A 57,671-nucleotide genomic window follows, 5' to 3' on the forward strand; every position below is an offset into this window, starting at 1 on the left:
GAGCAACTTGTATTAGAAGAAAAAGGTATTTATTCCATTGAAAACTTTTTAATGGCTAGAAGATTGATGTATTGGCAAGTTTATTTGCACAAAACAGCCATATCAGCCGAAAGCATGCTGATTCAGATATTGAATCGAGCAAAAGATTTAATTCAAAAAGGAATTGAATTGCCCTGTTCTGAACCTCTCCATTTATTTTTATCTAAAACATTTACTTGGGATGAATTTAAAAATGATTCAAATCTATTAGATAATTTTACTGATTTGGATGATCATGACATTTGGGCAGCTATAAAAGCTTGGAAAAATAATTCAGATACAATACTCAAAACACTCTGTCAGCATTTTCTTCAAAGAAAATTATATACTTGCAAATTAGGATCACAGCCTATTTCAAAAGCAAAAAAGAATGAAATTGAAAGTTTAATTCAAAAACAATTAGGTGTTTCAAACGAAGATTTGAAATATTTTTTCATTGAAGGAACAACAAGCAATGCTGCTTACGTGCAAGGAGACAATACTATCAAGATCGTCGATAAACAAGGGCAAATGGTCGAGTTAGTTGAGGCATCTGATTTACCAACCATCCAAGCATTAAGTAAGATTGTAAAAAAATACTATTTTTGTTGTCCAAAGAGCGTATATTTGCAAGGCAATATAAATACGCAAATTGAAATTTAATTAATTTATTACCTTATTCATCCTTGCATGAAATTTACCGTTGAACAAATAGCGCAAATTATTAATGGTACTGTTGAAGGTAATAAATCTGCAATTATTTCCAAGTTCAATAAAATAGAAGAAGGGTCGCCAGAAAGTATTTCATTTCTTGCAAATCCCAAGTATGAATCTTTTCTATATGATTCTGATGCAACTGCGGTAATTGTCTCGAAGGATTTAGTACTAAAAAGTCAGCCTAAAGCTGCTTTAATCCGTGTAGAAGACCCTTATTTGGCTTTTACATTGTTATTACAAAAATACCAAGAAATCATCGCTTCCAATGAAGTAGGCATACACGCTACTTCTTATATTGCCGAAAATGTTCAAATAGGTGAGCAACTATTTATTGGTGCATTTTCTTCCATTGAACGAAATTGTAAAATTGGTAATAATACGAAAATACATTCCAAGGTTAGTATTGGCAAAAATGTAACTATTGGAGATAATTGTATCATCTATTCAGGAGCAGTAATTTATGCTGATTCGATTATTGGAAACAATTGTATTATACACTCCAATGCTGTTATTGGTTCAGACGGCTTTGGTTTTGCTCCTAAATCAGATGGAACATATTCTGCCATTCCTCAATTAGGGAATGTTATTTTGGAAGACTGGGTTAGTATTGGATCCAACACAACCATTGATCGAGCGACAATGGGTTCTACTAAAATTGGTAAAGGTGTTAAAATAGATAATTTAGTTCAAATAGCGCACAATGTTGAAATAGGTGCTAATACTGTAATTGCAGCTCAAACAGGTATCTCTGGCTCTACTAAGATTGGTGAAAATTGTATGTTAGGTGGCCAAGTGGGTGTAGCAGGACATATTAGTATTGCTTCCAACACAGTTGTTACCGCACAATCAGGTGTAACTAAATCAATTAAAAAAAGTGGATTAATTTTAGGTGGCACACCTGCTTCGAATAATTCAGAATATTTAAAAAGAAATGCATTAATTAGAAAACTGCCTGAAATTTTCGAAAAATTAAATCAAATTGAAAAATAATTTTGGCAGAAAAATACTCTTATGAATAATAAGCAACATACAATTACCAAATCAGTTACATTAAGTGGAGTTGGATTACATACTGGCGTAACCGCCAATATGACTTTTTTACCAGCTCCAGCAAACCATGGAATTAAATTTCAAAGGGTAGATTTACCAGGGCAACCTATTGCAGATGCTGATGTTGACAACGTAGTTGACACGTCTCGTGGAACTACTATTGAACAAAATGGAGCCCGGATCAATACGGTTGAACATGTATTAGCTGCCTTAGTTGGATTAGAAATAGATAATATCCTTATCCAATTGGACGGCCCCGAGCCTCCAATCATGGATGGAAGTTCCATTAAATTTGTTGAAGCCATCAAAGATGCTATTCCTTTAGAGCAAGAGGCACACCGTAAATTTTTTGAATTACCAACGGAAGTTCGTTTCAAAGATTTAGATAAAGACATCGAATTAGCAGCTCTTCCACTAAATGATTATCGATTAGCAGTGATGGTCGATTATAATTCCAAATTTTTATCTAGTCAACACGCCAATCTAAGTCATATTTCACAATTTGAAAAGAATTTTTCTATGTGTCGTACGTTTTGTTTCGTACACGAATTAGAATTGCTTTACAAAGCTGGACTTATTAAAGGTGGTGATTTGAATAATGCAATTGTCATTGCCGATAAAGATTATTCTGAAGCTGAATTAGCTCATTTATCGGAAGTTTTAGGTAAACCTAAAGTAAGTGTTTCGAAAGAAGTAGGTATTTTAAATAATACGAATCTACATTTTAATAACGAAATGGCACGCCATAAGTTATTGGATTTGATGGGAGATTTGGCTTTGGTAGGTAGACCGATAAAAGCACAAATTTTAGCTTCAAGACCAGGACATGCTTCCAACGTTGAATTAGCTAGAAAAATCAAGAAATTAATGCTTGAGGCTGAGAAAAATAAAGTCCCTGTTTACGATCCTAAACAGCCCCCTATTTGTAGCCACGAAAGAATTTACGAGCTATTACCTCATCGTTATCCATTTCAAATGATAGATAAAATCATTTATTTAGATGACAATTCAGTGGTGGGAGTAAAAAATGTTACAATGAATGAAAATTACTTCATGGGACATTTTCCAAATAATCCAGTAATGCCAGGAGTAATGCAGGTGGAAGCAATGGCTCAAACAGGTGGAATTTTAGTATTAAGTTCAGTGCCTGATCCAGAAAATTATTGGCCTTATTTAGTGGGTATAGAGAACTGCCGATTCAGAAAAAGTGTTATACCTGGCGATACTGTAATTTTTAGATGCGAATTAACTGCTCCTATTCGTCGTGGTATCGCAAAAATGATTGGTAAAGCTTATGTTGCAGGACAAGTAGTTTGTGAAGCTGAAATGACAGCCAGTTTAGTTAGAAAATCATAATTTATATATATGACTCATCCATTAACATTTATTTCTCCTCTTGCAAAAATTGCCGACAATGTTAAAGTTGATCCATTTACAGTTATCCATGAGGATGTTGTGATTGGAGAAGGTTCATGGATAGCTTCCAATGTTACTATTTTCCCTGGTGCAAGAATTGGAAAAAATGTTCGTATTTTTCCAGGAGCTGTAATTTCTGCAATTCCTCAGGATTTAAAATTTGGTGGTGAAAAAACCACGTTAGAAATTGGAGATAATACAACTATTAGAGAATGTGCCACATTAAACAGAGGTACAATTGATAAAAATAAAACGGTCATTGGGAAAAATTGCCTAATTATGGCTTATGTACATATTGCTCATGATTGTGTTGTGGGTGATAATTGCATCATAGCCAACTCCGTTCAAATGGCAGGACACGTAGCAGTGGGTAATTTCGCCATAATCGGTGGATCTACAGCTATACACCAATTTGCAAAAATCGGTCAACACGTGATGATTTCAGGGGGCTCATTAGTTAGAAAGGACGTACCTCCTTTTACAAAATCGGGTAGAGAACCTTTGACCTATGCTGGAATCAATTCAGTAGGTCTTCGTAGAAGAAATTTTACGGATGAAAGAATTGCTGAAGTACAAGAAATCTACCGATACATTTATCAAAAAGGTTTAAACATCAATGATGCTTTAATTCAAATTGAAGCAAATATGTCTGCATCTCCTGAAAGAGATGAAATACTAGAATTTATACGTTCTTCTGAGCGAGGAATCATGAAGGGATAACAATGAAAATTCTTGCGGATCAAATCAATAAAAAATTTCGACAAGAATACGTTATTCGTAATTTTAGCTACGAATTTAGTTCCCAATCTAAATATGCAATTTTAGGTCAAAATGGATCAGGGAAATCAACTTTATTGAAAATTCTTGGTCAGTACACATTACCTACCAAAGGAAAAATTCAGTATTTTGATGCAGAATCTAATTTGATCGATGAAGATAAAAATTTCGCTCAAGTAAGTTTTGCAGCGCCATATATCGAACAAATTGAGGAATATACATTAGAAGAATTATTGCAATTTTTAGGCTCCCTACAATATTTATCCAAGGAAATAAATCTTTCTTTTTTTGAAGATTATATTCAATTATCTCCAGCCAAAGATAAATTCATCAAAAATTACAGTTCGGGAATGCGCCAAAAAATCAAATTAGGCACAGCATTATTGAGCAATCGCCCACTCCTATTTTTAGATGAGCCAACTACAAACCTAGATTTAACTGCCAAAAAATGGTTTGAAGAGAAAATCCAATCTGTCAACAATAAAACCATTATCATCGCATCAAACGAACCAAATGAAATTGATCTTTGTGATCATTTGATTGATATTACGAAGTATAAAGCGTAAAAAAGGTAAGAGGTAAGAGGTAAGAGGTAAGAGGTAAGAGGTAAGAGGTAAGAGGTAAGAGGTAAGAGGTAAGAGGTAAGAGGTAAGAGGTAAGAGGTAAGAGGTAAGAGTTAAGAGGTAAGAGGTAAGAGGTAAGAGGTAAGAGGTAAGAGGTAAGAGGTAAGAGGTAAGAGGTAAGAGGTAAGAGGTAAGAGGTAAGAGGTGAAACTTTGAGTCTTTGTGTTTAAAAGACAATTCTAAGTCTTAGATTTTAATCTAAATAAAATAAGACTATAAATTACCAAAGAAAAACCTCCAAAAAAGAAAATATCAGAAAAGTCGATTAGACCTTTGCTCAAATTCAAAAAGTGAGATTTTAAACTAAAAAACTCAGCATCAAAACCTGAGAACGATTTCAATTCTTCTGGAATCTGAAAAAAAAGAAAATTCATAAATACTCCTAAAATAAATGCAAGGGGCTGTTTATTGGACACAACTGAAGCCAGCGAGGATAGAAATATAAATACAATAGAAATACAAATAATGGACAAATAAGCACCCATTAATAAAGAAGTATCAAAATTGTTTTTGGGACTGCCTAATTGTCCAATGGAATAGACGAATAAAAAGGTTGGCAATAAACAAGTAATTACAACCATCAATGCACTCAAAGATTTCCCAATGATTATTTGATTAAGCGATATAGGTAAAGAATTTAAAAGGCTAAATGTTTTTTGTTCAAATTCTTCTGCATATAATTTCATGCACAAAGCAGGAATGAAAAACATAAAAAACCAAGGTGAAACCTCAAAAAATACGCTTAATTCAGCAAAACCGTAATCGAAAACATTACCCTCAAAAAACCAGGTATATAAACCGATGGTAAAGAAAAAAATGGACAATAAACCTAGACCAATTAATGAACTAAAAAATGCAAAATATTCCTTTTTGAGTATTGCCCACATAGTTTTATTCAAAAATCGACTTCTCTTTTTTAATAACTAAAGAGACAATTAGGCCTAAAAGAATAGTAATAATAACACTCATAATGACAACCAAGACAAATTGAATTCCTGGACTTAACATCATTTTAGTAATTTTTTCTGCATCTTGAATTTGACTTTCAGACAAACCACTTTCCTCCATTTTTTCTCTAGCCTTCTCCAATTGCAATGTCACACTACCATTATCGATAAAGGTCAAATAAACATAATTAAATGCACCAGAAACAAGTCCTGAAATAGCTCCAATTAAGGCAGCCAATCCAAATCCTGTACCAAAGGACATAGAATCCTGATTTGCTGCTCTATATTCACGCATAGCAAATACAAGAACACTAATAACAAAAACGGTACTTAAAATGGTAGAAATCCAACCCAGTGTCTCATCAAATTGGTCAACAATTCCTGACAATTTCATAATGACGGTTAAGAGAAAATTTAATACAGCTACAATTGTACCCCATTTAAGAGCAATTAAGGCAGAAGAAGGTTTTTGATTGTCAGAAATTTCCATGATTTAATTTTTTTTATAGTAGAGAGATATTAATAAATTAGGTAAAAAAGCAAGGGCAATTTTTTGAAAAAAATCATCTTTAGCGATGCTATAAGCATTGATACTTTTAACACCGTCCACCAATTGATCAAAAAAACGTAGATCTTCTTGTAAAACGATTTGATTTTTATATTGATTTAATTCATTCAAACTTAATTGAATAAATTCATTTAATACCTGTATACCGAGACTTTGCTGATAAAATTGATATAGAATGATTGCACTAACAATTCCCACTATCGTAACAAAAAAGTACTGATAGGCAAAGAGATTCAAAAAATGCAAAGAAGATAATTTAGGATGTTTATACAAATGAAAAACTAAATACCATTGTGCGATTAATAATATAACATAACTTGGAGCCTTTTTACCTCCCAAAGGAACAATACCAAATTGATACAATAAAAAATTATAAACGACAAAACTAGCAATTACTAAAACCAACAAAATAATCACTAGCCTAAAATTCCAATGCTTCATACGAATAAATTAGTAAATAGTGATTTCTGACTGATTGATTAATGCAGCAATTCTATATTGAAAATCTGTATCAATGAAGGTTGAATTTTTTGACTTTCCAACAATATTACTTGGCTGATATTTATAAGTACTTGTTTCTTCGACAATGACACCTTTCACCATAGAATTTAAAGATAGGCTACTTTTTTCCATCTTTAAAAACTTAGCAGGACGATACGTTAATACCTCAGCAATATTAGTAAATCCTTGAACTTTAGCTTCTTGAATCAAGGCTACTAACAATGTTTCCAAACCTACTGTACCAAAAGCAGCATGATCAAACTCAATGTCCTTTAATTCAGTTTCAACCGGATGATGATCTGAAACAACAAAATCAATCGTCTGATTTTTTAATCCATTCCAAAGAGCAAGCCTATCTATTTCTGTTCTAAAAGGTGGATACACCTTTTTCAAAGTTGAAAAGTCGGACACCGCATCTTCATTAAAAATCAAATGATGAACAGCTACATCACAAGAAACAGGAAGTCCTTCTTTCTTAGCCTGATTAATTAAATCAACAGATTCCGCAGATGAAATACATGAAAAATGTAAACTGAAATTTTTATTCGCTTGTCCAAAAGAATTATTCAAAACATATCTAAGCAAATCTAAATCGCGCTTTATAGACAAAGTTTCAGATAAAGTGGGGATCCCCTTTAATCCTAGCAATGTACTCTGTAAACCTTCGTGAATTTGACCATATAGAGATAACGCTTTCGTATCTGGTTGAGAAATAACACAAACATCTAATGGTAACAAATACTGAAGCGATTTCAGCATTAAATCAGTATTGTTCAAGGTTGAACTTCCATGACTAAACCATTTGGCCCCTGCATTTGCTAAATCCAATAACTCTGAAAAGTTTTCTCCTTGGTTATCTAAAGTAAGTGGAGCTGATGGGTAAAAATTAAGTTTGAAGGAGGCTGATTTTTCACGAATATGTTGAATGGATTCAGCTGTTTGTGATAAAATAGGACTTGTTGGAAGTAATAATAAATCTAAAACTCCCCCCTTTTTAGCCGCTGTCGCCAAACTATTCCAATCTTCTAAATACTCACCACCAGGTAAGGTATGATGTACACGACAATCCACCAAACTAGGATAAAATTGAAAATTAGAGCCCTCCAATGTTTCATCCACATTCAAAGAGGATAAATCATCAGCAACTTCTTTCAATTCACCATCCTGAATAAGAAGGTCAACCTTTTGATTGAAAAAACTAGATTGGCTATCTAGAATTAAAACAGACTTAATTAAGATCCGCATGTAAATTAAAATCTAAAAAAAAGCCCTGATTATCAGGGCTTACAATCAATGACCAATAAAAGATTTATATGTATCCACATCCATCAACTGATCTAAATCAGCAATGTTTTCTACTTTTATTTTAACAATCCAACCTTCTCCATAAGGATCTGAATTGGCTAATTCGGGATTACCATTCAAAGCTGTATTGAATTCTACAACTTCAGCAGAAACAGGAAGGAACAAATCTGAAACCGTTTTAACAGCTTCAACCGTACCAAAAACACCGTCTTTATCGATATTTTTTCCTACACTTTCAACCTCGATATATACAATATCACCTAATTCACTTTGAGCAAAATCAGTTATTCCTACTACAGCTACATCTCCTTCTAACTTGATCCACTCGTGCTCTTGAGTATACTTTAATTCACTTGGAAAATTCATATGATTTTATTTTGATGCAAAGGTCACTAAAGTTATGATTTTTTGCAAACGCTTTTAAATTAATAATTAAATTATTCACTGATACTATATCTTATTTGAAACCCACCAGCAACTGTTGAGCGATAAAATGAATTGGAAACGAGCGGGTTATTAAACATTTTATCAAAATAGGCCGTTACTGTCAATTTATTACTTACCGCATAAGATATTTGTGGTCTGAATTGAAAATTAATAAATCCTTGCGTATAGATCGTTTCAGCATCTAATTTTCTCTGTAAAGTTCTTGTATCACGGATGGTCAAATTACAATTAAACCTAAAATCGTTTGGTAAACGTAATCTTTGACCATTAACTTTGATCGGAATGACCATATTCGCTTTGGTAAATCCTATAGAAAAAGTAACATCTTTGTTAGATAACTCTGCCACCTGAGAATTGGCCAAATTCAATCCCACATTTCTATCTTGATTATATTCAGCACGCAATGATATTCTTGATTTAGTAATGGCATTAATTCCAATTAATGGAGAAAAACGCTCTGTGAAAGAAATTGTACTCATTACATAAACCGGAATCAAGGAATTAATTTCTGTTCCATCGGCCATCTTTTTGGTTTCAAAACGGGATGACAAAGGATATAAAAGACTATTCAAAGTCAAGTTTAAATAATCATTATAGAATTGTCCATATTCCAAAGAAGACACAAAATTACCAACACTGTAGGTACTCGAATACATGTGCGTAATGCTAAATGAACTAAACTTCTTGGTTATGGCAGGCATTAAATTCAAGGCATTAAAATCGACTTTCCAATTAGGTAAAGGAATATTATAAAAAGGTGAATACTTAACCGTTTTGGAAGAAACTCCTGAATAAGCAGCAAAAAATGCAGGAATTAATACATCTTGGGAGTTGATGTTATAAGCACCTCTTTCTCCATTATGTGTCTGCTGATATGTCGTATTCAATCTTTCCAATAAAACACTTCTATTCGACCTAAATTCATCAAACACCTCCGTTGGATCTTTAAAAGCTGTCATAAACGACAGGAAAGACATTGAATAATTACCTGAACGAACAGGACTTTGACTAACGAAATCTCTTCTTAAAGAATCTGGTCTAAAAAATTCCTGGTAATTATCTCCTTTGTTATAATTGCCATCAATAAAAATTCGAAGGTTTTTATTAGGTTCTAAGTTCAAAACATAAGAGAATTTCTGTTGTCTTGTCTGAGTAAACGGAATATTTTGAATGATACTTTTTGTTAACCAATTATTTTTGGCAGCAATGAAACGAATATTATCATCTTGACTTCCTGAAACAAAATCCAAACCTGGTGCACCAAAATTACCATTCATTCCTAATAAGCCTGGATTAGGCAAAAATCCTGGTAAGGTAGTAGCCTCGTTGATTGAATAATTCACTTGCACTCCTCTCAATGTCAATAGAAGTCGTGTTAATGATTTAGCTGTGTTTTTTTGAGGAATGATAATATCTTCATCATCACCCGGATTTCTAGCCACATTCTTACCCGTCAAACTTGGTGAATTTGCCCAGCGTAGCGCCCTGATTCGGTTATATAAAGAGACGAAATCGACTTTACCATTGATCGAACGATCACGTGAGTTTTTAATAATATTACCAAATAAATACCCATCGTCATCTGTAATATTATATGAATTGGCATAAAAATTATATCCAATTTTGTGCGAATACTCGGCATTCATCCAATCAGTCAATGGCATCTTTTGCAAAGGAAGTCTCCAAACAAATCCAGCTTGTTGATCAAAATTCTTCGCACGACCAAAAGAACGAATGTTTGACATAACAGAATCACGCTTAGATTGAGTATCTAAATCGCCCATTGGTTCATCAATAATTGCATTGACAATCGAATTATAATTAACTACGATGCTTTTGGTTAAATTCCAATTCAAAGCATATTGACGATTAAAAAACCAATATTTTTCAAATTGCGGATTAACCCCTTCTGTTGTTAAATTACTATTTCTTAATTGTGTCTTTACAAAACTTCTGTCCATTTCCATTCTAACCGTAATAGATGATGGAATCAAATTCAAATTAAAGTCTTTGATCAACGGAGCAAAATTTGAATTAGATGTCATTTTAGAAAAAGGTTCCCAAAATACGGAATTGGTAGCAAAAGCATATAAAATGCTTCCTCTATGGCTATATTGTTTGTATTCATCAATCAATGTAGATGTTCTTAGCATTTCAGAAAATGCATAGGAAAAAGTGAAATTTGACAAGTCCCAAAGATAAGCATGCTTAGAAAGCGCACTTTTTGCTTTCCGGACATTGGTAAAATTAAAACCTCTCCTTTCTGTATTATCCTCTACTAATTTGATATAGGCATCGCGTTCTTTGCCACTATTAAATTTTCCTAGCGAATTAGCCATCAAAATATCAGGATCCAAGGGATCAAATTGTGGCGAAATATTTCTACGATCATAAGTGATGTAAAATGGAATTTTAAAACCCCAACTGGTAGGCAAAAATTTCTCCAAATTCAAATTTGCTGTAATACCATATTCTAAGAAATTCTCTCTTGAACGTTCAGAAATCTTGGATTGAACGCCTCCAAAACCATAATTCTTAAAGCTACCATTCATGGTTACGGTACCAATATCGGCCAACTTTAATCCTAATTTACCGATAGCTGCCTCACCCGATGTTTGATCAAAACCGTTCGCTCTTAATTCATTGACCCAAACACAGAATGATTTTCCTGCTAAATCCGTACTAATATTTCTAACACCGATCATTACAGTCATCGTCGCACTTTGATCGGGTCTTCCCATCACATAAATACGATAACGTTTACCAGTAGAACTAGTTACATCTTGGGAAAAACGATTTGTCAATGACGCATTCGCACGATCTCTTTCTACTTTTACTTGCTTTAATAAATCTAATTCAATATCCAATTCATTGACAGATGGCCAAATTAAATCCTCTGTCGACGAACCTTTCAAGGTTTGAACCAAACCATCTAAAGCCTGTACCTCGTAATAATTATCTGTTAAATCAGTTCCAATTCTCAAAAAGGCATTTACTTTATTACTTAAATTTTGCTCCTCTCCTTGCATGGAAATAAACATTCGTAAGCGTTTGTAATTGATAAAATCCACCATGGTATTTTTAAACACTGCTCTTGAATCACCTGGTTTTAAATTATCTACGCATAAACTCAAAGATTGCTCATTCAAACGAGCATTATTGATTGTTGTGATATCTTGATCTCTAACGAAACCAGGTGGCACAACGTAAGGAATAGATTTACCACCGGCAGGACCATTTTCTTCGATATTGACACTTGAAACAGTAAATTTAGTTTCTGGATTTTTTTGTGGAGCCTCTTGTCCATTTTTCACATCTAAATCGCCAATGAACTTACGATAAGAATAACCCGATAACTGTAATTGGGCAAAACGAAGTACAACGGGTTGTTTGAATTCAGACAACACCATTCTAAAGAAACGAATCGATTTAAAATTACTGATTCCATTCACTGCCTTGTAATTTTTTGCATCTTTAATAGGAATACGCATCAAATACCAATCAACTCCACCTTCATTAATTTTATCCACAACAAAGCCTTTGCCAATGGCTAAATCTTTAGGTTTTAAGGGGATTTCATATTCAAAATAAGACTCTACTTCATTAATTGTATTATCATTGTTCAAATCTTCTCTATCCGGTGTAATGCTATTGGCTTGTGTAAAATTTGAATTGGTTGGGTTATCGGTAGTGGGTGAATTATTTTCCAAACCCATAAAATTCTTGTATCGTTCTATGACACTTCCTGTACTATTGAATTTTTCATTCAAATAATACACAAAATCATCACCCGCAGGGTCATTCTTTATCGCCTGCAAGGCGTTGGAATTGGTTACCTTTCCTGAAACGGAACTTAAATAATCTTTAAAATAAGATTCTTCTGATAATAAAGTGCCATCTGTTGTCTTATTAGGCAAACCATCTAAACCAATATCTTGTACACTTCTACCGCCTTGATTGTCAAAGGCATTGATAACAAATTGTCTTTTAGGTGCAATACCCCAAACCGTTGATTCAACATTTTTCTTAGAACCATCCGTAATTTTTTCACCTGCTGGAATTCCATTTTCAAAATTGGAAAATCCATCAGGAATAAAATCTTCCGAAACATCACCTAAATGAAACTTCAACACACCACCCGTCGTGTTACTTCCATTAATGATACCATCTCGAATAGTTCCCCCTTTTGTTTTATCAATAAATGGATCCATCAACCAAAATTCTAATTGTTCTACATTGGAATTATCAAAATCAGTATCTGAAGTAATGGCACGAGTAATGGCACCAAAATTTTCTTCTGGTTTATCAAATAATCCTAAGGTATTCAAATTAGGGTTAAAATTATACAAGCCTCTTTCCGAAGGAAAATAAGCGACATCTAATACTCCAATGGGTAAATTGGTAATATTATTGGCGAAATCTTTGTTAGGAAAAAGCCCTTTGGGAGTTACAACCCGCTCATAAGCGTATGAATTAACTTCATTGGGATCTAATCCTGGAACACTAAAAGCAAAATTTCCTTGACCATAAATACTAGCATCCACAGTATATGCCGATATTTTGGCTCTTTTATAATTACTTTCTAGTTTGATACTTGGAATACCGTTTAACATCGAATGAGGCGTGGCTCCAGGTTTCCAAAGTGTCGCTTGTGAAGACATATTATAAATCACACGAGCAGCTTCAAAATCATCGATAAAAGCATTTCCTTGAACACGATCATTGACATTAGGAAACAATTTTGCTACCTCACCTTGGAAATCGATAGCAGATGACTCCTTTGTAGATATAAGAGGTAATTTATCCAAGAAACGAGTAATTCCATTGGATTTTTTGTTAAATGCCGCATCTAAACCAATCAAGGTATTATTTACGGGCTCATTTCCAATAGCCACTCTTCTAAAAAAAGCAGGTGGAGTCTCACTCATACTTTGAACCGTTGCTCCTAAATGCACATCTGGACTTAAATTATAATCCAATCGGGTACCTAATAAAGTTCTAACTTGATTTGAAAAAATATCAGGTTTTTCGTAACAAACTTTTAACTCGCGACCCGAAGAAAATACACTTTCATTGACAATTCTTACTCGGCCAGATTGCCCTTCAATGATAAAATCTGTACCTAAACTTAAACTTTGGCCTCCAGCTGTAACTGTAACCGATTTAGGATCTACCCCAAATGGTAAAGAAATATCGCCCCCTGAACCAGCCTGATAAGATCCTTTTAAAAAGAATTTATTTTTGCTAGCTAACTGAACAGCATCGGATTGAGTTTTTGTATAAAGCTCTTCAAAAATATATTTTGACTGTAAATCAGTTGTTGTAAATATATTTTGTTTCAACGTTTTTCCGAAAGGCTCCAAAACGGGGAAAATAATTTTACCATTTTTAGCATCGACAGTTACATCTTCCACAAAATCAAAATTCCCATCAGGCTGAGGATCACCTGCAAAATTCAATTTATCTAATCCAAGCGCACTCACATAAGGAATATTCTTTTTGACTCCTTCAATTATATTAGAATTATCAATTCCTGTTGCATCGTCTTTATAAACAATCTTGAACTGAAAATTTTGTTTGGACAAAGAAGTGGTGTTTAATGAATAAATATTTTTCATCATTAAATCCCACATTGGGTGGTCCAAATGATTACGAATTGTGGATGATTTTAGCATTTTCAAAACCAAAATTTCATCATCTTGTCTTGCTTGATAATCCTCCGTCATTTCACCAACCTTGTACTTTCTTCCATTCAAGGTGTATTCATAAGAAACGGCTAAAACTTCATCATTTCTCAAAGGAGCGACCAAGGAAATATATCCCAATTGTGCGTTAAATTTAAATTCACGTTCATTCAAACGCTTTGCCCCTTTTAATATATCATAATCCGTACCTCGCTTTAATGAATATTGCGTTTCTAATAAATTAGCAGCCTCATTTGCCTTTCTTATATTAACATCACTTGTAATATTTTTGTAAAGCAAATTATTGTCATTATTCACAGGTTCCGTTCTAGCAGGTAATCGTTCACCTAAATCAGATAATGCAACTAAATTTCGGAGTGTTTCCGTATTTTGAGTTCTGTTGGTCACATACACTTCTAAACGAGTAATGGTAATTCCACTAGTAATAACAGGTAAATTCTTTAATGCTTTCTCGTAATTATTTCTAAAAAATGTCGAAAGAAAAAAGTGTCTATTTTCATCATATTGATCAGCTCTAATCTCAAAACTTCTACCTTGACTACCTCCCCTAAGTGTAATACAATCTTGTTTGGAGCGTTGCTGAGCGGCCACTAAGGTTACATCAAGATTTCCAAAACGCATCAAAGTTTTTAAACCAAAGAGATTTTGTACTCCTGGGATTAATTGAGAATTTAAGGTCCAAGATGTATTACCTGCCTCAATACTTTGCAAAATATCTTCTTCTTGGGTTTTCCAATTTAGCTTCAATTGATTTTGAAAGTTAAAGCTGGCTTTTGTATCAAAATTGGTATTTAGATTTAATTTATCTCCAATTTTACCTTGAAAATTAAGCTGAGCTTGTTCATTAAAATACAAATTTCCAACATATCTTAATTGAACAGGAATAGCAGGATTATCTACGAATTGCCCCATATAACCCACGTCCAAAAGCAAACTTCCATTGGGCTTAAAGGTTATTTCACTCCCACCAAATATCCTATCTATTGATGCTGGTAGTTCAATTTTAGGAAAAAGTCCTCTCGATTTCATGGAAGAATTTCCATCTAGACTCTTTGAATAATTATTCCAAAAACTTCGATTAATTTGTTGATTTTGTTGTTGAGAAAACTCATTAAATGATAAACTCCTTGAGTCCTTTAACTCGAAATTACCCATCTTACTCGTTTGAGTAATCGTATTATCGTTTAATAAAGCTACTTCTGTTTTTTCACCTTTTAATTGATCGTAAGCAAAAGGTGAATTGATTTTTCTTTTATTGAATAAAGAACTTGATTTTTTAAAAATATATCTAGGCTTTTTACCAGATTTGGTAATCAATGTATCATTAGTGATCTTTTGGCTAAATAAAATTTGGGTAGCAAAAAGGAAGGTAACTAGTAATAGAATTACTATTCGAATATTAAGAAAAATGTGGTTGCGATTTTTTTTAAACACTTGTTAATAAATTCAAATTTTCAAAACTAACGTAAAGCCAACTTAATTAATTGTTCAATACTTGCATTTGGACTGGATTTTAGAATTTGATCTAGACTCTTTTCCGCGGCAAGTCTTGGAATACCCAATGTTGTTAATGCAGCCAACGCTTCTTTTTTAACATTAAAACTTTGATCTGAACCAGCAACACCAGCATCCACAAATAATGAATCTTTTTTACACTTATCTTTCAATTCCAAAATAACTCGCTGAGCCGTTTTAGATCCTATTCCTTTAATGGATTGAATAAGTGCCAAATTTTCATTCATAATCGCAGCTCGAATTTCGCTAGAAGAAAAGGAAGACAACATAACTAATGCCGTACTTAATCCGATTCCTGATACGCTAATCAAATCTAAAAAAAGTAGTTTTTCATCAAAAGTATAAAAACCCACCAAGGTATGTGAATCTTCTTTGATCTGTAAATGAGTAAATAATTGACATAACTCATCTGTGGCAGCTAATGCCTCATAAGTCTGTAAAGAAATTTTCACTTCATAGCCCACACCATTCACATCTATAATTACATGCGCTCGATCTTTATGTGCCAATTTACCTTTTAAATATGCTATCATGTTATGAAATTCTTAAGCGCATTCCGGGCTTAATTTGTTGTGAACGTAAACGATTCAATTTCTTTAATTTGGTAATTGTCAAACCATCATGTTTCTCAGCGATTTCTGAAAGTGTATCCCCATTTTTAACTTTATAAAATTTGGTTTTCACCCTCTTTTTAGAAGAACTTGAAACTGTTTGAAAAGTACTTGTTGTATTTTTTTGACTTAATGTAAACGCATCATTTTCAATCCATTTCTTTTCTAATACCCATATCAATTTCCCATTTTTCAGTCGATTAGAACGTAGTCGATTGATTCTTTTTAATTCAAAAACAGATATTTCAAATTTTCGGGCAACATCATAAATACTTTCACCTCTTCTAACTTTATATCTAGATTTCACTAAGGTTAAAGACTTTAAATTCGACAAGGAATCTATTTTAGCATTAAACGAAGTAAAAAATTTGGTGGAAGAATCTAAGATTGATTGCCTATTTATTGAAAAATAATCATAATTCTTTGTCGGAATTCTTAAAATGAAATTTTTCGAATCTTTAGGTACAAAATCTGATAAAATATGTGGATTTAATCTTTTAAGCGTATCAAAAGAGAATTTACTAAGAGAAGTAAAAGTAGCCAAATTAAGATAACCATTAACTTTAATCGTATCAGAAGGAATATTTTTTGCCCAATTTTCTGCGTGAATGGCATGATCCCAATGAAAATTCATCATGTAAGTCATTGCAATAAATTGTGGGACATAAGCTCTCGTCTGCTTGGGAAGACAATTATAAATTCCCCAAAAACTATTATTACCCCGACAGTTTCGAATCGCCCGTTTAACATTACCTGGACCGGTATTATAAGCAGCTAAAGCCAAATGCCAATCGCCGAAAATTTTATACAACTGTCGCAAATATTTACAGGCTGCCTCTGTAGCTCTTTCAGGATCAAAACGTTCATCGATGAAAGGATCAACTCTTAAACCAAAGTCACCCCTTGCTGTATAAGGCATGAATTGCCATAATCCACCTGCTCCTTTATTGGATAATGCTTTAGGATCGAGCCCTGATTCAATCAAAGATAAATATTTTAACTCATCAGGCAGATTATATAATTTCAAATATTTCTCGTATATCGGAAAATACAAATCTCTTTTTTCCAACATTCTTTGTGTGAAATCTGACTTTTTAAAAGCAAAATATTCAACAAATTGATGTGTATGAAAGTTGTAGTTCAACGGTATTTGTTTTTCAAGCGCTTTCAATCTGCTTTCAACTAACCATGAATCAATGGACCAAACGACAGGTGATCCTTGTTCTACTTGAGCTAAAGAATCTATTATTTTTGAATCAAAGCTAGGAACATAGGTTTTTTCATTCTGTGCATCAGAATGTGAAACCTTCATAAGGCCTAACATTAAAAAACAAAAAGAAATTAAAATTCTATATTTCATTGTTGCACTAAATATGCTTGGCAAAATCAATCATTCGCTTTTCATCAAAATATTTTCCAACTACCTGAAAACCAATAGGTAAGTTGTTTTGATCCGTTCCCATTGGCACAGAAATAGCAGGTAAACCTGTAATATTAGCTTGGACAGTGAATAAATCCCCCAAATACATTTGAATCGGATCTAATGTTTTTTCCCCCATTTGATAAGCTGTACTAGAAGTAGTTGGAGAAATCATAAAATCATAATCAAGCAATACGTTTTCTGTAAATTCTTTGACTAATCTTCTTACTTTCTGAGCTTTTGTATAATAAGCATCATAATAATCTGCACTTAAAACAAAGGTTCCTAACATAATTCTTCGTTTTACCTCTTCACCAAATCCTTCCATTCTTGTTCGCTTATACATATCGATTAAATCCTTTGGTGAATTAGCTCTATGACCATATTTAACTCCATCAAAACGAGATAAATTAGAACTAGATTCTGCCGTAGTTAATACATAATACGTAGGTAATAATTGTGCTAAATATGGAAAATCAACCGATTCAACTTGATAGCCTTGCGATTTCAACAGTTCAACTTTGGTAAAAAAAGCTTCTTTTATTTCAGATTGTAAACTTGGATGTTCAACAATTTCTTTGATATAAGCAATCTTTTTAGTAGATGTATAATCGACAGTAACTTCATTAACCAAGGTACCATCTTGTCCATCATCTCCTGAGATAATATCTAAAACCAGCTCTACATCTTCAATGTATTTAGACATTGGGCCTATTGTATCAAAAGAAGAGGCATAAGCAATTAATCCCCATCTTGATACTCTCCCATATGTTGGTTTTAAACCAACTATTCCACAAAAAGAAGCTGGCATTCTAACAGAACCACCTGTATCTGTTCCCAAAGAGACTTGACACATATCAGCCTGAACAGCAACTGCAGAACCACCTGAACTTCCTCCTGAAACACGCTTAGGATCAGCAAAATTCTTTACTGGACCAAAGGCTGAATTTTCATTCGTAGAACCCATACCAAATTCATCACAGTTTTGTCGCCCAATGATTATTGCATCTTCATCCAATAATCTTTGAACTGCTGTTGCAGAAAAAGTCGACTTAAAATGATTCAATATTTTACTACCTGCTGAAGAATGATGATTCTCATAACAGAGTAAATCTTTGATACCGACTACCATTCCAGCCAATTTACCTGCAGAATTATTTTTTATTTTTTGATCGATCAACTTGGCTTTTTCGATTGCATCTTCTTCGTAGACCTCTAAAAATGCATTTAAATCATCGTTGTATTGATTAATATTCGACAAATGATTAGTTAAAATCTCAAGACAAGAAAGTTCACCAGAAAATAATTTCTCCCTTAAAACATGGTAAGGAGCAGATAATTTATTCATTAAAAATACGGGTTCAATAAAACACAAAAGCATAGTTGAAAATACATTCAACTATGCATGTAAAAAGGAAATAGAAAATTTTATTTCTTATCCTCGTCTAGTTCTTTTGTAATTTGATCCTTCACTTCATTTTTAGCATCTTGAAATTCGCGGATACCTTTACCTAAACCTTTCATTAATTCAGGTAGTTTTTTACCGCCAAAAAACAATAAGATGGCTAAACCAATTAGAAGCATTTCACCTCCACCGAAATTATTTAAAAACAAAAATATAGTTGCTGTGTTCATTTTTTTAAAAATTAAAATTTTGTAAATATATTCAATACTACTTAAAAATCCTTATTTATACTCATTAAGTTTATCAAATTCATCCAATTCATTTTTGATAGATTTGGCCACCCAAATCAATAAGGCCAAATCATCGGTAAAACCAATTAATGGCAAAACATCAGGAATAAAATCAAAAGGTGAAATAAAATAAATCAATACCGCTACAATTTTCACTGAAGTCTTGAAGGGTATCTTTTTATAATCCCCCGCTATATACGCTTTTATCATAGCACTAAAAGTAATAACATAATGATTCATCAATTGAACGATAGATTTATTATTACCTATTGCCACCTGATTAACCTTCACCAAAGCCTCTTTTATTAATCGAAGAAGACCCAACTTATCTTTTACAAGAATATGCTCTCCTTTTTCTAATGATTTTTTAAAAAAATTGGATGAAATTATCTTATCTAGAAACGTGATTTGTTCACTCATAAATTCAATTATATCTTTAAATATACAAAAATCAAGTATAAAAATAAATTTCTTGACCTTATTTATCCCTTATAACGAATATTTCAATCAATTATTTGATGATTTGTATTAATTTTGCTAATTATAAATTTATACAAAATTCCTAAAAATTTAAATAATGAAAATTACTGTCGTAGGAGCTGGAGCTGTAGGTGCAACATGTGCCGATAACATTGCTCGCAAAGAATTAGCTGATGAATTAGTTTTATTAGACATCAAAGAAGGTATTGCAGAAGGTAAAACGTTAGATATGTTCCAAACCGCATCTTTGTTAGGTTTTGACACAAAACTTGTAGGTTCTACCAATGATTATTCAAAAACAGCTAACTCTGATGTAGTTGTTATTACTTCAGGATTACCTAGAAAACCAGGTATGACACGTGAAGAATTAATTGGTGTAAATGCTGGAATTGTTAAGAGTGTTGTTGAAAACATTTTAAAATTCTCTAAAAACCCAATTATTGTTATCATTTCAAATCCAATGGACACAATGACATATTTGGCTAAATCCGTTGCGGGTTTAGACAAACACAGAATTATTGGAATGGGAGGAACTTTGGATTCTGCTAGATTTAAATGCTATTTAGCTAAAGCAATGGATGTTTCAATCAATGATATCCATGGAACTGTAATTGGAGGTCACGGTGATACAACTATGATTCCTTTGAAGCGTTTGGCTACTTACAATGGTGTGCCGGTTAGTCAATTCTTAGATGCAGACACTTTAGACAAAGTTGCTGCTGATACAATGGTAGGTGGTGCTACATTAACTGGGTTATTAGGAACTTCAGCTTGGTATGCTCCAGGTGCTGCAGGTGCTGCATTAGTGGAAGCCATCGTTAGAGATGAGAAAAAAATCATGTCTTGCTGTGTTTCTTTAGACGGAGAATATGGTCAATCAGATATCTGTTTAGGTGTACCTGTCGTTTTAGGAAAAAATGGTTGGGAGAAAATCGTAGATTATCAATTAACAGAGGATGAACAAGCTGCATTCAACAAATCAGCTGATGCAGTTAGAAATATGAATTCTGTTTTAAGTACATTAAGCTTGTAATTGAGAATTTTTATAAAATTAAAGAAGGTGATTGGAAACAGTCACCTTTTTTAATGGAAGTGAGAAAAGAGGAAAGAGGAAAGAGGAAAGAGAAAACCTATTACCTATTAATGCGAATTAAGGGTTAAAAACTAAAATTCTAGATCTTTTCTAATAATTGTGACTAGATTAAATTTAATTACATTTTTCCCGGCCGACAATGCAATTTTCTGACTATTTTCTTTGACCCTGACGCACATCGCCCTTGCGCATCGTCAAAGCTCCGCCTACCGCTACGTTCAAATCTTTCGTTGGGATTAACCAAAAGTTCATTGATGAGTTTTAAAAAAGAATAAATAGCGTTTGGTAAGCGTATGCATAAATGGTAAATAGAGAAATAAAAATCAGATATTTTAACTTTTAATTCGCATTTTTACCTATTACCTATTACCTATTACCTATTACCTATTACCTATTACCTATTACCTTTTACCTATTACCTATTACCTATTACCTATTACCTATTACCTATTACCTCTTACCTTTTACCTCATAAATCATTTCGACCGAATAGCTGTAACAGGATCCATTTTAGCAGCAACCCAAGCTGGAATAATACCAGAAAGAATTCCAATAAAACTAGAGATAAATAAACCTGTCAAAATATTTCCTAAGGATAGCTTAAGAGGTAATGCTTCTTGCGGTATTAAAGTAATCAGAACAACCAATCCAATTCCTACCAATCCTCCAATTAAACTTAAAAAAACAGCCTCAAACAAAAATTGAAACAAGATAAAATAATTCTTGGCCCCTAATGACTTTTGAATACCTATGATATTTGTTCGTTCTTTAACTGATACAAACATAATATTAGCAATACCAAAACCACCTACCAATAATGAAAAACCAGCAATTAAGGCTCCTGCAATATTCAAAGCAGAAAATACACCATCAAAAAAACTTTGTAATCCATCCAATCGATTAATAGAAAAATTTGCTTCCTCTTTTGGCTTGATTGATCTTAAGCTTCTCATCAATCCAGTCAATTCACCTTCTAAATCTTCTTGTCCAAGATCCGAATCGAATGCTTTCACCGCAAAATCTGGTGCAGGCCTATCTTTTTGAAAAATAGCAGAAAAAGTGGAATAAGGAATAATGACTTTCTCATCTGGGCTTCCCCCAAAGTTTAGCATATCATTTCCTTTTTTCTCGATAACACCAATCACTGAAAATTTAATTCCATTTATTTTAATTTCCTGTCCAATTACATCCTCCTGACCAGAAATCAAATTCTCCGCCACTTTTGCGCCAATAATTACTGCATTCGCTGAATTTTCAGATTCAATGGGTAAAAAATAGCGACCTTTTTCAATAGGAATAATGGATATTTGATTATAGTCATAACTAGCGCCTGTAACATTCGCATCCATGCTATTACTACCTCTGCTTAAGGTTACAGTACGTCCATTGTCTACAATTGCAATTGCTTGTGCAGATTTTAAATTTTCCTTTAAATATTTAAATTCCGAATACTTCATTTCAGGCCTATTTAAATATTTCCACCAAGGATAATTATTTGACATAATCCAAGGCCATTTACCAACATACAAAACACCAGTACCTGCAAATGAGTCTATTTCACTTCTGATTTTACTGTTTAAGGAATCAACTGCTGTAAAAACAGCAACTATCGCGAAAATCCCAACACTTACACCTAATAATGACAAGGTTGTTCGCATTAAATTGGATCTTAAAGCCTGATAGGCAAAAATTAAACTCTCTAATACTTGTCGGATAAACTTCATGAATATTGATTAATCTTCAAATGTACTAATCAAACAGCTAAAAATTTTGATTATGGTATAAAGTGATTCAATAATCCTTGAATGGTAATATGGTGGTAAGATTGGATTTTATTAACTTTAAACCTTGATTATAAAATTATGGCTTGGAATTCAACAGATTTAAAAAACCTAACACTACATTTCGAAGGAAAATTATTTTTCAATGACACATTAAAAACAAAAATCGCTAAAAAAATATACGCCACAGATGCTTCTGTTTATCAAGTTGAACCTAGGGCAGTAGCCATACCACACAGTCATAAAGACATCAAACGTCTCATTCATTTTGCATACAAATCCAAAATAGGTTTAATACCTAGAGGTGCTGGAACTTCTTTGGCTGGCCAAGTAGTGGGTGATGGAATTGTCGTTGAAATAGCTTCAGATTTATCTAAAATAATATCTTTAAATAAAAAAGAAAAATCGGTTTGGATAGAACCAGGAATCATTAGAGATGATTTAAATAAACATCTGGCTCATGCCAACCTATTTTTCGGCCCAGAAACTTCCACGGCTAATCGCGCCTTATTGGGAGGTATGGTTGGAAATAATTCATGTGGCTTACATTCCATTGTTTGGGGAAATGTAAGAGACCATTTATTAGAAACAAGAGCCTATTTATCTGATGGAAGTGAAATTCATACTCATCCATTAACAAATGAAGAATTTTACAAAAAATGTACTTTACCCAATCTTGAAGGCAAGATTTACAAAGAATTACATCGAATTCTTAATAACGATTCCATCAAGGAATTAATCAAAAGTTCATTCCCAAAACCCAATATAAAAAGAAGAAATACAGGATACGCATTGGATGCATTGATCGACATGCAACCATTCAATCCAGAAGGACAACCTTTTAATTTATCTGCCTTAATTGCTGGTTCAGAAGGTACATTAGCAATCGTTCATTCTATGAAATTGAACTTGCTTGATGTTCCAGAAAAAGAGGTAGCCTTGGTCTGTGTACATTGTTCTAGTCTACATGAGGCAATGTTAGCCAATTTAGTTGCATTAGAATGCAATCCTACTGCATCCGAATTAGTAGACGACTATATTTTATCTTTCACCGTTGGCCATCCACAATTCAAAGAAGATCGATCTTTTATTGAAGGAAATCCAGCTGCCATTTTGATGGTAGAATTTAGGTCATCAAGCATTCAAGACCTCTATGCAAAATTAGAAGTGTTTACAAATAAATTGAAAGAGAAAAATCTATCTTATGCCTCTCCTGCACTCTTTCAAGATGATATAAATAAAGGATGGAACATTAGAAAAGCTGGATTAGGCCTAATTAGAAATTTAATCAGCGATGATCAAGCGGTCAATTTGATAGAAGATTGCGCAGTGGATCCACATGACTTACCTGCTTATGTCAATGACATTTCAGCATTGTTTGACAAACATCAAGTAAAAGCAGCGTATTATGCTCACGCTGGTGCTGGAGAACTACATATTGAACCATTTCTTAATCTTAAATCAGAAAAAGGAATTCAATTATTTAGAAGTATTTTAGCTGAAACCGTTGAAATTTTAAAAAAATACCAAGGTTCATTAAGCGGAGAACATGGAGATGGGCGATTAAGAGGTGAATTTATTCCTATATTAATGGGAAAAGAAATGTACCAAATTTTTAAAGATATTAAATACCTATTTGATCCTAATAATTTATTAAACCCCAATAAAATTGTTGATACCCCACCCATGGATCAACATTTTAGATTTGAAATAAGTAAACAAAAACCTGAAAATACGCACTTATTTTATGATTATGGTCCTATAAAAAGTCCTCTCGCCTTAGCTGAAAAATGTTCTGGATCTGGCGACTGTAAAAAGACTGCTTTAAGCGGTGGAACCATGTGTCCAAGTTTTATGGCAACATTGGAAGAAAAAGACAGTACTAGAGCCAGGGCTAATATGCTGAGACAAGTCCTTTCCAAATCCTCTAACGATTTTTCAAATCCTGAATTAAATGACATTTTAGATTTATGCCTTTCTTGCAAAGGATGTCAAACTGAATGCCCATCAGGAGTAGATATTAGCAAACTAAAGGCTGAGACCTTACAACAAAAATACTTGGAATCAGGAGTGCCATTCAGGACACAATTGATAGGAAATTTTCCAAAGACACAACAATTAGCAAGTAAATTTGCGCCTTTATATAATTTCATCATATCATTTCCAATATCAAGTTTCTTCATCAAACTTGTGATGGGATTTGCTTGGCAACGAAGTCTTCCAAAAGTGCATTTTACAAGCTTAGAAGATTGGTTTAGTCGGTACATTAAAAAACAGCCACAATCGCAATTTAAAAATGGATTTGTCTATTTGTTTGCTGATGAATTTACCAACTTAAATGATGTATCTATTGGTAAAAAAACAATTCTCTTATTAAATGAATTGGGATATGGTATTCAAATCCCCAAAAACCTAAGCAGCGCAAGAAGTTATATTTCAAAAGGAATGTTAGCGGAAGCAAAAGAGATAGCTAATAAAAATATTCTACTACTTCAAGAAATTATTAATTCGGAATCTCCTTTAATTGGTATTGAACCTAGTGCTCTTTTAAGTTTTAGAGATGAATTTCCCAATTTAGTTGATGAAGATTTAAGAGATATAGCGAATAAAATTAAACCTAACTGCTTATTAATAGACGAGTTTTTGGCCAGAGAAATAAAAGCTAAAAAAATCCACAAAGAACAATTTAGTCAAGAGGAAAAAAGTATTCTCTTGCATGGACATTGTCATCAAAAAGCCATTGCAGGTTTAAGCACAACACGTATTTGTCTTTCTTTTCCAGAAAATTATCAAGTTGAATTAATGCCAACAGGCTGTTGTGGAATGGCTGGTTCATTCGGTTATGAAAGTAAAAAATTTGATTTATCAAATAAAATTGCCAATCTCGTATTATTTCCAAAAATTTTAGAAGCCAAAGGAACAAAAACAGTTGCAAGCAATGGTACATCGTGTAGACATCAAATTAAAGATGGAATTGAACATGAAGCTTTTCATACAGCTGAAATAATGTATGACGCCTTAATAAATAAAACAATCAAACTATGATTCAATTTAATTTATCACTATTTGTTGAAAATAGCATACACGAAAATGCAATTCTTGCACTTCAAAAAATAGTAATTCCTGAATTAGAAAAGCAAAATTTTATTGATCAAATCTTTCTTTTTGAAATTGAATCGCATCAAGAACCTGATTCCAAAGGATATAGTTTACAATTTTGGCTACCTAATTTTGATGAAGCACAAAAAGTTTATATTGAATCAATTATTTCTGAATTTTTCTTACAAGAATTTGCTAACCAATACGTCTATTTCCCAAGTCAATTGAGAAAAATTTAAATCCATTCAATAGGTGCTATCCCATGTTGGATCAAATAAGCATTGCACAGTTTAAAATGACCATTCCCAAACCAATTTCCTTGATTGGCCGACAATGGAGAAGGATGCGCACATTCCAATACCAAATGCTTGGACCTATTGATGGATACACCAATTTTTTGAGCATAATTACCCCAAAGCATAAAGACTAAATGCGATTTTTCTTGGTTAAGAACTTCAATGATATAGCTGGTCAAATGCTGCCATCCTAATTTCGAATGAGAAGCTGCTTGATTTGCTTGAACAGTTAAAACCGAATTTAATAACAAAACACCTTGATTAGCCCAAGAACTAAGATTCCCACTCGATTTCTTAAAAATAGGATTATATTCTCTTTCTAATTCTTTAAAGATATTTTTCAAAGAAGGAGGTAATTCAACTTGATCAGGAACCGAAAAGCATAATCCATGCGCCTGCCCAGCTCCGTGGTATGGATCTTGACCAATTATGATTACTTTTGTTTCATCAAAAGATGATAAATTTAAAGCATTAAAAACCAATTCCATGGGAGGATAAATTACTTCTTCCGAATTTCGTTTATTTAATTCTTCCTGCAATTTTAGAAAATAAGATTGCTCAAATTGATTTTTAAGCTTCAATTTCCAATCGTTAATTAATAAATCAGGTAAATTTACATTCATATATAAAATTAAATTTATTCAATATGCCAGAATCAATCTATAATGGATTTTATATTGCCGTAAAAACCAATCAAATTTTAGATTATGAGATTCAGAAACCTTATAATTACTATTATTCCTACCAAATTACAATCAAAAACTTAAGCGAACAACCCGCACAATTAATTAGTCGATTTTGGAAAATCATAGACGGTGCCGGAAATGTAGAAAATATAAATGGCTTAGGAGTCGTTGGAGTACAGCCTGTTTTTGAACCTGGAATATCTTTTACTTATAGTTCAGGATGTCCTTTAATACACTCGGTTGGACAAATGAGCGGACATTATAATTTCCTTAATCTAGAAACAAAATCATCTTTCAAAGTAATAATTCCTCCATTTGAATTAATCCCCTCTTTTGCCTTAAATTAATGTATTACTTAATAAAAAGAATAAAATTTCATTTTCAGTCGCAAACCTCTCATGGCCTGCATTCGCCATTTGTTTTTGATTTATATAATCAAGTATTAAACCCTCTTTTGAAAAATAAATTTGACACTCAAATTGCAATAAAAGCTTTAGAAAAGTACTTCCAATGCCCCTCAGAATACTTTAAAAAGGAAATCAAACAGAACGGAAGTTTAATCTTGATTATCGACAAAAACAACATCGATTCCTTTCAAATGGAATTAATAGAAAACCCCCATAAATTCAAAAAGTGCATTGCAATTATTGAACAACCTCACAATCACATAGAAACAAATTGGGAAAATCTAAAAGTTAGTAAAGAGGTAACATTTTCAATAGATATTTTTGAAATGGGCTTATTAACTTTTGAGAAAATCGCGCCTAAACAAGATTTTAAATTAAGAAAACTAAGCTAAAATTGGTTTTATCACTTTACCAGCTACATCTGTTAATCTAAAATTTCTACCTTGAAAAGGATAAGTTAGCTTTTCATGGTCCAAGCCCAAAATATGTAAAATTGTTGCTTGTAAATCATGGATATGAGCACGACCTTCAACTCCTGAGTACCCAATTTCATCCGTTGCGCCATAAGTAAAACCTTTTTTAACCCCTGCTCCTGCCATCCAAATAGTAAAGGCATCTGGATGATGGTCCCTACCCATAAATGGCGCTGGTTTATTATCTCTATTTTCTTGCATCGGGGTTCTTCCAAATTCTCCACTCCAAACAACCAAAGTTTCTTCCAATAAGCCTCGTTGTTTTAAGTCAAACAATAAAGCACTCATTCCCTGATCCGTTTGTTTACATTTATCACGTAAACCAATTTCTAATGCTTCTGAGGCATTTGAACCATGCGTGTCCCAACCCCAATCGTACAATTGAATAAATCGCACTCCGTTCTCAGCCAATTTTCTTGCCAACAAACAGTTGTTAGCAAAACTAGGTTGACCAATGGTAGTTCCATATAAATTATGAATATATTCCGGCTCATCAGCGATGTCCATCACCTCTGGTACTTCTGCTTGCATTCGAAAAGCCATCTCATATTGTGAAATCCTTGTCAAAATTTCAGGATCTTGATATTCTTCATATTCACGATGGTTAATTTCATTAATGGCGTCGATGGTATTTTTTCGAATGTCTCTAGAAACATCTTTGGGATTTTCTACAAATAATACGGGCTCACCAGTAGATCGGCAATGAACTCCTTGGTAAATCGAAGGTAAAAATCCACTACCCCAAATACTTTTACCTGCCTCTGGGTATTTATTTCCTGAAGTTAAAACGATAAACCCAGGTAAATTAGCATTTTCAGATCCAAGACCATATACTGCCCATGATCCCATTCCGGGACGACCCAACCTAGCACTACCTGTTTGCATAAAAAGCTGAGCAGGTGCATGATTAAATTGATCTGTGTACATGGCTTTCAAAAAACAAACCTCGTCTACAACCGTTTGAAAATGAGGCAAATAGTCAGAAACCCAGGCACCTGATTCTCCAAATTGATTAAATTTACCTTGTGGACCTAACATTTTAGGAACCCCACGAATAAAAGCGAAGGTTTTACCTTTCAACAATTCAGAAGGACAATCTTTTCCATGCCATTTAACCAATTCAGGTTTGTAATCAAATAACTCTAACTGAGAAGGTGAACCAGCTTTGTGAATGTATATAACGCGTTTTGCTTTGGGAAGAATTTCAGAAATTTTTGTAACAACATCTTGGTTTTCAGGTATAGAACTATCACAAGATCCTAACATAGATCCTAAAGCCATCATACCCATCCCTGTACTACAATGACGAAGAAAATGTCTTCTTGTCAAGTAATCAAATGCTCTCTTTTCTAATTCTTTTTCCATTTCAATTACATTTTGGTAACAAATTCATCCAAATTTAACATAGCGCTTGCTACCATTTCCAAAGCTTTCAATTCAGCAATTTGCTTGAATTTAGCCTCTTTTGAAAAGTGTATTTTACCTGTTTCAAATAAATGTGTTAACGTTTTTAAATCTTTGTCATTAATGGAATGCCAAAACATTTTAAAATATAAATTTTCAATTTTTTTCTCCAAACTAAATTGACTTTGTTTTTGCATTTGTAAAGCCAAATTTTTAGCGATTTCTACAAAAACAGGATCATTTAACAATACTAAAGCTTGTAATGGAGTATTGGTACGTATTCTTCTTACCATACAAACCTCCCTACTAGGTGAATCAAAGGTAAACTGACTCGGGTAAGGTCCTGTTCTTCGGGTAAAGATATATATAGCCCTTCTATATTGCTCGGAAGTGGAATCTTGTTTCCATTTTAAACTTGAATTTACGGCCTGCCAAATTCCTTCTGGTTGATAAGGCATGATTGGTTTACCATACATTTTCCGATTCAACATACCTGCAACCGCTAATGCTTGATCTCTTACTTGTTCGGAAGAAATTCTAAAACGGGGCCCACGAGCTAAAAATTTATTCGATGGGTCTATTTCCATCATTTTTCTACTTGCTTTGGAAGATTGTTGATACGTAGCTGAACAAACAATTTCTTTGATCAGTGGCTTTGGCTTCATATCATAGGTGAAAATAAATTGATAGGCCAGATAATTTAACAAATCTTGGTGAGAAGGTTTTGCACCTTGAGAACCAAAATCCTCAAGAGTTTCAACTATACCAATTCCAAAAATTTGTTCCCAAAAACGATTAGCCACATTGCGCGCAAACAAAGGATTATTGGAATCCGTTACCCATTTGGCTAAACCTAATCTATTTCTAGGCCATTCATCTTTGAATGGATGCATAAAACCAGGAACATTCGCTTGAACCTCTTTACCCAACATTAACCAATTACCCCTCGTAAAAACATTTGTTTTACGTTTGTAATTATTTGGCATTTCTAAATAGATCGGAAAGTTATCCGTTTTGACTGTCAACAATTCCAAGAAATGTTGATAAGACTCCTTAGAAAGATTAATTTGTGGCATGAAGGCAAACCACGAAATTCTAAAAACATCTTCTGCCTTGCCTGCCAACGTACTATTTTGTGCTTCTAAATAATAATCCTTTCTTCCGATAGATTTAGGCCATTTGATGGTCAAAAATTTTGGTTTGGAAGTGGTATCTAACTTGGTTTGAAAAATAATTTTTCCGGTTAAACCTCCTTCTCGGATTAGCAATTTTCCTTTGGGATTCTTTGATGTATATTGAATCAATAATTGCGCAACTGAATCGGTTTTAATATTGGGAATTCTACATGTACCTGTATTTCTTAAACCGATTTGCACTCCGCCCAATAAAGCACCATTGATGAAATTATCAGCATAATGTGCATGAAATCTAGGTTCTAAAAATTTAACAAATCGATTGATATATAATTTTTCAACCTGTGACAAATTGGAAATTTCATTCTGAAAAGCCAATAATTTATTTAAATCTTCTGTTTGATTAAATTTCCGAATATTGGGTGCCTCATCACCAGTGTCTTCATCCCGAGTATTATTCAAAAATGCCATAAATTGATAATACTCCTCGTGCTTAATTGGATCATAAGGATGGCTATGACATTGTACACAAGAAAATGTTGTCCCATGCAAAGCATCCCATGTGGTATTGACACGATCTAAAACCGCAGCAACTCTGAACTCTTCATCCACAGTTCCCGTTTCATCATTATTCATCGTATTTCGATGAAAACCAGTAGCGATATAATCGTCATCGGTTGGATTTTTCAATAAATCTCCAGCCAATTGTTTTTCTACAAAATCTTTGAAAGAAATATTAGCATTAAATGACTTTATGACCCAATCGCGGTAAGGCCAGATGGTTCGACCATTGTCTTTTTGATATCCTCTACTATCTGAATAACGAGCTAAATCTAACCATACGGATGCCCATTTTTCACCAAAGGCGTTCGACTGTAATAATTGATCTACAAAAGCTTCATATTCTTTTTGTGAAGAAACTTTTTCAAAATCTTCCACCATTTTAGCTGTAGGCGGTAATCCCAAAATATCTAAGGATAATCGACGAACCAATACAAATTTTTCTGCTTTTTCTGAAGGCGATAATCCTTTTTGGTGCAATTCTTCTAGAACGAATTCATCAATGTTATTTTTAACTGGATTTTCTTTCCAAAATTGAATTCTTTCCCAAAAACTTAATGCTGATGGAATAATTGGCTTAACAATGGGTAAATACGCCCAATGTGTCTCCCATTTTGCCCCTTCTTTGACCCACTGTGTCAAAATTTTAATTTCCCCCTCTGTCAAGGGTTCTTTATTCAAAGGCATTCTCTCATCCACATCTTTTGCATGTAAACGGGCGATAAATTCAGATTTTTCAGGATGATATGGAACAATGGATGGTTTCCCTGAAGCCGTTTTTTGAAAAGCTTCTTCTTGAAAAAGCAAGCTAAATTTCCCTTGTTTTTTTACACCACCATGGCAAGAAATACAATGTTTATTTATGATAGGCTTTACATCTCTTGCATAACTTAAGTTACTTGATTTACTTTTTAAAGAGAAAAAATATACACCAAAGCTTACAAGTAAAATAAGGACCAAAAACCAATATAAATTACCTTTTCTCATTACGATTAACTAGTATGATATAAAGCGACAAAGTTCAAATTTATACTGAATTTAAACAAAAAAAGGTGACAATAAATTGCCACCTTTCTGAAATAATCATCGAGTTATATTAAACTGGTTTTGCAACCTCCACCATAACTCTTTTACCTTTGATTTGTGCTCCGGACATTTTTTCTAAAACAACATTGGCGTATTCTTTAGGAACGTCCACATAGGTATGCTTGTTTTCAATTTGAATTTGTCCCAACACATTACCTGGAATACCAGATTCTCCAGCAAAAGCTCCAACAATGTTCGAAGGTGAAATTTTCTCGTTAAATCCAATATTAACAAACATTCTAACCATGTTTTCGTCCGAACGGTAAGGTTTTCCCTCTCTATCCATTCTTGGTCCACGTGGTCCACGGTCACGGTCTCCACCACGGTCTCTATCTCTTCCACCACGATCACGATCTCCGAAACGCCCACCTGAGGATTCTCTTTCAAAACGTCCACCACCTCTTCTTGAATTACGATCATCTCTATCTCCTCTATATCCACCACCTCTTTCTTCACGACCATATTTTCTAGACTGGCGTTCAAATTCTCCGTCTAAGTTTTCATCTGCGAATTCATTCTTTTGAACTCCCATATTCATCTTAACAAGAGCCGAAACAACTTGTTCAGTTGTATGTCCAGCATGTTGCAAAGACTGTAGAACATCATCAAACAATTCTAAATCGCCTGCCTGAATCGTAGAAGCCACACGTTCGATAAACATGCCTTTCTTTACTCCAACTACATCAGAAAAAGATGGAATAACACCTTTGTCAATTTTAACTTTGGTGTAGTTCATGATTTCGCGCAAACGATTTCTCTCTGAACCCACTACCATCGTAAATGCTTTACCGAATTTACCAGCTCTACCTGTACGACCAATTCTATGTACGTAATACTCTTCGTCTAAAGGAATATCATAATTAATTACAGCATCTACATTATCCACATCTAGACCTCTGGCCGCTACATCTGTTGCTACCAAGATATTAACCGCGCCAGATCTAAAACGATTCATTACTTGCGTTCTTTGAGTTTGTCTCAAATCGCCATGTAAACCTTCAGCTGAATAACCACGTAAAACCAATTCTTCTACCACTTCATCTACACGTTTCTTCTGATTACAGAAGATAAGCATCAATTTAAGGCCATAAAAATCAATCAAACGAGTCGTAACTTCCATTTTTGCACGACCTTTCACATCGAAATACAATTGCTCGATATTGACGTTTGTAATTTCATTTTTTACAACTTTAACCAATTTAGGATTTTGTAAAAAACGAGAAGTTAAAGCCATGATAGGCTTCGACATAGTCGCTGAGAAAAGAACTGTTTGACGCTCATTCGGAAGTTCTTCCAAAATACTTTCAATATCTTCTCTAAAACCCATATCCAACATCTCGTCAGCCTCATCCAAAACGATCATAGCTGCTTGGTTCAATTTTAAAGCTCTACGCTCGATTAAATCAATTACACGACCTGGAGTACCCACTACGATGTTTGCACCTGCTTTCAAAGATTTAATTTGACGCTCAATTGAATCACCACCGTATACAGTAGTCACCCAAACACCTTTAGTAAATTTGGAAAGTTTTTTCATTTCTTCAGTTACCTGAAGTGCCAACTCTCTGGTTGGACATAAAATGATTGCTTGTACATATTTCTCAAATGGAACTATGTGCTCAATCATTGGAATCCCAAAGGCTGCAGTTTTACCTGTACCAGTTTGGGCCTGACCGATAACATCACGGCCTTCTAAAACAAAGGGAATAGCTTCTGATTGGATGGGTGAAGCGAATTCAAAACCCATTTCTTTTACAGCTTCTTGTATCCCTTCCGACAATGGAAGAGAATCAAAGCGAATTTGTTGACTCATTTTTTTATTTTTAATTATGATGCCCGAACACATCCATAATTAACTCTTGCCGATTGCCCCCTATTAAATAAAGGAAAGGAATTTTTACAATACTATGTAAAAAGAGTTGTGAGGATGTATTTGTACTTATTAAGCACAAAGATACCTGAATAAATAATACAAAACAAATTAATTGTATTATTTCAATAATCTATTACTTTTGAAACTCAAATACAACTTGACTATTTAAGGGTTTGGAATCATCAGCTTTAATACCATTTGAAGTAGTAAATACTTCAATCCTTTTAGGGGATAATCCTTCGCCTACTAATCTATTTTTCAACATAAACCCTCTTTTAAGAGCTGATGCACTACCATTTTCTGAAAATGTGTATAATTTCAATTTGACTTTTTTGAAATTATTTAAACCTTCTACAAATCGTTTGAAAAAATAATCAGGAGCTTTAATAATTTGCTCAGTTTCTTGATTAAATGAAAACTCAGTACAAACGACTTGTAAGGATTCAACTTGACTTGAATCTGTCAAATAAGGATGAATTTGAACTAAAGCAGAATTTTGGGGAACCTGGAACTCCTTCCCTTTTGGCCAAACTAAAGTCACCAACGAATCATTTTTTATACGATTTGAATCGAGGACAGCTTTAGTTAAACTATCGTTCAATTTATTCAATGAATCCATTGGAATAATTTCTTCAACATCCACATGACTGTTATCTATATCTTCACTTTTATTATTAAAATAAAAATATAAACCTGATGCAATAAGCAATGAAATGATCAGTGAAGCAATAACAATAGGTTGCAGCAAAAGAGGTCTTCTTTCTTCTTGATTATTAACAGAAGAATCAGAGTCGTCTGATAAACTTAAAATACTAGATGAATCTTTGTATATCTCTGATAAAATCAAAATTTCGTTAATCGATTTCTGAACCTTTTCTGGTACATTTCCATTGAAAATGGAATTCTTATAATTAGAAAAATACTCGACATACGTTTTCCAATCAATAAGAACAGTTTGATATTCTTCCAACAAAAATTCGCCATAAAAAGCATACACTAAGGAAAGTCCTTTTAAAACAAATGAACTCCTGCACGATAAATTCTGTGACATAGCTGTTGCTAAAGCACTTTTTTTATCAGGCATTAAAACACCCATTAATGATTCACCATAATCAACAATCTTTTCAATTGAAACATTTGTCGTATTGGCATTTAAAAGAACAGATAGTTCATTACTAGGAATTGGATGATGTTGTATAAAATTTTGTAAGGCAGAAAATCTAATTCGATTACGAGTTAACTTTACCAAACTTGCTAGGACGATCGAATTCCAAACTGGTAAAATATTTTCAACCACCTCTTCTTTTTCATTTAAGATTAAACTTAAATTTTTAAGAATATTACTTTTATCCTCTTCCTTAAAAATATTTAAAATATTGCTCATGTCTTAACTTATTCAAAAACAAAATTACTTTGATTAATACAATTAATCACATTATTTACAGCTTATTTTTATAATTTTTAATAAACAAAAAAATGGATTTTGTACATTTGCAAAATGAAAAAAGTATTATTCATAGATAGAGATGGAACTTTAATTGTTGAACCAATTATAGACCAACAAGTAGATAGTTTAGAAAAGCTTGAATTCCTACCCAATGTAATTTCAAATTTAAAAAACATCTCAACAGAAACTGATTATGAATTTGTCATGGTAACCAACCAAGACGGTTTAGGAACAGCTTCTTTTCCTGAAGAGACATTTTGGCCTGCCCAAAATAAAATGCTTCAAGTCTTTCAATCAGAAGACATATTATTCGCGGACATTCACATCGACAAAAGTTTTCCAAACGAAAACCTTCCCACCAGGAAACCAGGCATTGGGATGTTAACAAAATACTTCAACGGAGAATATGATTTAGAGAATTCAATTGTCATAGGAGATAGATTAACCGATGTTGAATTAGCCAAAAATCTAGGTTCGAAAGCTATCTTAATGGGGAATTTAGAAGTTCCTGCTATCTTAGCTCCTTACGTTTGCCTGCAATGCGACAATTGGAATGATATTTACACTTTTTTAAGATTACCAGAGCGTAAGGTGAGTCATGATAGAAATACGCATGAAACAAAGATTCACATCGATCTAAATTTAGATGGAAAAGGTAAAGCTGATAATCACACAGGAATAGCCTTTTTCGATCACATGTTAGATCAAATCGCTAAACACGGAAATATTGATTTATCTGTTAAAGTAGATGGTGATTTACATATAGATGAACATCACACGATTGAAGATACCGGTATTGCTTTAGGAGAGGCTTTTTTATTGGCTTTAGGAAACAAAAAAGGAATACAACGTTATGGCTTCTTACTCCCAATGGATGATTGCTTAGCACAAGTAGCCATTGACTTTTCAGGTAGAAATTGGTTAGTTTGGGACGCTAAATTTAACAGAGAAAAAATTGGAGAAATGCCTACAGAAATGTTTTCTCATTTTTTCAAATCATTTTCTGACACTTCCAAATCGAATTTAAATATCAAAGCAGAGGGTGAAAATGAGCACCATAAGATAGAAGCGATATTTAAAGCTTTTGCTAAAGCAATTAGAATGGCAGTATTAAGAGATCAAAAAAATTTAGATTCTTTACCGAGTACCAAGGGATTACTTTAATTATTTATGTATTTTTGTCAAAATTAAATTTTATAACAAATGGGATATTCAGGCGCAGCATTTTTCATTATTTTATTTGCAATAGCATTCGTCGTTGGAGCTAAGCTTCAAAAAATTTACAAAGAAAGAGGCAAATAGCCTCTTTCTTTTTTTTACACCAATATTCCCTCATCTGTAAAACTAAAATATTTATTAGACGTAATTATCAAATGATCTAATATTTGAATATCCAATAGTTTTCCAATTTCTATAATTCGATTCGTTAAATTTTTGTCTGCTTGACTAGGTTGTATTTGACCAGATGGATGATTATGCGCCAAAATCAAGGACGAAGAAAGCTGTTCAATGGTTGATTTAAAAAGCAATTTCAAATCGACAGCTGTTCCTGCAACCCCACCTCTACTTAGACTTTCTAACTTAATTATTTTTGCAGCTCGATTTAAATGAATAATCCAAAATTCTTCATGATTTAAATCACCCAAATGTGGTTGCAAAATCCGAAAGGCATCTTTGGAACTTTTGATTGAATCTATTTCAACATTTGCCTCAAAATCTACTTTTCTTCTTCCTAGTTCTAATGCTGCCACCAAAAGTGAAGCTTTTGCCTTCCCTATCCCTTTGAACTTCATAAAATCAAATTGATTGAATCTAGACAAGGTTTTTAAATTCCCATCGATGGCAAAAAGCATTTCATTCGCTAATTCTATGGCCGATTTGTTAGGAATGCCTGAACCTATTAAAATAGCTAGTAATTCATCGTTAGCTAAAAATTCACGACCTTTTTGATGCAATTTTTCCCGTGGACGATCTTCAACACGGATATTAGAAATTTTTCTATTAGAGGTTTGGTAATTCATGGATGTATATTTCCACAAACATAAAGCTTAAAAAAAGAAAAACCCCGTCAATACGGGGTTTTATCAAGTACTTTATAATTTCAAATTAAGCCGCGATCTTATTAACGAATTTAGCTAATTTAGATTTTTGATTTGCTGCTTTATTCTTATGAATAATGTTCTTTTTTGCAAGCTTATCTAATGCAGATGAAACTTGTTTGAATAAATCTGACACTAAAGCCTTATCAGTACTTAATCTCAATTTCTTGATCAAAGTACGAGTAGATTTATGTTGGTAACGATTACGCAAACGCTTTGTTTCATTTGCTCTAATACGCTTGATTGCTGATTTATGATTTGCCATTATAATTAATAATTACTCTTTCTATAAAATTGAAATGCAAAAATAACTAATATGATTAATAATTACAATACCTACCACAAAAAAATACGACTATTTTTATTCTTTTTAACTATGGTTCCTACAAATATAAGTGCTAAAGTGCGCCATATCAATGCGATACCTTGGGGATTTTATGCTCACAAACGTATTAATCATTTAGCTGTATTTACATTACCTCATCCAATAAATCTATTTTACAGGCGACATTTACACGAAATCGAAGAATTAGCTGTCTTGCCAGATCAAAGACGTTATATTTTAGATGAGGAAGCCGCAAGACACTATATCGACTTAGATCACTACAACATTGACTCCATTAGAAATACTAATTGGCAACAAATCATTATAAAAACGCCAGAAGACTCGCTAACAAAACATGGAATTGTTGTGTGGCATATACCTATCGTTTACAAAAGATTAGTAAAAGCCTTTGTTGAAAAAGATAGTATTAAAATTATTAAACTTTCTGCTGAATTAGGTCATTACATTGGAGATGCACATGTTCCTTTACACACTACATCCAATTATGATGGGCAAAAAACAGGACAAAGTGGCATTCATGGTTTTTGGGAGTCACGAATTCCAGAAATACTAAAAGAGAACTTAGAAGATTGGCTTGGGGTAGCTGAATATATCCCATTTATTCAAAAAACTGCCTGGCAATGGGTCATAGAAAGTAATCAATATGTTGATATTTTATTATTAGAAGAAAAAAAAATCAACAAACAATTTAATCCCGCTAAAAAATATTCTTTTGAACAAAAAGCAGGGAATTTAATTAAAAATTACAGCCTCGATTACACAAAAGCCTATCATAAAGCTCTAAATAACCAAGTAGAATTAAGATTTCGAGCATCCATTAAGCATATCGGGGATGTTTGGTACAGTGCTTGGTTGGAAGCTGGTCAGCCAAATTTGGAATAAAATTTGCAATTTTGTAAAATGAAGATAGAAAAAGACATTCAATTAAAGCATGGGAAAGATGCTCCCGTTAAAAGATTTCATCCTTGGGTATTTTCTGGGGCTATTTTAAAACAAGATTCACATTTAAAAGATGGAGACTGGGTGAATGTACTTAGTGCTAAAAATGAATTCTTAGGATGCGGACATTTTCACAATGGAAGTATAGCTGTTAAACTATTGTCTTTTAGCAAAATTAATGATATTAATCAATTTTGGATTGAAAAATTTGAAAAAGCAAAAAACTTAAGAGATCAATTACAATTAAATCAAACCAACGCTTACCGATTAATTCATGGAGAAGGTGATTTTTGTCCTGGATTAATCATAGATGTATACGACAATGTCCTTGTATTTCAAGCACATACCATTGGAATGCACCTTTGTAGAAAGGAGATAACTCAAGCGCTTTGTTCTGTATTCGGAAAAGAAATAGTAGCTATTTACGATAAAAGTAAAGAAACTTTACCTACTGAGTATGCCACAAATTGCAACAATGAATATGTATTTGGAAATTCGGATGTACCACATCAAATTCTAGAAAATGGCGTAAAATTTTCAGTCAATTGGATTACAGGCCAAAAAACTGGATTTTTCATCGACCAAAGAGAAAACAGATTTCACTTAGGACAATTTGCCAAAGGAAAAACCATTCTGAATACTTTCTGTTATTCTGGAGGCTTTTCCATGTACGCATTGTTAAATGGTGCAAATAAAGTTATCTCCTTGGACGCATCGGCAAAAGCCATTGATTTGGTGAAAGAAAACATCAAAATAAATGGATTAGATAAATCCAATCATGAAGCCATTGTTGGAGAAACGTTACCTTATCTAAAAAACACAGAAGAAGAATTTGATATCATCATATTGGACCCGCCTGCCTTTGCTAAGTCTGTAGCTACAAAACACAAGGCACTTCAAGGATATCAAAAAATCAATGAATTGGCGATGAGGAAAATAAAAAAGAATGGACTTCTTTATACTTATTCTTGTTCTCAAGTTATCACAAGAGATTTGTTTTACAACATGTTAGTAGCAGCTGGTATATCAGTTGGCCGAGAAATTCAAGTCATACATCAAATGACTCAATCTCCCGACCATCCAATTAATTTATTTCATCCTGAAAGTAATTACCTCAAAGGATTTGTATTAAAGATAAGTTAATCAACAAATCTGAAAATTCTGTTCCAGCGGATTTTGCCAGAGAAAAGTCCTTTATTGGGATCTAAAGACATCCAAACAAAGACTGCTTTTCCTACGATATGATCTGCTGGGACAAATCCCCAAAAGCGTGAATCAGCTGAATTATGACGGTTATCACCCATCATAAAATAATAATCTTGTTTAAAGGTATAGGATGTTAATTGTTTACCATCCTTGTAAATCTTTTTACCATCTACTGTAATACCATCATTACCTTCGTATTTCTGAATCGCCTCAGCATAAATGGTAACATTTTTAGCATCTAAATTGATTGTCCATCCTTTTGCTGGAACTTGAATTGGACCCCAAAAATCACGATTGTATTTAAACATTGTTGTATCGTGTGGGAAAATATCTATAAAAGTTAAACCTTTAGGATCTTTGAATGAATTATAATCAAATGACTTTTTAAATTGTAAAGCATTGATTTCTTTGATTACTTTTTTACTTGTATTGATTTTGTAACCCACTAATTTGTTACTTGAATCAGCTAATGGCAACCAATCCGCTGATTCAAAACTTGCGTCTGGGGCATTTCGAATACCGTACTTATCAAAAAAATCATTATCCAATTCCTCTGTTGTTTTCATGTAAACAGGATGTTGCATTCTTTCTGGATTCTCAATCGCCTTATTATTGATATATACTTGTTGATCTCTTACTTCTAAAACATCGCCAGGGGTTCCAATGCATCTCTTCACATAAAATGTACGTAAATCAACTGGCGCATCTCCATCTTCTTCAAAATTAGGAACATTAAATACCACAGCATCTCCCCTTTTGACAGAAGTAAAACCAGGTAGACGATAAGTAGGTAAATCTAACCATCTTAAATAAGAAGGAATATTAGTAAACCATATCTTTTGATGTGTTAGGGGTACTTGCAATGGTGTTTTAGGAGTTCTTACACCATAATGCAACTTACTAACAAAGAGAAAATCGCCAACCATCAATGAACTTTCCATCGAAGGTGTTGGAATGGTATACGCTTCAAACAAAAAGAATCGGATTAATGTAGCAGCAATAACTGCAAACATAACTGAATCTAACCACTCTCTGAAGGCTGATTTTTGTTTAGGTTTTTTATTTTCTGGTTTCATTCAGTTGAAAATTATTTAAATAGTTATCGATTAATTCTTGTGATGGTTTATAAACATAGGGGTGTGGAAATCCACGATCTATATATTGTTGATCCTTCATATTGGTATATCTAAAATGACAAGACCATCTAATTTCATTATTCTTTATTTCTCCGGATTCATGTACTAACAAGGTTGAAAACAAAACAATATCCCCTTTTTTCAGGCTAGGTTGAACCATTGGAAAGGCATTTCTATCAAAATCAACTTCAGCAAATCCATTCCCGAAATTATTTTTCAAAGGTCCTAATTGATGAGATCCTGGATAAAAAATAACTGAACCATGTTCTGGTCCAACATCAATTAAAGGGAGCCAAATAACCACTGAATCTGAAGAAGATAACATTGAACCCCAATCTTGATGTAATGGTGTTTTATAAAAATGTTCAGATTTAGCTAAACTTGGATGATTAAAAAACAAAACAGGTCTTGTACACATGGTTGGTAGTTCAAGACCAATATCTTTCATCAAGTTGACCAAATCAGAATGAAAACCTAATTGATACAACTCAACTAAACCTTGTTGAATCATTTTTCCACAGGAAATAAACACGTCCAAATGCTCATTGAATAAGGTTTGCATTTGGGTTAAGTAATCTCCTTTAATTTGATAATGATCAAACTGAATTTGAAAAATCTGCTTAGCAGATTCATGCAATTTCTCAATCAATTTTTCATCAAAAAAACCAGGAATTACTACCAAACCATGTTGGTCTAATTCAGATTTAATTTCTTGAACATTGTACTTCATGTTATTCACCTTTAAGTAAATCATCCATACCTAAAATACCTTTCTTATCTTTTACCCATTCAGCTGCAATAACTGCACCTAAAGCAAAGCCTTCTCTACTAAAAGCCTCGTGCGTTATTTCGATTTGGTCAACTTTTGAAATATATTTTATGGTATGAGTACCAGGAATTGTTGATTCTCTTTGAGACCAAATTGCAATTTCATCAGATTGGGGAATTTCATTATTCACCCATGATTTTTTGTTGGGATATGCTTCAAGAATTCCTTCTGCCAAAGTGATAGCTGTGCCACTTGGTGAATCTTTCTTTTCTAAATGATGAATTTCGTTGGTATAAATATCATATTGGCTATGTCCTTGCATCAATTTGGCCAAAAACTTATTCAATTTAAAAAACAAATTAACCCCAATAGAATAATTTGAGGCATAAAAAAAAGTCGATTGGTGCTTTTGTGTCAAAGATTCCACTTCTGACTTTTTTTCTAACCAACCAGTTGTACCACAAACAACAGGTATTTGTTTTTCGATACACTTAATAATGTTTTGATAAGCAGAAGCTGGATTAGAAAATTCAATCGCAACATCCACAGAATCTTTGGTCAACAAATCTAATTCATGATTATTATCTATGTCTATTTTAGCTACTATTTCATGCCCTCTTTGCAAAGAAATTTTCTCAATTTCCTTACCCATTTTGCCATAACCAATCAATACAATTCTCATAACTTATTTTTTTAAATTAAAGGACAAAGTAAGTCCAGAAACTAAACTATTATTAATTGGATTAAAATCCAAAGCTGGTTTGATTTTTAGACTAATATCATCCGAAACATCAAACGTTTTTAAATGGGCACTCACATTCGCATCCACCACATTAAATGCCCAGGCAATAACAATCCCAATATAGGTATAATCTCTATTTCTTCTAAATCCATCATTGATACGTTTCAATTGATTTACATCTAAATCGCGAACAACGCCATCTTCATAAGGAACTGCCACGGTACTTGGTGGAACATAACTTGGATCATCAGAATGTGGTGAAACAATGTAATAATAATCCCTATATTTCATGTACCTCGAATGATTATAATTGGCAATCAAGCCTAAACTAACAAAAGCACCTACGACCAATGGCAACTTCCAATATTGACGATTATACAATTGCCCCCAACCAGGAATCATTAATGAATGTAATGTAGCTACCCTCGGAATAATTTTATAAGGTATTTTTTTATTTTTGACAACTACAGGAATCGATTGTATATCGGTTGAATCTTTAGTTTGTTGAACCGATTTGATTTGAAGCGAATCGACAGATTTATAGGCTTGAGCATGAAAACTCAAAATTATAAAAAAGACAAAAAAAAGAACATTGATATACTTAGACTGAAGAATCAACATATTTACGATTTCTGTAAAACCTTGATAAGTTTCATTAATTCATCTTTGGATTTGAAGCTTAATTTCACTTCTCCTTTACCATCTGCATTCACCTTCAGACTAACAGGAGAATTGAAAAAACTAGAAAACGCAGAAATGTAATTTTTCAAATCTGAGGAATCAATTGAATCTTCGCCTTTTTGATTTTTATCAGATTTATCCAAATTAGCTGACTGACGAACAGCATCTTCTAATTTACGAACTGACCATTCTTCTGAAATAGCTTTAAGAAACAAGGTATTTTGTAAATCAGAATCTTCTACAGGAATCAAACAACGTGCATGGCCCATTGATAATTTATTATCCCGAATTGCCACCTGGATAGCAGGAGGTAATTTCAATAATCGCATGAAATTTGTAACTGTAGAACGACTTTTTCCTACTCGAGAACCTAATTCTTCCTGTTTGAGATCACATTCTTCCATCAAACGTTTGTAAGAAAGAGCAATCTCAATGGCATTTAAATTTTCTCTTTGAATATTTTCAATCAATGCCATTTCGATCATTTGTTGATCGTCCGCTGTTCTTACATAAGCTGGTATTTTTACCAATCCAGCAATTTTAGAAGCTTGCAACCTTCTTTCCCCGGAAATTAATTGAAATTTACGAGGAGCAATTTTCCGAACCGTAATTGGTTGAATAATTCCTTGAATACGAATGGATTCAGCTAAATCGTTCAGTGCATCTTTTTCAAAAAATTCACGTGGTTGAAAAGGATTTGTTTCAATCAATTCCAAAGGTATTTCTTCCATCAAATTAACCGTATCAAGACTTCCAGCATAATCCGAAGCATGATGCGATTGAACTTTTTCAGAATCCTCTAAAAGAGCCCCTAAACCTCTACCTAAACCAATACGTTTTTTTGAATTTGATTCTTGCTTTACTGACATAATTTATAATTAACTAAACCGCTTGTAACAAACCGTTTTTAGTAATAATTTCTTTGGCTAAATTTAAATAACTGATGGAACCTTTACTCTCAGCATCGTGCAAAATGGCAGGAATACCAAAACTTGGAGATTCAGATAAACGAATATTCCTCGGAATAATTGTTTCAAAAACCATGTTTTTGAAATGTAAATTAACTTCATTAACTACTTGATTTGAAAGTCTTAAACGTAAATCATACATAGTTAATAAAATCCCTTCAATCACTAATTTAGTATTCAAGCGTGATTGAATAATCTTAATAGTATTTAATAATTTACCTAAACCTTCCAATGCATAATATTCACATTGTACAGGTATAATCACAGAATCAGCTGCTGTTAAACTATTAATTGTAATCAAACCTAATGAAGGAGAACAATCCATTATGATAAAATCATATTTATCTTTAATCGTAGATAAAGCTTCACGCATCTTACCTTCTCTATTCGTTAAATTGATCATTTCAATTTCCGCTCCTACTAAATCGATGTGAGATGGAATAATGTCTAAAAATGGGACTTCAGTTGGCAAAATACTTTCATCAACGGTCGCAATTCCCACCATACATTCATATATACTATGATTCACCTCTTTGGGATTCAAACCCAAACCCGAAGTTGAATTAGCCTGTGGATCAGCATCTATCAAAAGCGTTTTAAACTCCAAAGCAGCTAAACTTGCAGCTAAGTTAATCGCTGTTGTCGTTTTACCTACCCCGCCCTTTTGATTCGCAATTGCAATAATCTTTCCCATAGTATAATTTGATAAATATTCAGTCAATGAAATCAATTGACAAACATACAAAATATGTTTCACATCTTTTCGGAATTTGACCCTACTTTGATATAAATTTTAAGTTAAGATTTTGTGATAAAATTCTAATTTATTTAGATACAAAATTGTATCTTGTGTTTCATTTCAACAAACCTTTATGACTAAAACTACTACTACAACACATCCAAAAGGATTATATATGCTTTTCACTACAGAAATGTGGGAAAGATTTAATTTTTATGGAATGCGTGCATTACTATCTCTGTTTTTAGTAAATGCGCTTGCTTTTAAACAACAAGAAGCTTCTATTTTATATGGTGGATTCTTAGGATTGAGCTACCTCACTCCCATGTTCGGAGGCTATATATCGGATCGATATTTAGGAAATAGGAACTGTATTATTTTAGGAGGATTGACTATGTCTATTGGCCAATTATTCCTTTTCTCCTCTGCAAGTTCTTTTCAAAACGATTTAGATTTTGCCACCTTATTAATGTGGGGGGGATTGTTTTTCCTAATTATTGGAAATGGGTTTTTCAAACCCAATATTTCTTCCATGGTTGGACAATTGTATTCTAAGGGAGATAACCGTTTAGATTCAGCCTTCACTATTTTTTACATGGGAATCAATACCGGAGCATTATTGGGCATGTTAATTTGTCCTTTAGTAGGTGATGTGAAATTAGAAAATGGCGTTCGAGTGGTAGAAGCTTTCAAATGGGGATTTCTCGCCGCTGGAACAGCAATGCTAATTGGAACGGTTAGTTTCTACTTTTTGAAAAATAAATTTTTAAAAAACCCAGATGGAAGTGAAATAGGCTTAAAACCGACATTTTCAAATGTGGAAGATTTGAGTTCTGAAACTGAAAAGGCTGAATTTTCAACTTTATCTATTGCAATAACTTCAGCGTTATTTATAGGGTTGATTTTCATTTTTCACTTTCTATTTACAAGTGAAACCGCTAATATCATAAAGGATTGGATATACCCAGTCATCTATTCTTCTGGAATAAGTTTGGCATTTTTAATCATGACAGACAAAACGATTACTCCCATAGAAAGAGATCGGATTTGGGTCATGTATATTATTTCATTTTTTGTCATCTTTTTTTGGTCAGCATTTGAACAAGCAGGCTCTTCTTTAACTTTTATCGCTGACCAACAAACTGATTTACATTTATTTGGATTTGAATTACCTCCAAGTTCAGTTCAAAATGCCAATTCATTTTTCATCATAATTTTAGCATTTCCATTTAGTTGGTTATGGATGCGTTTACAAAAGCGTGGCATCGAGCCCAATTCGCCAGGTAAACAAGCTATTGGATTACTTTTGCTTGCTTTAGGTTATTGGATCATTGCTAGTCAAGTAAAAGATTTAGGAACAGCCAAAATGAATGTCATTTGGTTGATTATTTTGTATTTATTTCAAACAATGGGCGAATTATGCCTTTCTCCTATTGGACTTTCTCTTGTTGCCAAATTAGCCCCAAAACGTTTTTCTTCTCTTTTAATGGGAGTTTGGTTTTTAGCAAATGCAGCTGGATATGCCTTAGCTGGAACATTAGGAGCATTATTACCTGAAAACATACCTGGACAAACTGAATTCCCAAGTTTTGTAGGATTTGAGATTCATAATTTGTACGACTTTTTCATGTTATTCGTTGTTTTGGCTGGAGTAGCATCTGTTTTATTGTATTTTTTATCCATTGGCCCCTTAAAAAGAATGATGCACGGCATCAGATAATAATATGCACGGACCCGATCACCATTTACACGAAAAACATTTAAAAAGTTCCGATTTTCTAACTGATATAGTTATTGGAATGTCAGACGGACTTACTGTTCCTTTCGCTTTAGCGGCGGGATTATCAGGAGCTGTTTCTTCTGCCTCAATTGTTACGACAGCGGGTGTCGCTGAAATTGTAGCAGGTTCTATTGCTATGGGCCTAGGAGGTTATTTGGCAGGAATGACAGAAAAAGAACATTATGAAGCTGAATTAAAAAGAGAATACGATGAAGTTGAAAGAGTGCCAGAACGTGAAAAAGAAGAAATTCGCGAAGTTTTCGAAGATTATGGTTTAAGTCCAGAAGCACAAGAAATTGTCGTTGAATGTATTTCTAAAGACAAAGATAAGTGGGTCGACTTTATGATGCGCTTTGAATTAGGCTTAGAAAAACCAAATCCAAATCGAGCAAGAAATTCAGCCTTGACCATCGGAATTTCCTATGTAATTGGAGGTTTAATTCCTCTTGCACCTTATTTTTTCGTTGAAAATCCTGTTGATGGCTTAATTGACTCGGCTGCAATTACATTACTAGCATTATTTATTTTCGGCTATTTCAAAAGCAAAATCACGGAACAACAACCATTCATCGGAGCGTTAAAAGTAACCTCCATTGGTGCAGCTGCAGCAACTGCAGCATTTTTGGTTGCTAAATTATTTCAATAAGCCTTTACGGTGTCGTCTCCGCGTGAGTCGGCACCACCTTGAAGAACTCGATTGGGTAACACATAAATACCTTCTACTAATCCAATTCCGCCAACAGGGTTAAAACCATATCCTTTTTTCCCTAAACGATCTAGTTGTTCTGATGAAAATCGCTTCACTTCAAAATTCGATTTTTCAGGCTGCCATTGATGATGAAATCTAGGATATTCAACAGCTTCTTGCATATTCATACCAAACTCCAAAACATTTAATACTACTTGAAAAACACTCGTAATAATTGTAGAACCTCCAGGAGTTCCAACAACCATTTTCAATTGACCATTTTGTTCAATAATAGTGGGAGTCATACTAGAAAGCATCCTTTTTTGTGGTTTAATTTCATTGGCTTTAGAACCTATTAAACCATATAAATTAGGAGACCCTGGTTTCGCTGAAAAATCATCCATTTCATCATTCAACAAAAACCCTGCTCCTCCTACAAACACCTTACTTCCATAAGAATTATTTAAAGTCGTTGTGATAGAAACAGCATTTCCTTCACTATCTACAATGGAATAATGGGTTGTCTCTGGACTTTCATAGCCAGAAAATTCACCAGCTTTAATTGATGCACTGGGAGTAGCTTTATCAAAATTAATGTCCAACATTCGATTTCGTACATATTCATCATTTAACAACTCCTTGACAGGCACCTTCACAAAATCAGGATCACCTAACCATTTAGAACGATCGGCATAAACTCTGCGTTCGGCTTCTATTATAGTTTGAATCGTAGAGTCAGAATTTATACCCCATTTATTTAATGGAAAAGATTCAACCATTTTAAAAAGCTGTCCCAAAGCTATACCTCCACTAGATGGAGGAGGCATTCCAATAATTGTAAAGTCTTTGTATTTAGACAAAATGGGCTTACGCCATTTAGAATGATATTTATTCAAATCTTTTTGAGAAATCAATCCGTTTTTAGCCTTCATTTCAGCTACAATCAATTTGGCCGTTTCACCTTTATAAAATCCTTTCCTTTTTTTCAAAGCGATTCTTTCCAAAGATTTGGCTAAATCCATTTGAAACAAAGTATCCCCTTTCATCCAACCTGTTTCTTTCAATAGATAATTCTTACCAGAATTTTGCGAAAGAAAATCCGTTCTTTGTCTATTTAAACCCCTAGCCTCTTTCTCAGTTAAAACCACACCTTTGGCAGCAAGATCAATAGCAGGCTGAACAAGCGTAGCCCAAGCAAGCTTTCCATATTTTTTGTGCATTTTGACCATTCCATCTACAGATCCCGGGACACCAACTGAGAAAATACCGGTTTGACTTTTATCCGGAATCAAATCACCATTCTGATCTAAATACATATCTTTAGATGCTAATAGCGGTGCTTTTTCTCTAAAATCTAAGGTATTTACCTTCCCTTTCATATTCCTATAAACAAGGAAACCTCCACCACCTATATTACCCGCTGCAGGATGACAAACAGCCAAAGCAAAATTAACAGCCACTGCAGCATCAATGGCATTTCCTCCTTTTTTAAGAATATCAAGACCTATTTCACTTGCAATGGGGTGAGTTGTAACCACCATTCCATTCTTTGATTCAATTAAAGGTTTATTCGTAGGTTGGGCTAATAAAGAATAGGAAATTATAAAAAAGAAGAATAATAAATTTAATGAGGCTTTCAGATTAATCTTACGCATTTTAAAAATTAGTTGTTGAAAAGAAATTCAAATGTAAATTATATAGTTGAAAATCAAACTTTGCTATCCAAAAAATATAAATTAACTTTGTAATTATTTTAAGATTTTTCATTTAAAACAAATCATTGCAGTGGATATTTTCGAGAAAGTAGTTAAAAACATGGGGCCTATTGGTGCACATGCTCATTACTCACATCATTATTTTTCATTTCCTAAATTGACTGGAGAATTAGGTCCAAGAATGACATTCATGGGAAAAGAAATGTTGAACTGGTCTCTAAATAATTATTTAGGACTAGCGAATCACCCGGAGGTTAGAAAAGCTGACGCTGATGCAACTGCCAAATATGGCTTAGCATATCCAATGGGAGCAAGAATGATGTCTGGAAATACCAACGAACATGAGGAGTTTGAAAGACAGTTAGCTGAATTTGTAGGAAAGGAAGATGCCTTTTTATTAAACTATGGTTACCAAGGTGTAATGTCAATTATTGAATGTATGGTTGACCATAGAGATATCATTGTATATGATGCGGAATCACATGCATGTTTAATTGATGGAATTCGATTACATAAAGCCAAAATGGGTGATTACTACAAGTTTAATCACAATGATATGGATTCATTGAGAAAGAATCTAGAAAGAGCTACTAACAGAACAAAAGAAACTGGAGGAGGAATCCTTGTAATCACAGAGGGTGTATTTGGAATGTCTGGAAAGGTAGGATCTTTGGATAAGATTGTAGAAATGAAAAAAGATTTCGATTTCAGACTATTGGTTGATGATGCTCATGGATTTGGAACAATGGGTGCTAACGGAAGAGGTGTTGGTGAGCATTTAAATTGTACAGAGGGAATTGACTTATATTTTTCAACTTTTGCTAAATCCATGGCTGCTATTGGTGCATTTGTTGCAGCACCAAAAGATATTATCATGTATTTGAAATATAATATGCGTTCTCAAACTTATGCTAAGGCACTTCCTATGCCATTTGTAATAGGTGGAATGAAGCGATTGGAATTAATCAAAAAGCATCCTGAATTAAGAGAAAAATTATGGGAAAATGTAAAGGCACTTCAAAAGGGTTTAATAGAAAAAGGATTTGACATTGGAGAAACAACATCTCCAGTTACTCCAGTATTTTTACATGGAGATTATGACATTGCTGCTGTAACTACATTGGTTAGGGACTTACGTGAAAATATGGGAATTTTCTGTAGTATTGTCGTTTATCCTGTTGTGCCTAAAGGTCAAATTATGTTGAGAATCATTCCGACCTCTTCACATACAATAGAAGATATCAATTACACGACTGAATGTTTTGCAGAAGTTCAAAAAAGATTAAAAGCAGGATATTATAAGCAATAATTGTTCGTTTTAGGGGGATTTTAGTTTTTTTTTCACTTTTTTAACATTTTTTTATCTTTTTTGTACTAAATAATTTGCGAGCGTAAAGTTTTTTACTAAATTTCGCTTTATAAACGCTTCAAACAGCGAAAAAGACAATCTAATTTTTTTAAAACCTAAAAATTCAAATTATTATGAGCAGATTTGCAGAAGTAAAAGACCTAATTATGTCATTGGAATCAGATTTCGAAAAATTCTATGATAAAGGTAACCAAGCAGCAGGTACACGTGTAAGAGGTGGCTTACAGCAATTAAAAACTTTGGCACAAGAAATTCGTACTGAAGTACAAAACAAGAAAAATGCATCAAAATAGTATTATACTATTTTATACATAAAAAAGCCCGAAAATTTCGGGCTTTTTTAGTTTAGAACAGTACCGTATTCATTACCGAAGCAAGCCCATCTACCATTAATTTTCCTCTTTCTAATTCAAAAACTTGCGTTTTAATCTCAGCTGTATGTTTGCTTTCATTGATCGATTCAATTTCAAAAACGGCGTTATAGTTTTGCCCAACATATAACGGACGTTTAAACTCTGAAATTTGCTTTAAATAAACGCTTCCTTTTCCTGGAAAATCCATACCCATTACTTTTGAAAAAACACTTGATACCAAGGCTCCATGTATAATTGGTCGTTTAAACGGTGTAGAAGCAGCAAATTCTTCATCCCAATGCAACGGATTAAAATCCCCAGAAATCTTACAAAAATCATTTACTTGATTTTGAGTAAATGAAAATTCAAGAGTAAACTTATCCCCTATTTTTAACATATAATTTATTTAATTAAAATATTGAACCTAAATTTACCACAAAATTCAATATTTAAATGATTCATATTATTTTCAATCCTAATTCTGGTAGCGAAAGCTCTTCCAACAAAGATAAAATAATACATGAATTAAAATCAATACCAAATTCAGTACTACATTTTACGGAATACATCAACCATGCTAAGCAATTAACCTGCGAAGCAATTGAGCAAAATGCTGAAAAAATAATTGTCATTGGTGGCGATGGAACAATCAATGAAGTAGCGTCCCAACTTGTCAACCAAGAAATTCCATTAGGCATCATTCCTTTAGGGTCTGGAAATGGTTTAGCGAGACATTTAAAAATACCCATTAACTTCAATAAGGCATTAGAAAAATGCTTGTTGGGCACAGTTGTTGAAATAGATGTAGTTCATTTTAATGATAGGCCATTTTTTTGTACGGCTGGAATTGGATTTGATGCTGTTGTTGCACACCAATTTGCAAAAGGAAAAAAAAGAGGACTCATCAATTATATCAAATCAACATTTCAATCAGTTATCAAATATCAATCTATTCAAATCAATGATTTGTCAGAAAATAATCATGAATTATTCTCTCTAACTTTCGCAAACGCAAATCAATTTGGAAATAATGCATTTATTAGCCCATATTCTGATATTCAAGATGGGTTATTTGAGGTAATACAAATAAAACCATTGAATTTTCTTCAAATAGGCGAACTTGGAATCAGACTATTTTTAAAAAATATACCTGAACACAGTAAAGTAAAGATTGATTGTCAAAATGAATATTATTTTAAGACAAAAATTGGTACACTTATGCACTTGGATGGTGAAAATCTATTTATAGAACAGGAGGAAAACAAAATTAAAATTTCACCAAAATCTTTAAAAGTAATTATTTAGAGAGCCTCATTCTAATAATTCAAAATACTAAATCAACAATCTGATTATCAATGGCTTAAAAATAAATTAGAAAAATAAGACTATAAATTAGAAGAAAATTATCAAAAAAAAATTAAAAAAATATTCAAAAAAAATCTATTACTATTTTAAGTCAATCAACCTTTAAACACTGATAAAATTGAACAATTTTTAGTTCCAAATTTTTGTTCATTTTTTTTGCAAAAAAAAGTTAAAAAATATTGAATTTTAAATTTGCAAGGACATCGAATTTTACTATTTTTGTCTCCCCACTAAAGAAAAAAATTTCTAATTTCTTTCAAACAAAGGCTTATAGAATTTTTAATAATTAAAGCAATCTAGCAAATTAGTTTTTTGCAAGAATGTCGGTATTTTTTTGTTTTTTTTTAACTATTTTAATGCAAACTGAAGTAAAAGAATTGTGGAACAAATGTCTGATAATCATCAAAAATGATTTGTCAGATCAAAGTTACACAACTTGGTTTGCACCCATCGTTCCTCTTAAATTCCAGAATGATACTTTAACGATTCAGGTACCTTCTCAATTTTTTTATGAGTGGTTAGAAGAGAACTATGTATCTGTTTTAAGAAAAGCTATTGATTTTGCTATAGGAAGACATGGAAAATTAGAATATTCCATTGTTGTTGATAAAGGTGACCGTAAAAACCCTCCTTTGACATTTAATTTACCTACAGTAAATCAGCAAAACCATAAAAAAGAATATAACCAAGACAATACTCCTGCAAAAAGTCCGTTTCAAATCAAAGATTTAGATTCACTTGAATTAGATTCCTATTTAATTCCAAAATATACGTTTGACAAATTCATTGAAGGAGATTGTAATCGTTTAGGAAGGGCAGCAGGATTAGCTGTAGCTAACAAACCCGGATTAACCGCTTTCAATCCATTAATGATATATGGAGGTGTTGGTTTAGGTAAAACGCACTTAATTCAAGCTATTGGTAATCAAATCAAAGATCAGTATCCAGAGAAATTCATTTTATACGTTTCAACGGAAAAATTCACTAATCAATTTGTGAATGCAATCAGAAACAATTCCATTGAAGCATTTACCAATTTTTATTTACAAGTTGATGTTTTGATTATTGATGATGTACAGTTTTTATCAGGAAAAGAAAAAACACAAGAAACATTTTTCAATATTTTCAATCATTTACATCAATCTGGTAAACAAATCATTCTTTCCTCAGATAGAGCTCCTAGAGATTTAGTTGGTATGGAAGATCGATTATTGAGTCGATTTAAATGGGGCTTAACTGCCGATTTACAACAGCCCGACTTTGAAACGAGAATTGCTATTATTCAAAAGAAATTACAGGATGATGGAATTCAAATAGACATAAACGTTTTGGAATATTTGGCTCATTCTATTCAAACAAATGTAAGAGAGCTGGAAGGTGTTATTATTTCTTTGATGGCACAAGCTTCATTGACAAGAAAAGAAATTGATATAGAGTTAGCAAAATCCACCTTAAAAAGTATTGTAAACGATCAAGAAAAAGAATTAAGTGTTGAAAATATTTTAGATGCCGTTACAAATCATTTTGATGTGCATTTAGACACATTAAAAGGCAAATGCAGAAAAAAGGAAAATGTATTTCCGCGGCAAGTTGCCATGTTTATGTTGAAAGAGCTGACCAATTTACCACTTAAATCGATTGGTTATCACTTTGGAGGAAGAGATCATAGTACGGTAATTCATGCAGTACAATCTATTTCAGAAGCCATGGAATCAGATAAATCTGTAGAAAAAACAGTCAAAAAACTATTCAACAAATTCAATATTGCTACTCATTAAAAAAGCTTCTAAAATTTAGAAGCTTTTTTAATGAAACAATCAGAAGGAAAATTATTCTTCTGATCCACCTTCCTTATCCAATAGAACAGAATCATCACCTTTAATCTTTTCTTTGATTTTAGCTTCTAATTCTTCCATCAACTCTGGATTATCTTTAATTAAATCCTTTACAGCATCTCTTCCTTGTCCCAAACGGTTTCCGCTATAGGAGAACCAAGAACCTGATTTATCAATTACTCCTAAGTCAACTCCTAAATCAAGAATTTCACCTGCTTTAGAAATTCCTTCCCCATACATGATATCAAATTCAACCACTTTAAACGGAGGTGCTAATTTATTTTTAACTACTTTAACACGAGTTCTATTTCCTGTAATCGAGTCTGCACTTTCTTTTATTTGACCTGCACGTCTAATATCTAAACGAACAGAAGCATAAAACTTTAATGCATTACCACCAGTTGTTGTTTCTGGACTACCAAACATCACTCCAATTTTATCTCTTAATTGATTGATAAAAATACAGCAACATCCCGTCTTATTGATGGTACCTGTCAATTTACGTAATGCTTGAGACATTAAACGAGCTTGTAAACCCATTTTAGAATCGCCCATTTCTCCTTCAATTTCAGCCTTAGGAACTAATGCTGCCACGGAATCAATTACAATGATATCAATAGCACCTGAACTGATTAAATGTTCGGCAATTTCTAAAGCTTGTTCTCCATTATCAGGTTGGGAAATCAATAAATTTTTGGTATCAATTCCTAATTTCTCTGCATAGGTTTTATCAAAAGCATGTTCCGCATCTATAAATGCAGCTAAGCCACCTGCTTTTTGAGCTTCAGCAATACAATGCATTGTTAATGTTGTTTTACCAGATGATTCAGGACCATAAATTTCTACTACCCTACCTCTTGGAACTCCACCAATACCCAACGCTAAATCCAAACCTAATGATCCCGTAGAAATAACAGGCACATCCATCACTTTACTATCCGACAAACGCATTACAGTACCTTTACCGTATGCTTTATCTAATTTTTCTAAGGTTGTTTGTAACGCTTTTAATTTTTCAGAAGCAAATCCCTGCTCTTCACCTGATTGTTTCGCCATAATTTTATATTAATAATAGTATTGCTTTTTTAAGCCTAACAAAAATAAGGAATTGAACGTAATATTTTAACAAATAAATTGATAATCTAGCAACTAAATAATTAATTTAGAAGACGATATTTCAAATAATCCCTAAGTCTTTTGAAAAAGCCCTTTTTGCTCATTATCATTTTATTGATTTTTTCAAGTATCCATCCAATTAATGGGCAGCAAAGTAATGCTCTTCGCGCTGGGGAGTTCTTAAAATATAGAATACATTTAGGTTTTATCAATGCTGCTGAAGCCACCATCAAAACGAGTTATAGCCAAGTTCAAGTAAATCAGATTCCAAGTAGAAAAGTTGAAATAGAAGGTAAAACCGTTGGTATTTTAAACATGATTAGTCCTTTATTGGACTATTGGTCTGCTAATTTGGATGTAAAAACATTACTTCCTATCAAAACAGAATTAAAAAAGAGAGAAGGAAGATATAAAAAAGAGGAAAGTGTCTATTTTGATCAAGACAGTAATACTGCCAAGATTTATTCTAAGCAAAATGAACCTAAAGATAAAACCATAAGTATTCCAGCAAACACCGTTGACTTAATTGGAGGGTACTATTATTTAAGGAATAAAGATTTAAGTGAATTAAAAATTGGTCAAAAATTAAGTGCCAAAATATTAGTAGAAGGAGTCATTTATGAGGTATGGTTTATTGTCAAAGAATTCGAAACAATCGAAACCAAATTTGGTAATAAAAAATGTATTCGAACATCACTGGTTTTACCGAAGAATAATCTATTTGAAGATAAAGATGCCATTAGACTGTGGATAAGTCAAGATGAATTTCAAATACCTATCAAAATGGAAGTTAGTTTGAAATTAGGATTTTTAGGAATAGATTTAGAAGAATACAAAATCTTGGGAAGAAATATTTATTAATCCTTACTCAAAGCTTTCTTATATACTTCCAATACCCTCTTTCGAGCAAAATCATGATCAACAATTGGACTTGGGTAATTAAACTCTTGAAATTCAGGTACCCATTTTTTTATATAAAGTAAATCTTTGTCAAATTTCTGCGTTTGAAGATAAGGATTAAAAACACGGAAATAAGGTGCGGCGTCACAACCTGAACCTGAAGCCCATTGCCATCCACCATTATTGGCTGAAAAATCAAAATCCAATAATTTTTCAGCAAAATAAGCTTCGCCCCATCTCCAATCTATCAACAGATGTTTGACCAAAAAGCTTGCAACAATCATGCGAACGCGATTATGCATAAAACCCGTTGCATTTAATTCACGCATTCCTGCATCTACAATGGGATAACCCGTTTGTCCATTTTTCCACGCTTCAAATTCCTTCTCATTATTTCGCCATTGAATAAAATCATATTCCTTTCGAAATGATTTTCCCTCACTGATGTGTGGAAAATGGAATAAAATATTAAAATAAAAATCTCGCCAAATCAATTCATTTAGCCAAGTTTCTGATTTCCCTAAAGCCTTTAACACTAAAGTCCGAATGGAGATTGTGCCAAAACGCAAATGAACCGATAAATGTGAAGTTCCTGGTATGGCTGGGAAATCACGTAAATTCTGATAATTGAAGATCAAATCATCCTTGACTTCTGTTTCTGGAAAGGTAATTGTTGACTCTTTAAAACCTATTTCATTTAACTTCGGAATTTTAGACTCTATTTTAAAATAATTTGTTAAATCTTCAGATCTAAGTAAATTAATCGGACAACTTTGTAATTTCTCTTTCCATTTTCTTGAATAGGGAGTAAAAACGGTATAGGGTGTATTTTGACCAGATAAGACCTCATCTTTTTCAAATACTACCTGATCTTTAAAATGTAAAAATTCAATGTGTTTGTTATTTGCCCAATTAGCTACTTTAGCATCTCTCTCTTGAGCATATTTTTCATAGTCATGGTTGGTGTAAATCGTATCAATTTCATATTGATTTGACAAATTTTCAAAAACACTTAATGGTTCTCCGTAGAAAACTTGTATTCCTCCAGATCTCTTAGCTAATTTTTCAGAAAGATTTAGTAATGATTGATGAATAAAATGTACACGCGAATCACTTTTGTTTGTTAATTTATCTAAGATCAATGGATCAAAAATAAAAATAGGTAAAACAGGATTATCACCACTCAAAGCATGAAATAATCCAACATTATCCTCCAATCTTAAATCGCGACGAAACCAGAAAATTGATACTTTATTCATTCAATTTTAATAATAATTTACAAGTTAACTTAAAAGAATTATAATTGTTTCAAATAACACTTGACAAGCCCCCCTTGAAAAGTGTATATTTGTAGATTATAAAAATGAAAGAATTTTTTAATTTAATTAAAGGGTTAATATAATTTTGTTTTAACCTGAAATTTCAAACCCCAACCGAATGAAATTATCTGAATTCAGATTTGATTTACCTCAAAGTTTAATTGCACTCAATCCAACAGAAAATCGTGAAGATGCACGAATGATGGTGGTTAATCGTAAAGATAAAACCATTGAACATAAAAAATTCACGGATATTGTCGATTATTTTGGAGAAGGAGATGTTTTAGTAACCAATAACACCAAAGTATTCCCAGCAAGACTTTACGGAAATAAAGAAAAAACAGGTGCTCAAATTGAAGTTTTCTTATTGAGAGAATTAAATAGAGAGCATCGTTTATGGGACGTTTTGGTTGATCCTGCTAGAAAAATCCGTGTTGGCAATAAATTGTATTTTGGAGAGTCTGATCTAGTT

At 33.0% G+C, this 57,671-nt stretch carries 50 protein-coding genes (2 of these 50 running past the window's edge); 21 read left to right on the forward strand and 29 right to left on the reverse strand.

The genetic code is table 11. The features are described from left to right. The 5 genes in view from V7S79_RS02770 to V7S79_RS02790 are tightly spaced (at most 27 nt apart) and all read left to right on the forward strand, a layout consistent with a single transcriptional unit that may run on beyond the window. Window positions 1-681: the 3' portion of an HD domain-containing protein gene (locus tag V7S79_RS02770; RefSeq protein ID WP_459489024.1), read on the forward strand. 579 nt of this gene lie to the left of the window's left edge; only the last 681 of its 1,260 coding nucleotides appear in the window; its start codon lies beyond the left edge, outside the window; its stop codon occupies window positions 679-681. Between the two features lie 27 nt (window positions 682-708). Then, window positions 709-1,725 carry a UDP-3-O-(3-hydroxymyristoyl)glucosamine N-acyltransferase gene (gene lpxD, locus V7S79_RS02775; protein WP_459489025.1) on the forward strand — a complete coding sequence of 339 codons (1,017 nt, stop codon included), beginning with the start codon at window positions 709-711 and terminating at the stop codon, window positions 1,723-1,725. Window positions 1,726-1,746: 21 nt separating this feature from the next. Beyond that, window positions 1,747-3,141 carry a bifunctional UDP-3-O-[3-hydroxymyristoyl] N-acetylglucosamine deacetylase/3-hydroxyacyl-ACP dehydratase gene (locus tag V7S79_RS02780; RefSeq protein WP_459489026.1) on the forward strand — a complete coding sequence of 465 codons (1,395 nt, stop codon included), beginning with the start codon at window positions 1,747-1,749 and terminating at the stop codon, window positions 3,139-3,141. Window positions 3,142-3,150: 9 nt separating this feature from the next. Further along, the gene (gene lpxA / locus V7S79_RS02785) at window positions 3,151-3,921 is read left to right on the forward strand and encodes an acyl-ACP--UDP-N-acetylglucosamine O-acyltransferase (protein ID WP_459489027.1); all 771 of its coding nucleotides are present in this window, start codon (window positions 3,151-3,153) and stop codon (window positions 3,919-3,921) included. Window positions 3,922-3,923: 2 nt separating this feature from the next. Continuing rightward, entirely contained in the window at window positions 3,924-4,544 is a 621-nt protein-coding gene (locus V7S79_RS02790) for an ABC transporter ATP-binding protein (protein WP_459489028.1), read from the forward strand. Between the two features lie 236 nt (window positions 4,545-4,780). Here the strand turns inward: V7S79_RS02790 and V7S79_RS02795 are convergent, their stop codons facing one another. The 11 genes from V7S79_RS02795 to V7S79_RS02845 all read right to left on the reverse strand — a co-directional run bounded on the left by V7S79_RS02795 (window position 4,781) and on the right by V7S79_RS02845 (window position 19,735). Beyond that, window positions 4,781-5,488: an ABC-2 transporter permease gene (locus tag V7S79_RS02795; protein WP_459489029.1), complete on the reverse strand. Its 708-nt coding sequence runs from the start codon at window positions 5,486-5,488 to the stop codon at window positions 4,781-4,783. 4 nt (window positions 5,489-5,492) lie between these two features. Beyond that, window positions 5,493-6,038 carry a DUF4199 domain-containing protein gene (locus V7S79_RS02800; RefSeq protein WP_459489030.1) on the reverse strand — a complete coding sequence of 182 codons (546 nt, stop codon included), beginning with the start codon at window positions 6,036-6,038 and terminating at the stop codon, window positions 5,493-5,495. Window positions 6,039-6,041: 3 nt separating this feature from the next. Then, entirely contained in the window at window positions 6,042-6,557 is a 516-nt protein-coding gene (locus V7S79_RS02805) for a hypothetical protein (RefSeq protein WP_459489031.1), read from the reverse strand. 9 nt (window positions 6,558-6,566) lie between these two features. Further along, window positions 6,567-7,862 carry a dihydroorotase gene (locus tag V7S79_RS02810; RefSeq protein ID WP_459489032.1) on the reverse strand — a complete coding sequence of 432 codons (1,296 nt, stop codon included), beginning with the start codon at window positions 7,860-7,862 and terminating at the stop codon, window positions 6,567-6,569. 45 nt (window positions 7,863-7,907) lie between these two features. Further along, window positions 7,908-8,288: a glycine cleavage system protein GcvH gene (gcvH, locus tag V7S79_RS02815; protein ID WP_459489033.1), complete on the reverse strand. Its 381-nt coding sequence runs from the start codon at window positions 8,286-8,288 to the stop codon at window positions 7,908-7,910. Window positions 8,289-8,359: 71 nt separating this feature from the next. Beyond that, entirely contained in the window at window positions 8,360-15,391 is a 7,032-nt protein-coding gene (sov, locus tag V7S79_RS02820) for a T9SS outer membrane translocon Sov/SprA (protein WP_459489034.1), read from the reverse strand. Window positions 15,392-15,534: 143 nt separating this feature from the next. Then, a complete protein-coding gene (gene ruvA, locus V7S79_RS02825; RefSeq protein WP_459489035.1) occupies window positions 15,535-16,122 on the reverse strand; it encodes a Holliday junction branch migration protein RuvA in 588 nt (195 codons plus the stop codon). 1 nt (window position 16,123) lies between these two features. Beyond that, entirely contained in the window at window positions 16,124-17,512 is a 1,389-nt protein-coding gene (locus V7S79_RS02830) for a lytic transglycosylase domain-containing protein (RefSeq protein WP_459489036.1), read from the reverse strand. A 55-nt stretch (window positions 17,513-17,567) separates the two neighbouring features. Then, on the reverse strand, window positions 17,568-18,968 hold the full coding sequence (gene gatA, locus V7S79_RS02835; protein ID WP_459489037.1) for an Asp-tRNA(Asn)/Glu-tRNA(Gln) amidotransferase subunit GatA: 1,401 nt from the start codon (window positions 18,966-18,968) through the stop codon (window positions 17,568-17,570). 80 nt (window positions 18,969-19,048) lie between these two features. Continuing rightward, window positions 19,049-19,255 (reverse strand): Sec-independent protein translocase subunit TatA/TatB, encoded by a 207-nt coding sequence (locus tag V7S79_RS02840; RefSeq protein ID WP_459489038.1) that lies wholly within the window; start codon window positions 19,253-19,255, stop codon window positions 19,049-19,051. 51 nt (window positions 19,256-19,306) lie between these two features. Next, window positions 19,307-19,735, reverse strand: a complete 429-nt coding sequence (locus V7S79_RS02845; RefSeq protein ID WP_459489039.1) for a YkvA family protein — start codon at window positions 19,733-19,735, stop codon at window positions 19,307-19,309. Between the two features lie 157 nt (window positions 19,736-19,892). Between V7S79_RS02845 and mdh the strand changes: the two genes are divergently transcribed. Further along, a complete protein-coding gene (mdh, locus tag V7S79_RS02850) occupies window positions 19,893-20,828 on the forward strand; it encodes a malate dehydrogenase (RefSeq protein WP_459489040.1) in 936 nt (311 codons plus the stop codon). A 536-nt stretch (window positions 20,829-21,364) separates the two neighbouring features. On the opposite strand, the gene V7S79_RS02855 is transcribed toward mdh, so the two are convergent. Continuing rightward, the gene (locus V7S79_RS02855) at window positions 21,365-22,612 is read right to left on the reverse strand and encodes an ABC transporter permease (RefSeq protein ID WP_459489041.1); all 1,248 of its coding nucleotides are present in this window, start codon (window positions 22,610-22,612) and stop codon (window positions 21,365-21,367) included. Window positions 22,613-22,750: 138 nt separating this feature from the next. Between V7S79_RS02855 and V7S79_RS02860 the strand changes: the two genes are divergently transcribed. Together V7S79_RS02860 and V7S79_RS02865 are read left to right on the forward strand one after the other, a co-directional pair. Further along, window positions 22,751-25,714, forward strand: coding sequence for an FAD-binding and (Fe-S)-binding domain-containing protein (locus V7S79_RS02860; protein ID WP_459489042.1), 2,964 nt, complete (start codon window positions 22,751-22,753; stop codon window positions 25,712-25,714). Continuing rightward, window positions 25,711-26,007, forward strand: a complete 297-nt coding sequence (locus V7S79_RS02865) for a DUF4286 family protein (protein ID WP_459489043.1) — start codon at window positions 25,711-25,713, stop codon at window positions 26,005-26,007. Before V7S79_RS02860 ends, V7S79_RS02865 begins: the two co-directional genes overlap by 4 nt. On the opposite strand, the gene ung is transcribed toward V7S79_RS02865, so the two are convergent. Further along, window positions 26,004-26,687, reverse strand: a complete 684-nt coding sequence (ung, locus tag V7S79_RS02870) for a uracil-DNA glycosylase (protein WP_459489044.1) — start codon at window positions 26,685-26,687, stop codon at window positions 26,004-26,006. The two genes, V7S79_RS02865 and ung, sit on opposite strands and share 4 nt — an antisense overlap. A gap of 23 nt (window positions 26,688-26,710) precedes the next feature. Here ung and apaG point away from each other — a divergent pair, with 23 nt between their 5' ends. Continuing rightward, window positions 26,711-27,097 (forward strand): Co2+/Mg2+ efflux protein ApaG, encoded by a 387-nt coding sequence (gene apaG, locus V7S79_RS02875; RefSeq protein ID WP_459489045.1) that lies wholly within the window; start codon window positions 26,711-26,713, stop codon window positions 27,095-27,097. Continuing rightward, window positions 27,097-27,549, forward strand: coding sequence for a hypothetical protein (locus tag V7S79_RS02880; protein WP_459489046.1), 453 nt, complete (start codon window positions 27,097-27,099; stop codon window positions 27,547-27,549). The genes apaG and V7S79_RS02880 overlap by 1 nt, the downstream gene beginning before the upstream one ends. Here the strand turns inward: V7S79_RS02880 and V7S79_RS02885 are convergent. From V7S79_RS02885 to V7S79_RS02900, 4 genes are all read right to left on the reverse strand, one after another. Then, window positions 27,541-28,995 carry a DUF1501 domain-containing protein gene (locus V7S79_RS02885; protein WP_459489047.1) on the reverse strand — a complete coding sequence of 485 codons (1,455 nt, stop codon included), beginning with the start codon at window positions 28,993-28,995 and terminating at the stop codon, window positions 27,541-27,543. The two genes, V7S79_RS02880 and V7S79_RS02885, sit on opposite strands and share 9 nt — an antisense overlap. Window positions 28,996-29,000: 5 nt before the next feature. Next, window positions 29,001-31,715, reverse strand: coding sequence for a PSD1 and planctomycete cytochrome C domain-containing protein (locus V7S79_RS02890; RefSeq protein WP_459489048.1), 2,715 nt, complete (start codon window positions 31,713-31,715; stop codon window positions 29,001-29,003). A 109-nt stretch (window positions 31,716-31,824) separates the two neighbouring features. Next, window positions 31,825-33,627, reverse strand: coding sequence for a DEAD/DEAH box helicase (locus V7S79_RS02895; protein ID WP_459489049.1), 1,803 nt, complete (start codon window positions 33,625-33,627; stop codon window positions 31,825-31,827). Window positions 33,628-33,820: 193 nt separating this feature from the next. Next, on the reverse strand, window positions 33,821-35,071 hold the full coding sequence (locus tag V7S79_RS02900) for a hypothetical protein (RefSeq protein WP_459489050.1): 1,251 nt from the start codon (window positions 35,069-35,071) through the stop codon (window positions 33,821-33,823). Window positions 35,072-35,185: 114 nt separating this feature from the next. Between V7S79_RS02900 and hisB the strand changes: the two genes are divergently transcribed. Beyond that, window positions 35,186-36,298, forward strand: a complete 1,113-nt coding sequence (gene hisB / locus V7S79_RS02905; protein ID WP_459489051.1) for a bifunctional histidinol-phosphatase/imidazoleglycerol-phosphate dehydratase HisB — start codon at window positions 35,186-35,188, stop codon at window positions 36,296-36,298. Window positions 36,299-36,450: 152 nt separating this feature from the next. Here hisB and radC read toward each other — a convergent pair whose 3' ends face one another. After that, a complete protein-coding gene (radC, locus tag V7S79_RS02910) occupies window positions 36,451-37,155 on the reverse strand; it encodes a RadC family protein (RefSeq protein WP_459489052.1) in 705 nt (234 codons plus the stop codon). Window positions 37,156-37,240: 85 nt separating this feature from the next. Beyond that, window positions 37,241-37,498 carry a 30S ribosomal protein S20 gene (gene rpsT, locus V7S79_RS02915; RefSeq protein WP_459489053.1) on the reverse strand — a complete coding sequence of 86 codons (258 nt, stop codon included), beginning with the start codon at window positions 37,496-37,498 and terminating at the stop codon, window positions 37,241-37,243. Window positions 37,499-37,549: 51 nt separating this feature from the next. Between rpsT and V7S79_RS02920 the strand changes: the two genes are divergently transcribed. Beyond that, on the forward strand, window positions 37,550-38,461 hold the full coding sequence (locus V7S79_RS02920; RefSeq protein ID WP_459489054.1) for a zinc dependent phospholipase C family protein: 912 nt from the start codon (window positions 37,550-37,552) through the stop codon (window positions 38,459-38,461). 18 nt (window positions 38,462-38,479) lie between these two features. Then, a complete protein-coding gene (locus V7S79_RS02925) occupies window positions 38,480-39,661 on the forward strand; it encodes a class I SAM-dependent rRNA methyltransferase (protein ID WP_459489055.1) in 1,182 nt (393 codons plus the stop codon). Here V7S79_RS02925 and lepB read toward each other — a convergent pair. Genes lepB through V7S79_RS02955 form a run of 6 tightly spaced genes read right to left on the reverse strand, consistent with a single transcriptional unit; the run spans window position 39,658 to window position 44,714 of the window. Continuing rightward, window positions 39,658-40,800: a signal peptidase I gene (gene lepB, locus V7S79_RS02930; protein ID WP_459489056.1), complete on the reverse strand. Its 1,143-nt coding sequence runs from the start codon at window positions 40,798-40,800 to the stop codon at window positions 39,658-39,660. The genes V7S79_RS02925 and lepB overlap by 4 nt on opposite strands. Then, window positions 40,784-41,590 (reverse strand): phytanoyl-CoA dioxygenase family protein, encoded by an 807-nt coding sequence (locus V7S79_RS02935; protein ID WP_459489057.1) that lies wholly within the window; start codon window positions 41,588-41,590, stop codon window positions 40,784-40,786. Before V7S79_RS02935 ends, lepB begins: the two co-directional genes overlap by 17 nt. Window position 41,591: 1 nt before the next feature. Then, on the reverse strand, window positions 41,592-42,311 hold the full coding sequence (gene dapB / locus V7S79_RS02940) for a 4-hydroxy-tetrahydrodipicolinate reductase (RefSeq protein WP_459489058.1): 720 nt from the start codon (window positions 42,309-42,311) through the stop codon (window positions 41,592-41,594). 3 nt (window positions 42,312-42,314) lie between these two features. After that, window positions 42,315-42,992, reverse strand: coding sequence for a DUF5683 domain-containing protein (locus tag V7S79_RS02945; RefSeq protein ID WP_459489059.1), 678 nt, complete (start codon window positions 42,990-42,992; stop codon window positions 42,315-42,317). A gap of 2 nt (window positions 42,993-42,994) precedes the next feature. Next, window positions 42,995-43,921 carry a ParB/RepB/Spo0J family partition protein gene (locus V7S79_RS02950; protein ID WP_459489060.1) on the reverse strand — a complete coding sequence of 309 codons (927 nt, stop codon included), beginning with the start codon at window positions 43,919-43,921 and terminating at the stop codon, window positions 42,995-42,997. 13 nt (window positions 43,922-43,934) lie between these two features. Beyond that, window positions 43,935-44,714 carry a ParA family protein gene (locus V7S79_RS02955; protein ID WP_459489267.1) on the reverse strand — a complete coding sequence of 260 codons (780 nt, stop codon included), beginning with the start codon at window positions 44,712-44,714 and terminating at the stop codon, window positions 43,935-43,937. A 178-nt stretch (window positions 44,715-44,892) separates the two neighbouring features. Between V7S79_RS02955 and V7S79_RS02960 the strand changes: the two genes are divergently transcribed. Both V7S79_RS02960 and V7S79_RS02965 read left to right on the forward strand, forming a co-directional pair. Continuing rightward, window positions 44,893-46,479, forward strand: coding sequence for a peptide MFS transporter (locus V7S79_RS02960; protein WP_459489061.1), 1,587 nt, complete (start codon window positions 44,893-44,895; stop codon window positions 46,477-46,479). A 4-nt stretch (window positions 46,480-46,483) separates the two neighbouring features. After that, window positions 46,484-47,185 carry a VIT1/CCC1 transporter family protein gene (locus V7S79_RS02965; RefSeq protein ID WP_459489062.1) on the forward strand — a complete coding sequence of 234 codons (702 nt, stop codon included), beginning with the start codon at window positions 46,484-46,486 and terminating at the stop codon, window positions 47,183-47,185. Here the strand turns inward: V7S79_RS02965 and ggt are convergent. Then, the gene (gene ggt, locus V7S79_RS02970; protein WP_459489063.1) at window positions 47,179-48,882 is read right to left on the reverse strand and encodes a gamma-glutamyltransferase; all 1,704 of its coding nucleotides are present in this window, start codon (window positions 48,880-48,882) and stop codon (window positions 47,179-47,181) included. The genes V7S79_RS02965 and ggt overlap by 7 nt on opposite strands. Window positions 48,883-49,012: 130 nt before the next feature. On the opposite strand from ggt, the gene V7S79_RS02975 reads away from it, so the two are divergent. Both V7S79_RS02975 and V7S79_RS02980 read left to right on the forward strand, forming a co-directional pair. Continuing rightward, complete coding sequence (locus V7S79_RS02975) at window positions 49,013-50,251, forward strand: aminotransferase class I/II-fold pyridoxal phosphate-dependent enzyme (protein WP_459489064.1); 1,239 nt, start codon at window positions 49,013-49,015, stop codon at window positions 50,249-50,251. A 173-nt stretch (window positions 50,252-50,424) separates the two neighbouring features. Beyond that, window positions 50,425-50,604 (forward strand): histone H1, encoded by a 180-nt coding sequence (locus V7S79_RS02980; protein WP_459489065.1) that lies wholly within the window; start codon window positions 50,425-50,427, stop codon window positions 50,602-50,604. 52 nt (window positions 50,605-50,656) lie between these two features. Here V7S79_RS02980 and V7S79_RS02985 read toward each other — a convergent pair whose 3' ends face one another. After that, a complete protein-coding gene (locus V7S79_RS02985) occupies window positions 50,657-51,061 on the reverse strand; it encodes a MaoC family dehydratase (protein ID WP_459489066.1) in 405 nt (134 codons plus the stop codon). Window positions 51,062-51,117: 56 nt separating this feature from the next. Here V7S79_RS02985 and V7S79_RS02990 point away from each other — a divergent pair, with 56 nt between their 5' ends. Then, a complete protein-coding gene (locus V7S79_RS02990) occupies window positions 51,118-51,969 on the forward strand; it encodes a diacylglycerol/lipid kinase family protein (RefSeq protein ID WP_459489067.1) in 852 nt (283 codons plus the stop codon). A gap of 416 nt (window positions 51,970-52,385) precedes the next feature. After that, the gene (gene dnaA / locus V7S79_RS02995; protein ID WP_459489068.1) at window positions 52,386-53,807 is read left to right on the forward strand and encodes a chromosomal replication initiator protein DnaA; all 1,422 of its coding nucleotides are present in this window, start codon (window positions 52,386-52,388) and stop codon (window positions 53,805-53,807) included. A 51-nt stretch (window positions 53,808-53,858) separates the two neighbouring features. Here dnaA and recA read toward each other — a convergent pair whose 3' ends face one another. Then, a complete protein-coding gene (recA, locus tag V7S79_RS03000; RefSeq protein ID WP_459489069.1) occupies window positions 53,859-54,920 on the reverse strand; it encodes a recombinase RecA in 1,062 nt (353 codons plus the stop codon). A 141-nt stretch (window positions 54,921-55,061) separates the two neighbouring features. Here recA and V7S79_RS03005 point away from each other — a divergent pair, with 141 nt between their 5' ends. Then, entirely contained in the window at window positions 55,062-55,841 is a 780-nt protein-coding gene (locus V7S79_RS03005; RefSeq protein WP_459489070.1) for a DUF3108 domain-containing protein, read from the forward strand. Here V7S79_RS03005 and V7S79_RS03010 read toward each other — a convergent pair. Then, window positions 55,838-57,139 (reverse strand): cryptochrome/photolyase family protein, encoded by a 1,302-nt coding sequence (locus tag V7S79_RS03010; protein ID WP_459489071.1) that lies wholly within the window; start codon window positions 57,137-57,139, stop codon window positions 55,838-55,840. The two genes, V7S79_RS03005 and V7S79_RS03010, sit on opposite strands and share 4 nt — an antisense overlap. A 178-nt stretch (window positions 57,140-57,317) precedes the next feature. Between V7S79_RS03010 and queA the strand changes: the two genes are divergently transcribed. Then, a protein-coding gene (gene queA, locus V7S79_RS03015; RefSeq protein ID WP_459489072.1) for a tRNA preQ1(34) S-adenosylmethionine ribosyltransferase-isomerase QueA crosses the window boundary here: on the forward strand, window positions 57,318-57,671 show its start. The gene runs 699 nt beyond the window's last position; the window shows 354 of its 1,053 coding nt (coding positions 1-354); the start codon lies at window positions 57,318-57,320; its stop codon lies beyond the right edge, outside the window.

Source organism: Aquirufa sp. ROCK-SH2, from assembly GCF_054558315.1.

Coding starts and splice junctions, on each gene's coding strand:
- recA (WP_459489069.1), bottom strand. CDS start 54,920: ATGGCGAAACAATCAGGTGAAGAGCAGGGATTTGCTTCTGAAAAATTA.
- V7S79_RS02885 (WP_459489047.1), bottom strand. CDS start 28,995: ATGGAAAAAGAATTAGAAAAGAGAGCATTTGATTACTTGACAAGAAGA.
- ruvA (WP_459489035.1), bottom strand. CDS start 16,122: ATGATAGCATATTTAAAAGGTAAATTGGCACATAAAGATCGAGCGCAT.
- V7S79_RS02790 (WP_459489028.1), top strand. CDS start 3,924: ATGAAAATTCTTGCGGATCAAATCAATAAAAAATTTCGACAAGAATAC.
- V7S79_RS02965 (WP_459489062.1), top strand. CDS start 46,484: ATGCACGGACCCGATCACCATTTACACGAAAAACATTTAAAAAGTTCC.
- lepB (WP_459489056.1), bottom strand. CDS start 40,800: ATGAAACCAGAAAATAAAAAACCTAAACAAAAATCAGCCTTCAGAGAG.
- V7S79_RS02880 (WP_459489046.1), top strand. CDS start 27,097: ATGTATTACTTAATAAAAAGAATAAAATTTCATTTTCAGTCGCAAACC.
- radC (WP_459489052.1), bottom strand. CDS start 37,155: ATGAATTACCAAACCTCTAATAGAAAAATTTCTAATATCCGTGTTGAA.
- V7S79_RS02980 (WP_459489065.1), top strand. CDS start 50,425: ATGAGCAGATTTGCAGAAGTAAAAGACCTAATTATGTCATTGGAATCA.
- V7S79_RS02845 (WP_459489039.1), bottom strand. CDS start 19,735: ATGAGTGAACAAATCACGTTTCTAGATAAGATAATTTCATCCAATTTT.
- V7S79_RS02805 (WP_459489031.1), bottom strand. CDS start 6,557: ATGAAGCATTGGAATTTTAGGCTAGTGATTATTTTGTTGGTTTTAGTA.
- V7S79_RS02800 (WP_459489030.1), bottom strand. CDS start 6,038: ATGGAAATTTCTGACAATCAAAAACCTTCTTCTGCCTTAATTGCTCTT.
- V7S79_RS02895 (WP_459489049.1), bottom strand. CDS start 33,627: ATGAGTCAACAAATTCGCTTTGATTCTCTTCCATTGTCGGAAGGGATA.
- V7S79_RS02920 (WP_459489054.1), top strand. CDS start 37,550: ATGATTAATAATTACAATACCTACCACAAAAAAATACGACTATTTTTA.
- rpsT (WP_459489053.1), bottom strand. CDS start 37,498: ATGGCAAATCATAAATCAGCAATCAAGCGTATTAGAGCAAATGAAACA.
- V7S79_RS03010 (WP_459489071.1), bottom strand. CDS start 57,139: ATGAATAAAGTATCAATTTTCTGGTTTCGTCGCGATTTAAGATTGGAG.
- V7S79_RS02830 (WP_459489036.1), bottom strand. CDS start 17,512: ATGAAGGTTTCACATTCTGATGCACAGAATGAAAAAACCTATGTTCCT.
- V7S79_RS02780 (WP_459489026.1), top strand. CDS start 1,747: ATGAATAATAAGCAACATACAATTACCAAATCAGTTACATTAAGTGGA.
- lpxD (WP_459489025.1), top strand. CDS start 709: ATGAAATTTACCGTTGAACAAATAGCGCAAATTATTAATGGTACTGTT.
- V7S79_RS02810 (WP_459489032.1), bottom strand. CDS start 7,862: ATGCGGATCTTAATTAAGTCTGTTTTAATTCTAGATAGCCAATCTAGT.
- V7S79_RS02955 (WP_459489267.1), bottom strand. CDS start 44,714: ATGGGAAAGATTATTGCAATTGCGAATCAAAAGGGCGGGGTAGGTAAA.
- V7S79_RS02890 (WP_459489048.1), bottom strand. CDS start 31,715: ATGAGAAAAGGTAATTTATATTGGTTTTTGGTCCTTATTTTACTTGTA.
- ggt (WP_459489063.1), bottom strand. CDS start 48,882: ATGCGTAAGATTAATCTGAAAGCCTCATTAAATTTATTATTCTTCTTT.
- dnaA (WP_459489068.1), top strand. CDS start 52,386: ATGCAAACTGAAGTAAAAGAATTGTGGAACAAATGTCTGATAATCATC.
- gatA (WP_459489037.1), bottom strand. CDS start 18,968: ATGAATAAATTATCTGCTCCTTACCATGTTTTAAGGGAGAAATTATTT.
- V7S79_RS02860 (WP_459489042.1), top strand. CDS start 22,751: ATGGCTTGGAATTCAACAGATTTAAAAAACCTAACACTACATTTCGAA.
- V7S79_RS02840 (WP_459489038.1), bottom strand. CDS start 19,255: ATGAACACAGCAACTATATTTTTGTTTTTAAATAATTTCGGTGGAGGT.
- hisB (WP_459489051.1), top strand. CDS start 35,186: ATGAAAAAAGTATTATTCATAGATAGAGATGGAACTTTAATTGTTGAA.
- mdh (WP_459489040.1), top strand. CDS start 19,893: ATGAAAATTACTGTCGTAGGAGCTGGAGCTGTAGGTGCAACATGTGCC.
- V7S79_RS02925 (WP_459489055.1), top strand. CDS start 38,480: ATGAAGATAGAAAAAGACATTCAATTAAAGCATGGGAAAGATGCTCCC.
- V7S79_RS02950 (WP_459489060.1), bottom strand. CDS start 43,921: ATGTCAGTAAAGCAAGAATCAAATTCAAAAAAACGTATTGGTTTAGGT.
- lpxA (WP_459489027.1), top strand. CDS start 3,151: ATGACTCATCCATTAACATTTATTTCTCCTCTTGCAAAAATTGCCGAC.
- V7S79_RS02990 (WP_459489067.1), top strand. CDS start 51,118: ATGATTCATATTATTTTCAATCCTAATTCTGGTAGCGAAAGCTCTTCC.
- V7S79_RS02865 (WP_459489043.1), top strand. CDS start 25,711: ATGATTCAATTTAATTTATCACTATTTGTTGAAAATAGCATACACGAA.
- V7S79_RS02960 (WP_459489061.1), top strand. CDS start 44,893: ATGACTAAAACTACTACTACAACACATCCAAAAGGATTATATATGCTT.
- ung (WP_459489044.1), bottom strand. CDS start 26,687: ATGAATGTAAATTTACCTGATTTATTAATTAACGATTGGAAATTGAAG.
- V7S79_RS02855 (WP_459489041.1), bottom strand. CDS start 22,612: ATGAAGTTTATCCGACAAGTATTAGAGAGTTTAATTTTTGCCTATCAG.
- V7S79_RS02795 (WP_459489029.1), bottom strand. CDS start 5,488: ATGTGGGCAATACTCAAAAAGGAATATTTTGCATTTTTTAGTTCATTA.
- V7S79_RS02935 (WP_459489057.1), bottom strand. CDS start 41,590: ATGAAGTACAATGTTCAAGAAATTAAATCTGAATTAGACCAACATGGT.
- dapB (WP_459489058.1), bottom strand. CDS start 42,311: ATGAGAATTGTATTGATTGGTTATGGCAAAATGGGTAAGGAAATTGAG.
- V7S79_RS02900 (WP_459489050.1), bottom strand. CDS start 35,071: ATGAGCAATATTTTAAATATTTTTAAGGAAGAGGATAAAAGTAATATT.
- V7S79_RS02945 (WP_459489059.1), bottom strand. CDS start 42,992: ATGTTGATTCTTCAGTCTAAGTATATCAATGTTCTTTTTTTTGTCTTT.
- gcvH (WP_459489033.1), bottom strand. CDS start 8,288: ATGAATTTTCCAAGTGAATTAAAGTATACTCAAGAGCACGAGTGGATC.
- V7S79_RS02985 (WP_459489066.1), bottom strand. CDS start 51,061: ATGTTAAAAATAGGGGATAAGTTTACTCTTGAATTTTCATTTACTCAA.
- apaG (WP_459489045.1), top strand. CDS start 26,711: ATGCCAGAATCAATCTATAATGGATTTTATATTGCCGTAAAAACCAAT.